Origin of the sequence: Nostoc sp. FACHB-892 (genome assembly GCF_014698795.1) — a bacterium.
Classification (GTDB): domain Bacteria; phylum Cyanobacteriota; class Cyanobacteriia; order Cyanobacteriales; family Nostocaceae; genus Nostoc.
On record NZ_JACJTR010000030.1, the window covers coordinates 1 to 57,671 of the forward strand.

At 41.1% G+C, this 57,671-nt stretch carries 46 protein-coding genes and 3 pseudogenes (1 of these 49 running past the window's edge); 32 read left to right on the plus strand and 17 right to left on the minus strand.

Annotation, left to right across the window (positions count from 1 at the left end; translation table 11 throughout):
* Positions 1-169 precede the first annotated feature (169 nt).
* From H6G96_RS28235 to H6G96_RS28260, 6 genes and pseudogenes are all read right to left on the minus strand, one after another.
* Positions 170-425, minus strand: a pseudogene (locus H6G96_RS28235) (winged helix-turn-helix domain-containing protein); the annotation flags it as partial.
* 21 nt (positions 426-446) lie between these two features.
* A pseudogene (locus H6G96_RS28240) lies at positions 447-626 on the minus strand (transposase); the annotation flags it as partial.
* Positions 625-1,407: pseudogene (locus H6G96_RS28245) on the minus strand (Uma2 family endonuclease). The pseudogenes H6G96_RS28245 and H6G96_RS28240, both read right to left, overlap by 2 nt.
* An 85-nt stretch (positions 1,408-1,492) precedes the next feature.
* Positions 1,493-1,693 carry a hypothetical protein gene (locus H6G96_RS28250; RefSeq protein WP_242063423.1) on the minus strand — a complete coding sequence of 67 codons (201 nt, stop codon included), beginning with the start codon at positions 1,691-1,693 and terminating at the stop codon, positions 1,493-1,495.
* Between the two features lie 51 nt (positions 1,694-1,744).
* Complete coding sequence (locus H6G96_RS28255; RefSeq protein WP_190915754.1) at positions 1,745-6,919, minus strand: hypothetical protein; 5,175 nt, start codon at positions 6,917-6,919, stop codon at positions 1,745-1,747.
* A complete protein-coding gene (locus H6G96_RS28260; RefSeq protein ID WP_190915755.1) occupies positions 6,889-8,226 on the minus strand; it encodes a P-loop NTPase fold protein in 1,338 nt (445 codons plus the stop codon). The genes H6G96_RS28255 and H6G96_RS28260 overlap by 31 nt, the downstream gene beginning before the upstream one ends.
* Positions 8,227-8,543: 317 nt before the next feature.
* Between H6G96_RS28260 and H6G96_RS28265 the strand changes: the two genes are divergently transcribed.
* The 3 genes from H6G96_RS28265 to H6G96_RS28270 all read left to right on the plus strand — a co-directional run bounded on the left by H6G96_RS28265 (position 8,544) and on the right by H6G96_RS28270 (position 9,441).
* Entirely contained in the window at positions 8,544-8,735 is a 192-nt protein-coding gene (locus tag H6G96_RS28265; protein WP_190915756.1) for a hypothetical protein, read from the plus strand.
* A 411-nt stretch (positions 8,736-9,146) separates the two neighbouring features.
* Positions 9,147-9,272, plus strand: a complete 126-nt coding sequence (locus tag H6G96_RS42485; protein ID WP_277932954.1) for a hypothetical protein — start codon at positions 9,147-9,149, stop codon at positions 9,270-9,272.
* Positions 9,238-9,441: a hypothetical protein gene (locus H6G96_RS28270; RefSeq protein WP_190915757.1), complete on the plus strand. Its 204-nt coding sequence runs from the start codon at positions 9,238-9,240 to the stop codon at positions 9,439-9,441. The genes H6G96_RS42485 and H6G96_RS28270 overlap by 35 nt, the downstream gene beginning before the upstream one ends.
* Before the next feature lie 59 nt (positions 9,442-9,500).
* On the opposite strand, the gene H6G96_RS28275 is transcribed toward H6G96_RS28270, so the two are convergent.
* On the minus strand, positions 9,501-10,121 hold the full coding sequence (locus tag H6G96_RS28275) for a DUF4126 domain-containing protein (RefSeq protein ID WP_190915758.1): 621 nt from the start codon (positions 10,119-10,121) through the stop codon (positions 9,501-9,503).
* A 478-nt stretch (positions 10,122-10,599) separates the two neighbouring features.
* Here H6G96_RS28275 and metH point away from each other — a divergent pair, with 478 nt between their 5' ends.
* From metH to ftsY, 17 genes are all read left to right on the plus strand, one after another.
* Entirely contained in the window at positions 10,600-14,130 is a 3,531-nt protein-coding gene (gene metH, locus H6G96_RS28280; RefSeq protein ID WP_190915759.1) for a methionine synthase, read from the plus strand.
* Positions 14,131-14,396: 266 nt separating this feature from the next.
* The gene (locus tag H6G96_RS28285; RefSeq protein WP_190915760.1) at positions 14,397-15,749 is read left to right on the plus strand and encodes a glycosyltransferase; all 1,353 of its coding nucleotides are present in this window, start codon (positions 14,397-14,399) and stop codon (positions 15,747-15,749) included.
* Between the two features lie 105 nt (positions 15,750-15,854).
* Entirely contained in the window at positions 15,855-16,685 is an 831-nt protein-coding gene (locus H6G96_RS28290) for a PIG-L family deacetylase (protein WP_190915761.1), read from the plus strand.
* Positions 16,686-17,263: 578 nt separating this feature from the next.
* Positions 17,264-21,805, plus strand: coding sequence for a hormogonium polysaccharide biosynthesis protein HpsA (gene hpsA, locus H6G96_RS28295; RefSeq protein WP_190915762.1), 4,542 nt, complete (start codon positions 17,264-17,266; stop codon positions 21,803-21,805).
* 24 nt (positions 21,806-21,829) lie between these two features.
* On the plus strand, positions 21,830-22,534 hold the full coding sequence (gene hpsB / locus H6G96_RS28300) for a hormogonium polysaccharide secretion pseudopilin HpsB (RefSeq protein ID WP_190915763.1): 705 nt from the start codon (positions 21,830-21,832) through the stop codon (positions 22,532-22,534).
* 158 nt (positions 22,535-22,692) lie between these two features.
* The gene (hpsC, locus tag H6G96_RS28305; protein WP_190915764.1) at positions 22,693-23,682 is read left to right on the plus strand and encodes a hormogonium polysaccharide secretion pseudopilin HpsC; all 990 of its coding nucleotides are present in this window, start codon (positions 22,693-22,695) and stop codon (positions 23,680-23,682) included.
* A 38-nt stretch (positions 23,683-23,720) separates the two neighbouring features.
* Positions 23,721-24,413, plus strand: coding sequence for a prepilin-type N-terminal cleavage/methylation domain-containing protein (locus H6G96_RS28310; RefSeq protein WP_190915765.1), 693 nt, complete (start codon positions 23,721-23,723; stop codon positions 24,411-24,413).
* A gap of 192 nt (positions 24,414-24,605) precedes the next feature.
* Positions 24,606-25,565, plus strand: coding sequence for a hormogonium polysaccharide biosynthesis glycosyltransferase HpsE (gene hpsE, locus H6G96_RS28315; protein WP_190915766.1), 960 nt, complete (start codon positions 24,606-24,608; stop codon positions 25,563-25,565).
* Between the two features lie 21 nt (positions 25,566-25,586).
* A complete protein-coding gene (gene hpsE / locus H6G96_RS28320) occupies positions 25,587-26,579 on the plus strand; it encodes a hormogonium polysaccharide biosynthesis glycosyltransferase HpsE (protein ID WP_190915767.1) in 993 nt (330 codons plus the stop codon).
* Positions 26,580-26,581: 2 nt separating this feature from the next.
* Positions 26,582-27,565 (plus strand): glycosyltransferase, encoded by a 984-nt coding sequence (locus H6G96_RS28325; RefSeq protein ID WP_190915768.1) that lies wholly within the window; start codon positions 26,582-26,584, stop codon positions 27,563-27,565.
* 28 nt (positions 27,566-27,593) lie between these two features.
* Positions 27,594-28,154 (plus strand): type II secretion system protein, encoded by a 561-nt coding sequence (locus H6G96_RS28330; protein WP_190915769.1) that lies wholly within the window; start codon positions 27,594-27,596, stop codon positions 28,152-28,154.
* A gap of 32 nt (positions 28,155-28,186) precedes the next feature.
* A complete protein-coding gene (locus H6G96_RS28335; RefSeq protein ID WP_190915771.1) occupies positions 28,187-28,834 on the plus strand; it encodes a TIGR04282 family arsenosugar biosynthesis glycosyltransferase in 648 nt (215 codons plus the stop codon).
* Between the two features lie 367 nt (positions 28,835-29,201).
* A complete protein-coding gene (locus H6G96_RS28340) occupies positions 29,202-30,044 on the plus strand; it encodes an HpsJ family protein (protein ID WP_190915773.1) in 843 nt (280 codons plus the stop codon).
* Positions 30,045-30,134: 90 nt separating this feature from the next.
* Complete coding sequence (locus H6G96_RS28345; protein WP_190915775.1) at positions 30,135-31,043, plus strand: glycosyltransferase family 2 protein; 909 nt, start codon at positions 30,135-30,137, stop codon at positions 31,041-31,043.
* A gap of 527 nt (positions 31,044-31,570) precedes the next feature.
* A complete protein-coding gene (locus H6G96_RS28350; protein WP_190915877.1) occupies positions 31,571-32,335 on the plus strand; it encodes a DUF502 domain-containing protein in 765 nt (254 codons plus the stop codon).
* Positions 32,336-32,457: 122 nt separating this feature from the next.
* Positions 32,458-33,099 (plus strand): transcription antitermination factor NusB, encoded by a 642-nt coding sequence (nusB, locus tag H6G96_RS28355; RefSeq protein ID WP_190727859.1) that lies wholly within the window; start codon positions 32,458-32,460, stop codon positions 33,097-33,099.
* A gap of 210 nt (positions 33,100-33,309) precedes the next feature.
* Positions 33,310-34,962 (plus strand): signal recognition particle-docking protein FtsY, encoded by a 1,653-nt coding sequence (gene ftsY / locus H6G96_RS28360; RefSeq protein WP_190915777.1) that lies wholly within the window; start codon positions 33,310-33,312, stop codon positions 34,960-34,962.
* 299 nt (positions 34,963-35,261) lie between these two features.
* On the opposite strand, the gene H6G96_RS28365 is transcribed toward ftsY, so the two are convergent.
* Positions 35,262-35,438 carry a hypothetical protein gene (locus H6G96_RS28365; protein WP_190915779.1) on the minus strand — a complete coding sequence of 59 codons (177 nt, stop codon included), beginning with the start codon at positions 35,436-35,438 and terminating at the stop codon, positions 35,262-35,264.
* A 1,020-nt stretch (positions 35,439-36,458) separates the two neighbouring features.
* Between H6G96_RS28365 and H6G96_RS28370 the strand changes: the two genes are divergently transcribed.
* Complete coding sequence (locus H6G96_RS28370) at positions 36,459-37,847, plus strand: SpoIIE family protein phosphatase (RefSeq protein ID WP_190915780.1); 1,389 nt, start codon at positions 36,459-36,461, stop codon at positions 37,845-37,847.
* Between the two features lie 548 nt (positions 37,848-38,395).
* Here H6G96_RS28370 and H6G96_RS28375 read toward each other — a convergent pair.
* A complete protein-coding gene (locus H6G96_RS28375; protein WP_190915782.1) occupies positions 38,396-39,679 on the minus strand; it encodes an ankyrin repeat domain-containing protein in 1,284 nt (427 codons plus the stop codon).
* A 295-nt stretch (positions 39,680-39,974) separates the two neighbouring features.
* On the opposite strand from H6G96_RS28375, the gene H6G96_RS28380 reads away from it, so the two are divergent.
* Positions 39,975-40,445, plus strand: a complete 471-nt coding sequence (locus H6G96_RS28380) for a DUF4079 domain-containing protein (RefSeq protein ID WP_190915785.1) — start codon at positions 39,975-39,977, stop codon at positions 40,443-40,445.
* Positions 40,446-40,509: 64 nt separating this feature from the next.
* Here the strand turns inward: H6G96_RS28380 and H6G96_RS28385 are convergent, their stop codons facing one another.
* Positions 40,510-41,184 (minus strand): DUF1997 domain-containing protein, encoded by a 675-nt coding sequence (locus tag H6G96_RS28385; RefSeq protein ID WP_190915787.1) that lies wholly within the window; start codon positions 41,182-41,184, stop codon positions 40,510-40,512.
* Positions 41,185-41,362: 178 nt separating this feature from the next.
* On the opposite strand from H6G96_RS28385, the gene H6G96_RS28390 reads away from it, so the two are divergent.
* Positions 41,363-42,022, plus strand: a complete 660-nt coding sequence (locus tag H6G96_RS28390) for an NAD(P)H-binding protein (protein WP_190915789.1) — start codon at positions 41,363-41,365, stop codon at positions 42,020-42,022.
* Between the two features lie 239 nt (positions 42,023-42,261).
* Positions 42,262-42,921 carry a glycoside hydrolase family protein gene (locus tag H6G96_RS28395; RefSeq protein WP_347242286.1) on the plus strand — a complete coding sequence of 220 codons (660 nt, stop codon included), beginning with the start codon at positions 42,262-42,264 and terminating at the stop codon, positions 42,919-42,921.
* A gap of 7 nt (positions 42,922-42,928) precedes the next feature.
* On the opposite strand, the gene menH is transcribed toward H6G96_RS28395, so the two are convergent.
* The 6 genes from menH to metG form a co-directional block, all read right to left on the minus strand.
* Complete coding sequence (gene menH, locus H6G96_RS28400) at positions 42,929-43,750, minus strand: 2-succinyl-6-hydroxy-2,4-cyclohexadiene-1-carboxylate synthase (RefSeq protein ID WP_190915791.1); 822 nt, start codon at positions 43,748-43,750, stop codon at positions 42,929-42,931.
* 97 nt (positions 43,751-43,847) lie between these two features.
* Positions 43,848-45,068: a type II CAAX endopeptidase family protein gene (locus tag H6G96_RS28405; protein ID WP_190915793.1), complete on the minus strand. Its 1,221-nt coding sequence runs from the start codon at positions 45,066-45,068 to the stop codon at positions 43,848-43,850.
* Between the two features lie 222 nt (positions 45,069-45,290).
* Entirely contained in the window at positions 45,291-45,692 is a 402-nt protein-coding gene (locus H6G96_RS28410; RefSeq protein WP_190915802.1) for a metal-sensing transcriptional repressor, read from the minus strand.
* 174 nt (positions 45,693-45,866) lie between these two features.
* The gene (gene lptC, locus H6G96_RS28415; RefSeq protein ID WP_190915804.1) at positions 45,867-47,075 is read right to left on the minus strand and encodes an LPS export ABC transporter periplasmic protein LptC; all 1,209 of its coding nucleotides are present in this window, start codon (positions 47,073-47,075) and stop codon (positions 45,867-45,869) included.
* Complete coding sequence (locus tag H6G96_RS28420) at positions 47,075-47,704, minus strand: NYN domain-containing protein (RefSeq protein ID WP_041565095.1); 630 nt, start codon at positions 47,702-47,704, stop codon at positions 47,075-47,077. The genes lptC and H6G96_RS28420 overlap by 1 nt, the downstream gene beginning before the upstream one ends.
* A gap of 168 nt (positions 47,705-47,872) precedes the next feature.
* Positions 47,873-49,477 (minus strand): methionine--tRNA ligase, encoded by a 1,605-nt coding sequence (metG, locus tag H6G96_RS28425; protein ID WP_190915806.1) that lies wholly within the window; start codon positions 49,475-49,477, stop codon positions 47,873-47,875.
* A 370-nt stretch (positions 49,478-49,847) separates the two neighbouring features.
* On the opposite strand from metG, the gene H6G96_RS28430 reads away from it, so the two are divergent.
* The 5 genes from H6G96_RS28430 to H6G96_RS28450 all read left to right on the plus strand — a co-directional run bounded on the left by H6G96_RS28430 (position 49,848) and on the right by H6G96_RS28450 (position 53,530).
* Entirely contained in the window at positions 49,848-50,573 is a 726-nt protein-coding gene (locus H6G96_RS28430) for a 1-acyl-sn-glycerol-3-phosphate acyltransferase (protein ID WP_190915809.1), read from the plus strand.
* A 210-nt stretch (positions 50,574-50,783) separates the two neighbouring features.
* Entirely contained in the window at positions 50,784-51,611 is an 828-nt protein-coding gene (locus H6G96_RS28435) for an alpha/beta hydrolase (RefSeq protein ID WP_190915811.1), read from the plus strand.
* 50 nt (positions 51,612-51,661) lie between these two features.
* Entirely contained in the window at positions 51,662-51,853 is a 192-nt protein-coding gene (locus H6G96_RS28440; protein ID WP_190915813.1) for a hypothetical protein, read from the plus strand.
* Positions 51,854-51,895: 42 nt separating this feature from the next.
* A complete protein-coding gene (locus H6G96_RS28445) occupies positions 51,896-52,270 on the plus strand; it encodes a type II toxin-antitoxin system PemK/MazF family toxin (RefSeq protein WP_190915816.1) in 375 nt (124 codons plus the stop codon).
* Between the two features lie 93 nt (positions 52,271-52,363).
* On the plus strand, positions 52,364-53,530 hold the full coding sequence (locus H6G96_RS28450; RefSeq protein WP_190915818.1) for an EcsC family protein: 1,167 nt from the start codon (positions 52,364-52,366) through the stop codon (positions 53,528-53,530).
* A gap of 197 nt (positions 53,531-53,727) precedes the next feature.
* On the opposite strand, the gene H6G96_RS28455 is transcribed toward H6G96_RS28450, so the two are convergent.
* The gene (locus H6G96_RS28455; protein ID WP_190915820.1) at positions 53,728-54,210 is read right to left on the minus strand and encodes a cupin domain-containing protein; all 483 of its coding nucleotides are present in this window, start codon (positions 54,208-54,210) and stop codon (positions 53,728-53,730) included.
* A 282-nt stretch (positions 54,211-54,492) separates the two neighbouring features.
* Here H6G96_RS28455 and H6G96_RS28460 point away from each other — a divergent pair, with 282 nt between their 5' ends.
* From H6G96_RS28460 to H6G96_RS28470, 3 genes are all read left to right on the plus strand, one after another.
* Positions 54,493-55,980, plus strand: coding sequence for a leucyl aminopeptidase (locus H6G96_RS28460; protein WP_190915822.1), 1,488 nt, complete (start codon positions 54,493-54,495; stop codon positions 55,978-55,980).
* A gap of 268 nt (positions 55,981-56,248) precedes the next feature.
* Entirely contained in the window at positions 56,249-57,271 is a 1,023-nt protein-coding gene (gene plsX / locus H6G96_RS28465) for a phosphate acyltransferase PlsX (protein WP_190727878.1), read from the plus strand.
* 159 nt (positions 57,272-57,430) lie between these two features.
* Positions 57,431-57,671, plus strand: partial view of a beta-ketoacyl-ACP synthase 3 gene (locus H6G96_RS28470; RefSeq protein WP_190915824.1) — the 5' end (the start) only. The gene runs 752 nt beyond the window's last position; only the first 241 of its 993 coding nucleotides appear in the window; it begins with the start codon at positions 57,431-57,433; the stop codon falls past the right edge of the window.

Consider the following 57,671-nt stretch of genomic DNA (forward strand, 5'->3'; position numbering starts at 1 on the left):
GGTTTGCAATAATGCCTCTACTTGTTTTTCTGGAGATTGCTTTTGCGCCATGTGATATATTCTACGGCGCTATGTGCATCTATCTACTTTTTATTTTTTGCACTACCCCGATTTATTGAGCGGATACCCAATTCTTGCGTCGAATCACACGTAGACTAAAACCACTCTCGTCCCAAAACCACACCTGCAAACGCTCCGGCTGCTCTCGTGCTATTGATAAATAAAAAGCCAAGCTTTTCTTTAAACTTGGCTCTTTCTTGGGGATTTTGTTTATTTTCTAAATCATATTTAGCCCAAATATAACTATACTTTTTTCGTTTTAATATCCTCCTCACTTGAGAGCTACTTAAATCAATCCCTGTTTGCTCTGTTAAATATGTTGCTAATCTCTCGGCTGTCCATCTTCCAAATTCATAGCCTAAATCTGGTTGAATAGTATTTGTATCATTAACAATGACTTTGCGATTTTTAGCTAATCCTCCTAAATACTTGAGTTGACGATTTTCTAAATTTAATAAGAAAGATGTGTTGTTGCCATATCCAGCATCAACAATTACTATTCCTGGTTGATAACCACGGCTTAATGTCAGGTCTATTAATCTAATTGCTAATTCTGGCTTTTTCTCAATCGGGGTTTATTCCAAGTTGTCTCAAGCGTTCTGCTAAACGCTGGGCTTTTTGCTGTTCTTGTTCTAATTGGGATGTTAATAACTGGGATTTTTCTTGCTCTTGTTCTAATTGAGGTGCTAATAACTACGATTTTTCCTCACCAGTTAGTAATAAATTTCCTTGTGTATCCCACCAACGCAACCAAGGCGCTGTAGTATTTCCATACTGTCCTTCCCAAATACCCAATTCGACACCCATCAAAGAAATCTCATAGTGTCCACGTTCGTTAGCTGTGAGTTGCTGATACCTACCATTAACTAAGTGATAAACCTCAACTGTGGCTTTGCTAAATTCGTAAATGCCATAAAAAGGTACGCGGATTGCTTGCTCGTATACCCAAAATTTACCAGTCATTGGAGTATTATCTCTTTCTTCTGAACCATTGCCAGAAGCGAATTACAGTACAATTAGGGGAGCAACATATTCTTGCCACAACACATACGAATGTCGAAACTGACCATTTAACATAGGTGCAACATTCGGGACGTAAAACCAATCGGGTGCTTCAGCACCGCGTTCAGGTGGTTCGGTTAAACGCCAGTAAATGCCACAATCTTGACCAATACAATACTGATTATCTGGGTGAATTTGTTGTAATATACCTTGAACTGAGTCAGTTAGAAGTATGCTTTGCGGGTGTTCTTGAAAATTTTTCACAAAGTTTCCATCTGACTCTGGTAACTCAGTATGGTCGGGAAGATGAGTAATGCCTAGTTCGGACAGTTTGGCAATAGTCATTGAACTTTGGCGCGAGTGAATCGGCATATTTATCTTAGCACCAGTCCGACCAAATGCCTGGCGGTGGGTAGTTTAGCGATGCTAATCAGCGACTCATAGCAAAAATCTGTTCAGCCGTTAAGGGAATGTTCGGAAACAATCTAGAATCAATTCGACCCTGCCCTCGAAACACCTTTGCGGGTAAATACTCTGCACCTTCAAGTTGGTAGATTGTAATGGTTGGCTGCTTGGGAGAGCCAATGAACCGAATGCCACCAGAAGCAGCATAGTCTACTTCAACTGACAACTTATGCCCATCAAGACCAACTTGCTATCAATCCCATTACGCTATTATCTATTATCTACTAGAACACAAGGCGCGATCGCCTCTGGCGTTGGCGAAGCTAGACGCTCGCGGACTCGCTAACGCTGTGCTATCGCCCTTCATGACCTTCTGATTAGTCTGCAAATAATCATGTAGCAAATTGCAACCCCGTGCCAGTAATTTTTCCAGTTCGATATCTGCCAAATTCTGGAAAATTACTGTGCCATTACCACTACCCGCAGCCAGAGTCTTGCCGTCATTACTGAAACTGACGCTGGTTAACTCTTGCTTATCACCTTTCAAAGCAATCAGTAACGTTCCTTCTCGGTTCCAAATTCTCACTTTGTCATCACTGCTAGCTGCCAAAGTTTTACCATCAGGGCTAAAACTTACACTGATGAAACTATCACCATCACCTGTAAGATTATTTAGCAAATGGCCGTCCCGGTTCCAAATCTTTATCGTGCTATCAATACTAGCTGAAGCGATCGCCTGACCATCAGGTGACCAAGCAACCCCATTTACTCGGCGGCTATGACCATTTAAGCTGTATAGTAATTTACCCTCTATCCAGATTTTCACAGTTTTGTCATCACTGGCTGAGGCTAGCAACTTACCATCTGGGCTAAAACTTACCCAATTCACTGCATCTTCATGCCCTTGCAAGGTGTTGAGCAGTTTACCGTCTCGGCTCCAAAGCTTTACTGTTTTATCTTTACTAGCCGAAGCAATTACTTGACTATTAGGCGACCAGGCTACACTCAGGACGGTACTAGTATGGCCTTGTAAGGTATTGATTAGTTTACCGTCACCACTCCAAAGCTTCACCGTTTTATCTTTACTAGCCGAGGCAATTACTTGACCATCTGGACTGAAACTAACGCCCCAAACTTGACCTTCATGCCCCGTGAATGTACGCAGTAATTTACCGTCTCGACTGAAAAGTTTTACAGTTTTGTCTCGATTTGCTGCTGCCAAGGTGCGATCATCTGGGCTAAAACTGATGCTAGTTACCCAGTCATTGTTATCGGCTTTGGGCTTTCGCAGTAACACACCGTCCAAATGCCAAAGTTTAATAGTTTTATCCCGACTTGCAGAAGCCAGGGTGCGATCGTCTGGGCTGAAACTAACGCTATTAACCCAATTATTATGTCCCTTGAGGGTTCCGAGCAACACACCTTCAAAACTCCAAAGTTTGATTGTCTCGTCGGTACTTGCGGAAGCGATCATGTTACCATCACGGCTAAAGCTGACGCTGGTAACTCCAGCACTATGCCCCGATAAAGTTCGCAGTGGTTTACCCTCCAGATTCCACAGTTTGATTGTCTGGTCTAAACTAGCTGAAGCAATAGTTTTAGCATTGGGCGACCAAGCGACACTTAAGACTGCATCATCATGACCCTGCAAGGTTTTAAGCAGTTGGCCATCTCGATTCCACAATTTCACCGTTTTGTCAGCACTCCCGGAAGCAATGGTCTGTCCATCGGTTGACCAAGTGACACTTAAGACTGCACCATCATGTAAGAGCAAGGTTTTGAGCAGCTTACCATCACGATTCCACAGTTTTACTGTTTTGTCTGTACTCGCCGAGGCAATAATCTGACCATCTGGGCTGAAACTGACACTATTCACTACACCCTGATGCCCTAATAGAGTAGCAAGCAGTTGACCTTCTCGGCTCCAAAGTTTCACCGTTTTATCTTGACTGGCGGAAGCAATGATTTGACTATCTGGGCTGAAACTGACGTTATTAACTACATCTTCATGCCCAGATAATGTGTTGACTAAGCTACCATCAAGATGCCAGAGTTTGATTGTAGTATCAGCACTGGCTGAGGCAATTAAAGAGCCATCGAGGCTAAATGTAACACTATTTACCCCAGATATATGCCCGTCCAAGCGGTTATATTCTCTTAACCCTGAAACTGCTTGATATAGTGCCGTCTGTACTTGCTCTCTGGTATTGGAATCTACCCAAACTGTTTGTTGTAATTTTCTCCCTGCTTTTAAACCTTCTTTTAAAGCATCAATACCTTTTTGCGATGCAAATAAGGCTTCACTAGATGCGCTGAGGGTTTTAATTTCACTATCTACTGCTGTCACGATGGAAACACTTAATCCCAATATGGCTAGAACACAAGCAGTCAGGGCAATTTTTAAGGAACGATTTAATTGAGCTTCACTAAGCCTTTGTTTCTTTTGACTTTCTGCAAGTTTAGCTGTTAATTCTTTTTCTTTGAGTTCAACTCGTAATTGCTCAATTTCTAACTGACTCAATTCTTCACGTTTGTGTAACTCTCGCAATTCTGTTAATAAATCCAAACCCTGTTGGGGATGAGGATCTACCAATTGCGATCGCTGCTCATTTTGGCTAAGTTCACTCTTAAGCCGTTCAATCTCAGCTTGACTCTGTTCTACTTTGTAGCGTAGTTCGTTAAGTTGTACCTGTAAGCTCGATTCTTGTTGTTGCAGGTAGCGAATCAAGTCTACTAAATAATCGTGAATCAGTTGATAGCGTTCTGGTACATCAGGAAATAGTACTACTAAACCGGAGCTAACTAAAATCTCTAATACTAACTCTAATTTACTAGCATCTTCTAACTCTGCTAGCTGCACCGCTAACTCAGCACGAGTTTTAAAAGGTCGGTTGTTACTTTCATCTGTTAATAAGTATAAGACGAGTAACGCGGCTCGTTCATTTTCTGGGCCGCAGTCTTTAATCAGTTCCTTAAGATATCGCTCGATAAGTTTGTTGGGTCTATATGGCTGATATTCTACTAGTGTAGTAATTCGCTCATCTTGAATTTGCGCTCCCACAACTTGCAATTCAATGGGACGGACTTCTCCAAATGCTGTTGATAAATCTTCGATTAAGGCATCAATTAAAGCAGGCTCTAAATTAAACTGCGATCGCTCTGTCAATTTTTGGATAATTGCTTTGGCATATTCTGGTGAAAAGTTATTTAACTGGTAGCGAATATGCTTGTCGAGAATATTATTATTAATCGCTTCTAATGCTGAAATATGTTTAAAATCTAATAATCGGTGTAAATAATCTTCTCGCAAAGTAAAGATAACTTTGACAAAGGGGATATTCAGGCAGTCGCTAATAAATTTATCAAATTCTTGCTTTTGATTGCGATCGCTATAACCAAAGAAAAATTCTTCAAATTGATCAAAAATTAAAACTGTGATCAGATGGTTATCAGCATTTTCTTTTAGTTGCTGTAAAATTCTGAGGATGGTAATAGGTGTGACAGAGTAAAGTACAGCTTCCGATTCAATGGTTGCTTCTGCCATGATGTCAGCATATATGGCAAGGGATGCGTCACTAGACATCGCCTCATCTAAAGATTTCCCTAATTCCCGCGCCCAATCGGTGTAAACTTGCAGCACCACAGGTATAGCTATTTGATCACCAATGGCTCGGTTTTGCAGTGCTGGAACTAAACCCGCAGTTACAATAGAACTCTTACCTACCCCTGATTGACCGTGAATCACCGTCAATTTTTGATCAGCGCGGCTAATTCTGCCAATTAAGTTATTAATATCACGCTCTCGACCGGAAGCCGCAATTTCTAAAGCAACGCTGCTACTTCCAGAAGATGACATCAATGCTGGGTTTGTTACCTGTCTTTGCGGTTGCAAACGCCCTGCACCGATAAAAGCTCGAAAACCATACTGCTGCTCAACAGAACGGCGTTTTTGTCGAATGTAATAGGCTTCTAAATAACGCCCTTCTTCAAAATAGAGCGATCGCAGTGTCCGCAATAAGCGAATATAACGATGGGCATCGTATTGATGGGCACTGCTTTCTAAGGCTGCTGGTAGTTCTTTTGTCGCTTTGTCTAAATATTCACGAGCTACTTCTAACTCACCTAAATTTCGCTGTGCTTTCGCTAAAACTAAATAGTAAATTTGCCCTAACAGTAATGGAAATAAACAGTTATAAGGGTTATTGTGCTTTTGCGCCTCACCTAGTTTCAGCAGTGACACGTGTGCTAATATACTCGCCTGTACCCACCGCGACTGCTGCACAGCTACTTGCGCCAGAAAACCGTAGTCACAAGCTAATTGGATTTGACTACCATAAGTTTGATGTAACTCCAAAGACTTTTGAGCAACAGTTTGCAACTCTTCCCACTCTTGGAGATATTGCAAAACCTCTGCAAGTTGACCAATAAATCCAGCAACTACATCTGAACGCCCAGCCACCTGCAAGATATTCAAGCATTGCTGAAAATAAGATTTAGCTGTGTACCAATGGCGACGGTTTTCTGTTTGATTTTGCTCTGCCAAACGGCAATAACACAGCCCAATATAAAATAGCAAAACTCCTTCTCGCAAAAGTAGCAAAGATGGGGGAGATGGAGGAGATGGCGAAGAAAATACTTCCTGATCTCTCCCTGCTCCCCCATTCCCTCTTTCTTCTAACTTTTGCCAAACTTGTAAACTTTGCTGAAAATGGTTTAAAGCTGTATTGATGCGATCGCTAATATAATTATCTAGTCCAAAAACAAATTCTAAACTAGCGTGTAGTTCTGGCTCTAAGGTAATACCACGATTGTGCAACTCTCTAATCGCAAAGTGGAGTTCATAGCTATGTTCCCAGACTTGCTCCACAGTGAAATAATGCTTTGCGATTTGAGGAGCTTGATGTTGTACAGCATCGGTTGGTAACACCGTAGCAAATAGAGAGTCAGTTTCCTGTTGCAAAAATTGCAACAATGATTCAGTTGTCATCTCAAACCGAATCGGTGTCGCCGCCCAACTTGCAAAATCTGGTGCTAAACGCACAACCTTTTGCAACACTTCCTCATTCACCCACACAATCATCGGAAATGGGTGACGTTTGCGAAATTCATCACGAATATGATTGATAGACCTAAGTAGATCATCAAGTCCATCTACTGACTCTAAACCCAAAATCATCAACGCTGATGGCGGATTATCTTCAGTTAGCAGTTGTAAATGAATACTTGTGTAAAGGCTTCTAGCATTATGCGACAGAACTACCTTTTCAATTCGGTGTACTCCTGAAGAGATTTCTTCGAGTCGTTGCAGCATTCGCTCTTGCAAAACTCGATAATTGCAGCACACCAAAACCAGGGAGAATTGACCGCTAGAGAGGGCAATTGCTCTCCCCAAACTCCGCAAAGCACGCTCGTTAGCTGCTCTTATATCTGCTTGTGGATGTCCTTCAACCATGATTTGAATTTTTCTGTCTCTGCTAAAACTGGGTTGACGGCAAACCAGGCTCCCTGATGATCGCGGTATTCAAATATAAATAAACTTCGCAATAGAGTGTGGTATTGGATATCACCTCTAACTCTTTGCTGTTGCACCACCTGAAAGATTAGTTCCCACTCATGAGGGTCGATAGCGTTAGCTCGGTAATCGCGCTGTCTTTGAATCACCAATTCGACACACTCCCGCTCAAAGGGTGGATCTTGTTCTCGCAGACAGTCAAATAGTAAACCTAGCAAGTCGCGTACATGACCACCACTAATCAGGCACAATCGATCTAAGGTTTCTTGACTATCAAATACTTCTGTAATTAAGCCTAACCGATCGCTAGGCAGAATGTCAGGAAAAGCTCTAGCTAGCACCATTTGCTGCATCATTGCTAGCCCTTGGGCGAAAATCTCCCCAGAGCGCAGACGTACAGGTATCATCGGTAACATTTTTGGTGCAACTCCTCCCCCCAACCGATGCTGAAGTTCGGCGCTATCGTTGGAGAAAGTCAGAGCTAGGGGAATAGTGTAGACTACATGACAATTCAGTTTGCGTAACTGTTCACCACGCTGAATAAATAAGTATTCTGGCAGCGATCGCCCCGATGGTAAAGGTCGAATTGCCACTCTATCCAAGTTATCAACAATAACTACCAGTCCTTTTTTACCCCTGGCTTTCAGTTCTTTGTTGGCGCGTTCTAGCAATTCTTGATTAATTGACTGTAAAATATTTGCTGTTCGCGGTTCTAGATAATCTCTTAACCGCCGCCGCAACTGGGGACTTTCTTTAGTTTTAGCTGTAATTTTGGCAATCCCCACAGACAACTCTGCTTCTATCCCAAGATCAATTGGCGTTTGCAGAAAATCCACAAGTTCACCAAATAACTTGGTAAAGTAAGTAGGTTTGAGCCTAATTTTCATTGCTTCTAGGCTTTCACTCACCTGGCCTGCGATCGCTAACAAAATATCAGTCACATCCACATCTGCCATTTCTAAGACATGGGTAGACTCAAAGTAAACTACATGAAATTGCTGTACTTCCAACTCAGCTTTGAGCCGCAACAACTCCGTTGATTTTCCACAGCCGAGATGTCCTGTAAATAGCTGACAAGTTGGTACATCCGGCGATATTCGAGCGATCGTGCGCTGCAAAGCCTCAATGATTTTACCACCCCGCACCGCAGCAAAATCAATATAGTACCTGCGATCGCTGGGATTTCCTATGATTAGAGGTCTGCTCGGATTGCAAGCCTGATAAAATCTTTCTAAATCTAGGAGCATAACTAATCGAGTTCACTCAGGAATAGGGATAACAAAATATATTGGCTAAATATTGGTTTTAAGGAATTTATCCCTTAATTTAATTACATTTCACCTAAACTACTAACTAAACTAGCAGCATTTCGGATAATTGTTCATGTATAGGTTAGATGTAGCACATTGCAATGCTGATATTTAATTTTAAGTAGGCAGAAATACTACTATAAGTACAATTAGAAAAAATATTCACTATTTAATAAGCTACTCTTATGAATATTAAAAATATCCAATACAAAAAAAGGTACTGTTGAGTACAATTTTGTAGTGAACTTGAATATATGGCGGTTCTCAAGAAACTTCCAAATAAAAAAATACTCAACGACTTCTTGTGGGGTGGACATCTCGCCATTGATGTTAAGTTAAGAAATAAAAGGATTGATCTGGGTAGAGGCAATATCTGTAAGTCGGCTTTGATATTCCAATTAGTTGGGTGCGATCGCTTTGAATGGTCAAATTATTTGAGTGCTTAGGCGTAGCCCGTCGTAGACATCACAACCCTTAAAATAACATTCACTCATCCGCGAGTATCAAAGACTCATCCGCGAGTATAAAAGGCTCATTCACGCGTATCAAAGACTCGTCCGCGAGTATCAAAGACTCGTCCGCGAGTATCAAAGACTCGTCCGCGAGTATCAAAGACTCATTCACGAGTATCAAAGACTCATTCACGAGTATCAAAGGCTCGTTCACGAGTATAAAAGACTCGTCCACGAGTATAAAAGACTCGTTCACGAGTATAAAAGACTCGTCCACGAGTATCAAAGACTCGTTCACGAGTATAAAAGACTGTTTACGAGTATAAAAGACTGTTTACGAGTATTAAAGGTGCGTTATGCTTTCGGGCTAACACACCCTAAGATTACAATCGCTTTATAATTGCGATGTCTACGACGGTTTACGCCTACGCGTCACCAACCCTACAGGCGATCGCTTTATGGCATACATTGAATATAGTTAGCAGTCGGCAATTCCATGAATATTCGTCAAGAACTTCTAAGTCTGATTGAACAACTAAATGATGAGCAGTTATCAGCATTGCTTGAATTAGCTCTTTCTTTCAAGAATGGCGAAAAATCTGTTAATCCTGCTGTTGAATCTCAGGCTTATCAGGATTGGGTAAGTTCTGAGAATGATATTTACGACGAAGTATTTGCTGATGAACTTACAGCGCGGTGATGTTGTGTTGTGTCGAGTCCCCATGCCTTCAACCGGATTGGCAACAAATCCATAACTACTTACCCCAATTCTCTTGATGGAGAGACGGTTTCGGGAGTTTGAGAAGATGGTTTACTCAAGAAGAAATTCCAAATTCTTTGAATAGCTATTATTAGAAAACCAATCACAATCACTCCTGCTACCACTGGTAAAGCTAGCGCCAGCACAGACAGTCCGATTGCAATGAGCAACTCAATAGTTGACACAACTGGATTGGTTAATCCACCTGAAACGCCAGTAGAACTTATCCGCAATATATTCGTTAATCCCTGAGTTAATCCTGCGGTTCCACCACCGGCAACTAAAGCTAACGTCCATTGCACCAGTGGATTCATCTCTGGAGCAACAGATGCTGTTACGATTGTCCCGGCGATAAATGCCGCAGGAGTGGCTACAATATCCAGCAGATGATCCAACCAAGGAATGTAATAACCGATAATTTCTAGCGAACAAGCGATTGCAAAGACAATGACAGCTTGAGGTGTTTCCACCCAATCAAAGTCAGTCGGTAAATCTAAATGTCCAAAAACTGAAGCCACACTCAACGCTAGCAGTGGTACAAATACTCTGAAGCCAGCCGCCGCGCTCAAACTAATCCCTAGTAATAATTCAATAAATGTATTTAGATTAAACAAAGACATAGTAGGACTCAAGTAATACTCCTGGTGTTTTTCCCATCTTTGAGCTGAACGGGGTGACAACTCTAAGTTGTGATCCTAAGATAAGAAACTTGGCGAAAATATTTCATCTTACTATGTGTAGAATCAACGCCGTGTGCAACTTTACTCTCAGACCTAACCCCCAACCCCTTCCCTACTAGCGTTGGGGAGCAGGAATCAAAGCCTCTCTGCGTTTCGGGGAGAGGAATGGAAGTGGGGTTATTAGTATACTTTGCGACTTTTCAAACAACCTCTCAAGTTGGCCAGTTTCAGGTAGCACGCTGAAATATTGATTCTGTCGTCGCTAACCTTGAGAAATCAGGTCAAAATGAGCCAATGGTGAGTTTCAGTAAAACAGACTTTATTAAAAGGATGCCAAAAATATCATAATTTTGGAAAATAATAAAGTAAGTCGAGTATCAGAAGACTCACTTGATATCCTCATTTCTTCTAGGAAAAAATGACTCATCCTTTCCTTGAACGCCTGCGTAGTCCAGATAGACCAGTCCTCGTCTTCGACGGAGCGATGGGAACAAATTTACAAACCCAAAACCTTACTGCTGAAGACTTCGGTGGCCCACAGTATGAAGGTTGTAACGAATACTTAGTCCACACGAAACCTGAAGCTGTGGCTAAAGTTCACCGCGACTTTCTCGCTGCTGGTGCAGATGTCATTGAAACGGATACCTTTGGCAGTACCTCCCTTGTATTGGCAGAATATGACTTGGCAGACCAAGCCTACTACCTCAGCAAGACAGCCGCAGAATTAGCCAAGGGTGTCGCGGCGGAATTTTCCACGCCAGAAAAACCCCGGTTTGTGGCAGGTTCCATCGGCCCTACAACGAAACTCCCAACTTTGGGACATATTGACTTTGACACTATGAAAGCTACTTTTGCTGAACAAGCAGAGGCGCTGTGGGATGGTGGTGTTGATTTATTTCTGGTGGAAACTTGCCAGGATGTGCTGCAAATTAAGGCGGCGTTGAATGCCATTGAAGAAGTGTTTGCCAAAAAAGGCGATCGCCGACCGTTGATGGTGTCTGTGACAATGGAAAGCATGGGCACAATGTTGGTTGGTTCAGAAATCAGTGCTGTGCTGACAATTTTGGAACCTTATCCAATTGACATTCTCGGTCTAAATTGCGCCACTGGCCCAGACTTGATGAAGCCACATATCAAGTATCTGGCAGAACATTCACCTTTCATCGTTTCCTGTATTCCTAACGCGGGTTTACCTGAGAACGTCGGCGGTCAAGCACACTACCGCCTGACACCGTTGGAATTACGGATGTCGCTGATGCATTTTGTTGAAGATTTGGGTGTCCAAGTGATTGGGGGTTGCTGTGGGACGCGTCCAGAACACATTCAACAATTGGCAGAAGTAGCTAAAGGATTAAAACCAAAAGTTAGGCATCCAAGTTTAGAACCAGCAGCAGCATCAATTTACACCACTCAACCTTACGATCAAGATAATTCCTTCTTGATAGTTGGTGAACGTCTCAACGCCAGTGGTTCCAAGAAGTGCCGTGATTTGCTAAATGCCGAAGATTGGGATGGACTCGTTTCAATGGCGAGGGCGCAAGTAAAAGAAGGCGCACATATTCTCGATGTCAACGTCGATTATGTGGGACGCGACGGCGTGCGGGATATGCACGAACTAGTTTCGCGCATTGTTAATAATGTGACATTGCCCTTAATGCTTGATTCCACCGAATGGGAAAAGATGGAGGCGGGTTTAAAAGTTGCCGGTGGTAAATGTTTGCTGAACTCCACCAACTACGAAGATGGGGAACCGCGCTTTTTGAAGGTGCTGGATTTAGCGAAAAAATACGGTGCTGGTGTAGTCATTGGTACTATCGACGAAGATGGAATGGCACGAACGGCAGACAAAAAGTTTGCGATCGCCCAACGCGCATACCGTCAAGCTGTAGAATATGGCATACCACCCACAGAAATATTCTTTGATACCCTAGCGTTACCCATTTCCACTGGGATTGAAGAAGACCGAGAAAACGGTAAAGCTACAATTGAATCCATCCGGCGGATTCGTCAAGAATTACCTGGATGTCATGTGATTTTGGGTGTTTCCAATATTTCCTTTGGTTTAAATCCAGCCTCGCGGATGGTGCTGAACTCAGTATTTTTGCACGAAGCGACAACGGCGGGAATGGATGCAGCCATTGTCAGCGCTAACAAAATTTTACCGCTATCGAAGATTGACGAACGGCATCAAGAAATTTGTCGGCAGTTGATTTATGATGAGCGGAAGTTTGAGGGTGATGTTTGCGTTTACGATCCCTTGGGAGAGCTTACCACAGTGTTTGCCGGAGTAACAACTAAGCGCGATCGCTCCTTAGATGAAAGTCTCCCCATCCCAGAACGTCTTAAACGCCATATCATCGACGGCGAACGCATTGGCTTAGAAGAACATCTGAAAAAAGCCTTAGAAGAACATCCCCCCTTGGAAATTATCAACACCTTCCTGCTAGATGGCATGAAAGTTGTCGGGGAATTATTCGGTTCTGGACAAATGCAGTTACCCTTCGTTTTGCAATCAGCAGAAACCATGAAGGCGGCGGTAGCATTTTTAGAACCATTCATGGAAAAATCAGAATCAGGCAACAATGCCAAGGGAACCTTTATCATTGCCACAGTTAAAGGTGATGTCCACGACATTGGTAAAAACTTGGTGGATATTATCTTATCCAACAACGGCTATAAGGTGATTAACCTGGGAATTAAGCAGCCAGTGGAAAATATCATCAACGCTTACGAACAGCACAAAGCTGATTGTATTGCCATGAGTGGATTGCTGGTGAAATCCACCGCCTTCATGAAAGAGAACTTGGAGGTATTCAACGAGAAAGGAATTAGTGTCCCCGTAATTTTAGGCGGTGCGGCGCTGACTCCCAAGTTTGTCTATGAAGATTGCCAAAATACCTATAAAGGTAAAGTTGTTTATGGCAAAGATGCCTTTTCTGACTTGCACTTCATGGATAAATTAATGCCAGCAAAGGCTACTGGTAACTGGGAAGATTTGCAAGGATTTTTGAATGAAGTCGAAACTGCTGAAGTTTCGATGAATGGCCACAAAGAACCAAAAGTTACAACTACTGAAGAAACAACATCTGCTGAACCAAAAGAATTAGATACGAGACGTTCTGATGCTGTGGCTATAGATATTGAACGTCCCACGCCGCCTTTTTGGGGAACGAAGTTATTGCAGCCTAGTGATATTCCCATTGAGGAAATATTCTGGCACTTGGATTTACAAGCTTTAGTTGCTGGACAATGGCAATTCCGCAAGCCAAAGGAACAATCTAAGGAAGAATATCAGGCTTTCTTGGCTGAGAAAGTGTACCCAATTTTAGAAACTTGGAAGCAACGGATTCTTGAAGAAAATCTGTTGCATCCCCAGGTGATTTATGGGTATTTCCCTTGTCAAGCTGAGGGTAATTCTCTACATATATATAATCCAGAAAGCCAATCACAGCAGGTTGCAACTTTCGAGTTTCCTAGACAAAAGTCTTTAAGGCGGCTGTGCATAGCAGATTTCTTTGCACCGAAGGAATCAGGAATTATTGATGTCTTTCCAATGCAGGCGGTGACTGTAGGAGAGATTGCGACAGAGTTTGCTCAAAAGCTGTTTGCTGATAATCAATACACCGATTACCTGTATTTCCACGGCATGACAGTGCAGGTGGCGGAGGCTGTGGCTGAGTGGACACATGCCAGAATTCGCCGAGAGTTAGGTTTTACTGCTGAAGAACCCGACAATATTCGGGATATATTAGCACAACGCTATCGTGGTTCACGGTATAGCTTTGGGTATCCCGCTTGTCCAAATATCCAAGACCAATACAAGCAACTGGAGTTATTGCAGACTGACAGGATTAACTTGTATATGGATGAAAGTGAACAACTTTATCCAGAACAATCTACCACTGCAATTATTGCTTACCACCCACTAGCAAAATACTTTAGTGCTTAATCTATATCTCCTCTCCTTAATAAAGAGAGCTGTTAATACTTAATCCATATCCCCTCTCCTTAATAAGGAGAGGGGTGCCCGAAGGGCGGGGTGAGGTTACTACTTCTACTGGACTGGCACTCTAGCTGTGCCCCACTAAGAAGCGACTGTATTTAACCCGATTGAGAACCTCTACGGTTTTTACTGAAACACAGCTATTATTTGGTAATTCATAATACAGCGAGTAAAATAGCGAGAGCAGATTTACTGTCCTCAAGGCTCCTATTATGAAAGTGGTTCAAGCTCTTGCTCGTTACTTCCCAGATAAATGTGGTGGTATTCAAGTAAACCTCACCGAGTTACTGCCAGAATTGCGATCGCATGATATTGACATCCAGATAGCAGCAGCTAGTAACGGTTCCCAAAAAGAAGAAACTTATAAATATAATGACGTAGAAGTTTATCGATATCCTGTATTTCCTGCGCCCAAAACAGAGCCAAATCATGGACAATTTTCGCATGGGAAATTTGAGTATTTCGCTAATTGGTTAACTAACCAAAAAGCAGACATATATCATCAGCACCATTGGGAAGTATATTGTGGGTTGCCTCATTTGCGATTAGCTAAAGAATTAGGCATGGCAACAGTGTTGACAGTACACTATGCTGTACCAGTTTGCCAGCGAATTACTTTGATGTTCAATGGACAGAAAGTTTGTGATGGCAAAATTGATGTGGTGCGGTGTTCCCAGTGTGCTGATACTTTGAGCAAAAAGCTACCTGCTGCAATGGTCAATAGGTTGAGCCATTTGCCCTTGGATCTCCTTAGCTGTCTACCAATGCCTGTGAGTGCATATCTTCCAGCCTCAGTAGACGATGGCAATCTAGGAAGATTTGTACGCCCTTTTGTTGTGCCTAGTTATGTTGCTGCACGCAAAAAAAGTTTGCTAAAAATGGCAAAATATGCTGATCGCATTGTGACAGTGTGTGATTGGCTTTATAAAGCTCTACTCATCAACGGCATACCTGAAGAAAAACTCATTCTCTCTCGACATGGAATTTCTTATACTGCACAAGAAAAATTACCACAAAAGAAACAGCAATCAGACCCTTTAAAAGTAGTTTTTTTAGGACGTTGGGATATATATAAAGGTATCGAAATTTTAGTACAGGCAGTTAAAGATTTACCGCCTCTTGTAAAGATTGAGTTGACCATTTATGGAATAACGCAGGATGAGCGATATCGCCAAAAAATCTTTAATTTGATAGCAAATGATCCTCGAATTCGTGTAAATAAACAACTACCAAGAGAAGAACTCTCTCAAACTCTAGCTAGCTATGATTTACTGGCTGTACCTTCCCAATGCCTGGAAACTGGGCCTTTGGTTGTATTAGAAGCCCACTCCCTATCTGTACCTGTTATCGGCTCTAACTTAGGGGGTATTGCTGAACTTGTTAGACATGGCATTGATGGTTGGTTAGTGACTGCTAACGATACTAAAGCTTGGACTCAAGCTCTTGAGAGATTAGCAACTGATACTAATTTACTGTGGAAATTGCGCCAAGGTATTAAACCTGTTCGCACAGTAAATATGCAGGCAGCAGATTTAGCAACCATATATAAAAACCTACAACGGTAGTTTCTCTTTCTGGGTAGATAAATCCGAATAAAATACAACTCACGAGTCAATATTGTAGAGATGAATGAAACCGATTTTCAGAGATGCAATAAAGGAATGAAGAGAATGCTGAACGTTAAACATTTCCTTCATCGAGTACAAAACAAGATTTGGCGACTATACAATCATAAATTGCCAGAAATTCTCAGTCTGTTGCAGTTTCTTTGGCTATTGCATATTGGTAGTAAGCCAATGAAAGTTAATCAGAAATCTGCAATGATAATTGCACCACACCAGGATGATGAAGTTTTGGGGTGTGGTGGTTTGATTAGACTCAAGCGAGAACAGAATGTGCCAGTCCAGATTGTTTTTGTCACAGATGGAGCAGCAAGTCATGGCAAACATCCCAAATTTCAATCTGGTGAAATAGTTCCAATTCGTAAGCAGGAAGCGCTTTGTGCTTTAAGCATCTTAGGTGTAGACAAGAGCCAAATTTACTTTCTCAACAAACCAGATAGTCAGCTTCAATATCTAGATGCAAGCAAGCGCCAACAAACAATTGAACAACTTGCCGGGCTTCTGAAATCCTTCCAGCCTGGGGAGATTTATGTGACTCACCGCCAAGACCGGATTAAAGACCATGAAGTAACTTATGAATTACTGCTAGCGGCAATTCAACACTCTGAAATTGAGGTTGACATTTTCCAGTACCCTATTTGGATTCTCTGGAAATCTTTACTCTTCCGTGACCTGAAACTAGATGAATTAGCATCTGCTCACCGTATATCTATTCATTCTGTTCAAAGCAAGAAGATAGAGGCACTTGAAGCCTACCGCTCTCAGTGCCTACCTATTGATGCTGAAACTTCTGCTGTATTAAAGCCTGGTTTCCTACGGCGATTTTTCGTACCGTATGAAATTTTTTTCAAGCCGACTTCTTTGTCGTCAAATCAATAATCTAATAGATGGTCTGTGCGAACGACAGTGTAATTCAGCTATTGACTATTAAACCTAATTACTGTGATGCCTCCTCACTACAGGAAGGTTTTAAATTTTTTCATATTATTTTGCCCCTAACTGATATTTTTACTTTAACAAGTGGGTACTATAACTTTAGTATGCTGATAACATCTTCATAAAGCTACCTTTGAATGAAATAGATTTCTATAAAGTTGATTTTAAATTATACTTTTTTTCTATCAAAGTAAGCTTAATTAGCCTGTGGAAATACAGGTTCTGTTTCTGTGACATCAGTATTCCATAGAAGGATAAATTTTATTTCATAAGCAGGCATAAATTAAATAATTCCGATAAGTTCAGTATTTTTCGGTATTAACCACAAAATGAACCCATGATATAAATTGAATAAATCGTATTTGTTAATTTGCTACTGCATTTTTAACAATATTTAAGCAAGGTTAGGTTTCACATCAATAAAAAGTCTCACTTTTAGTTAAAACTTACATAGTAGGCTGAATTAGCTATAAAATCAACATTTTCAAATCTGTAAACAAACACTTGGCAGGGGAGCTTCTATGTCTGTAAGACGCAAGTTATTCAAGGCAGTAATATTTCATTTAAAAAAACTTAGCAGCCAGCTTTTATCTAAAATAAAAAAGCAAATTATTTGGCTATTAAGAACTATTTTTACCACTAATAGAAGACGTGGTACGGCAAATGCTGGGTTTGTTTTGCCAACGGTAGCGATGGTATCTTTAGTTGTTGTACTATTAACAACTGCAATTTTATTTCGCTCTTTTGAACGCTCCAAAAATGCTAGTAATGTTCGAGTAAATGAAGCTGCACTCAATGCTGCAACCCCAGCAATTGACCGCGCTAGAGCTAAATTAAATAAGCTATTCCAAGATGGAAGACTACCGCGAGCTACGCCAACAGATGATGCGTTGTATTCTACTTTTAGCAATAATATAAATGAATATACATTTGGCGATGAAACTCAATTGAAACTGGCTCTAAGTCGAACCGAAACAGATGATACAAAATTTCTAAAAACGGCATGGCAATACCCTGTTGATACTGACAACAACGGCAAATTTGATAGCTACACCCTTTATGGGATTTACTTCAAAAATCCTCCTATAGCAAGTGGTGCATATACCCGTGCTAGAAATTCCTTAGAGGCAAGAACTCCACCAATGACTGCTGCTGGTGTTAATGGAGATTGCGGAGATACTTTAGGCACAAGCGCCACCTTGGTAGGTAGCACTGGCTGGTTTAATATTGGCAATAAGTTAAAAAAAGCATTTTTTGTTTATACTGCCAATGTTCCTATTACTACTGACCCTACAGATATTACTCATTATGAGAAATACAAAGGTAATAAAGGATTCTCTGCCCTAGAGTATCAACAAGACCGCGTGCAACTTTCGCTGGTTAACAATGCTGTTGTTTATGAAGATGACATAGATCTTAGTCCAGGCCCCATCTTCAGATTGAATGGACGAATTTTTACCAATAGTAACTTCATCACTGGTTCACCAACGAATAATATCAAGCTATATCAAGTTAGCAGTAGAGCATCCTGTTACTACGAAGCTGAAAACGCCAAAATTATTGTTGGTGGAAATTTGGGTGCTGGTGGAGTAACAGATACAGGAGATGCATCCAAAGTCACCAAAGTGGATTTATTTAGAAAAGGAGAAGCTACAGATCCTGTTGAAGTAGATTTTGCAAAATCTACTACTCCAGGGTCAAATGAAGCGAATTTGATAGCTTATAATAGCCTTGCCTACGTGCAGCGTATCAATCGCCTAGTTAGCGCCCAAATAGCTAACATTACGAATCCTGATCCAACAGAAGTTACAAACGGTATTCAGCAAGAAAAGACTAAGCTTGGCTTAACAACTTATACCGCAGCAGAAGAAGCTCGACTCCGCCGACAACATCTAGAGCTTTACTTTAAAAAGCGCACCCGTCGCGTACCTTATAAGGAAGTTCCTTCTGGAAGCAGTGAATTAATTGCATTAGGTATATACGCTACAACTTCTCCGCTGCAAGGTAGCAACGATACGCTTCGTCCAATAGATGCTTGGATTTATCCCACTGATCCTACAGATGGAAAAACTGGTACTAATTACACTAAATTGGCACTAAGCATAAGTAATGGCAAGCTTGTACCTGGCGCAACTGAGCCAACTAAACTACAAAAAACTTATGAAGAGAAAGAGCAATCCTTGGGTGACAGGGTTGTAGTTGGTAACAACTTACCTCAACTGTGGTGGGACAGCAGTAAAAATAATTTTGTTGGTCCAAACCCCCAAGATACCCAAAATATTAGTGGTATTACATGGAATGACGGTGATGGAACTCGCACTCGCCGCTCTCGTGTAGAGATATTAGCTGATTTAGGATCTACCGATAGAGACAAAGACTGGGAACTAGCAGCTGCTAAGGTACCAACCAGCGTACAAGACCCTGTTGGTGGGTTAAGAGTAATAACTGGCGCTGGGATTTATTTACCTAAAGATTACACTACCACAGGTGCTACTGGTGATAGCAATTTTGCCATAGTTGCTGCGAATCCTGATGGATTAAATATCTGGTCTGACATGATGCCAGTGAACCCACCAGCTAGTCCAACACAAATTCAGCCTTATTCGAGCTATGGTTCAAATCCAAATATTACATTTACATCGCCCCAACGTGCTGTTCTTACTCCATACCTGCGGATGCGGGCTACAGCAGTTTATCACTACAAAGCAGATAGTTACAACGCACTAACTCCCACACCAATAGCTTGTGTCAGTAGCTATTACGACCCTACTAACAAAAATACAGCGAGGAACAAAGCTACTCCGATTAATTTAGCTGATGTATCCCCTATTAGCGCTAATGATCGTACAGATTCACGCACATCGGCAGCTAACTCGAATAACGGTATAGTTTATGGACCTCCTAATAAGTCTGTGAGTGATTACCAAAATGTACTAAATTACCAAGCCCAATTAAAGTATGAAAATGGACGTTGGGTAAATGAACCACTCAAAAATGCTTTAGCAAAATTAGCTACGGATCGTACTATTGCCGAGCAATCTGCTATTAATGCAGAAATTTGCGCCCTACAAATTTTAGATGGTACTGTTACTGTTGCCAGTACTCCCCCTGTTCCTCACGGTGCTATTCAGGAAACTGCCTTTTTAGACGCAAGACAGATTAAGGCAATTCACAAAGATAATACAATAACTACAACTTTAGAGACCTTCAGGTTTGACGGTGACGCTAATCCTGGGACAGATTACAATCTGGAAAAAAAATACAGACAACCTTTGGAAATTCGCGCGACTGTATTAAATCTCAACTTGCTTCGCACAACCACGATTGGAGGAACAACTCCAGCCCAAGAATACTTACTGCCAAATAGTGGCATTATCTATGCCACTCGTAATGATGCGTTGCCAGATTTGAGCTCAACAGCGATAGATTCAGAGGCCAAAAAGCTAGAAAGTCCAGTGGATTATAAGCTTGATCCAACTCGCCGTCCCAATGCCATTATGCTTGTCAATGGTGAAGAAATCTGGCGCGAACTTAATTATCGAGATGTAGAGAAAGGGTTAATTTTGGCTACTAATTTGCCTGTGTACGTTAAAGGCGACTTTAATAAACACACTCAAGAAGAGTTCGGTACCCCATCGGATACTACTGGCAAACTGGCAGATAATTGGAGCAATTTTTATACTCGTACCAAAGAACAACGCAATCCAAATTTCGCGTGTCGTCCAAATGACCTAAGGCTACTGAACTGTACGACTGGCGATAAGTGGCGACCTGCATCTGTCTTAGCAGATGCCATTACCCTACTTTCTAATAACTTTAGATTGGGCTTCCGTAATGAGGGAGACTATGACTTGAATAATAACTTGGGGATTGTTAATGCCAGTAACCCACGCCCGTCAGGGTACGAATTTAATGCCTATGCTCCAACAGCGACGGCTTCCTATGACAGCGATGGCAATCCCAAAGATCTTGATCCAAATACAAGTGGATTTCAGGGTAGTTCCTACTTCAATAACTTTGTGACACCACTTGTACGACAGATACCATCTGGGTATTATTTAACCGAAGTTTGCACTGTAGCGCCTTCAGTTACTAATCCAAACCCTTGTAGCAACCCTTTTAACTGGACAATTAAGACAGCTTGTGGGGCTGGAGGTGGAAATAATGTATGGGACGGTAACATTATTGGTAAAAATGGAGACCCCACCAGTAATAGTCGATTAAAAACAGGATACGTCGGCGATACTCCAGACTCATGCCTTAATCCCATATACGGAACGAGAATGGCTTTGCAACGTAACACCACAACTGGTCAATTAATTATTCCTGCTAATGTTTTGGCAGTTGATGCAAGTAATAATGTACAGGCATTTCCCCTAGGATCAAAAACATCGCTAGCAGGAACAAACCTAAAGACTGCAACACCTCAAACACTCATCCCCTGGTTACAGCCATCTATAGTTGGTGGTCAGGAAGTCTTTACACCAGTTTTACAATTAGATACACCCTTTGGCATCTCAGATACAACTAATATTGCACCCGGTAATAACAATAATTGGTTGCCAGTAGCTAGCGAAACTACTTTCAATTTAATTGCAGCGGCCGGAGATACCCCAGCTCGTCCTATCGAAGATAACGGTGGTTTACACAACTTTGTGCGCTTCTTAGAAAACTGGAATCCAGACACAGATCCTATTAAAGCCAGGATTAGCGGTTCTTTCATCCAGGTCAAACGGAGTGCCTATGCCACTGCACCATTTAGCACATCGTTATCAACTCAATCCGATGATTATAGATATAGAATTACAGGCAACGACAATAGAACTCCTTTCTATCTAGCTCCAACTAGGCAGTGGGGTTATGATGTAGCGCTACTATCTCAGTCACCTGACTTATTTGCCCAAAAATTAGTGAGCATTCCAGATGATCTGCCAGATGAGTACTTCCGAGAAGTTGGTCGAGATGATACATGGGTGGCAACTTTGTTATGTGCTAAAAAAACCGATGCTAGCAGTAATTATGCAATTGGTGCAAATCAGCGTCCTGCTAGCTGCCAATCATAAAATTTTAGAAGCTGGTGATAAGAAATGATTAAGCGCAAACAACAGCAAAAAAGCCACCTTTATGATGATTCTGGTTTCACTATTATTGAGTCGTTGGTAGCACTACTCGTAGTTGCTATTTTACTAACAGCGATCGCACCAGTAATAGTCCTGGCAACAGCAACGCGAGTTCAGTCTCGACGGGTGGAACTAGCAACTCAAGCGGCAAAAACATTCATTGATGGCATCAGAACTGGAGCTATTACACCGCCAAGTACAGTCATTACACTTGCTGCTGCTACATTAGCTGCGCCCAGACGCGTTTCAGATGTAGCAGGTACACCACCTGTAACAGGTAGCCCAAGTGACTATTTAATTAATACTACAAATATGCTCGTTCCTACAGATGCAACTACTTTATATTGCTTTAAGAACGGTAGCATTTCTAATCCAGACTGTAGTAGCAATACTGGCAATTCATTTTATATCCAGGCTAGTCGAATTGTTGTTCAAAGTGCTGGGGTGAACGATGGCTATCGTCTGGGAATTAGGGTTTATCGAGCAGATGCTGACTTTCCCTTAATAGCCAGCACTCTTGATACTAAAAACACACAAACACCTTTTACTGGTGGATTAGGTAACCGCAAAGCACCATTAATTGAAATGACAACTGACATTGCCAACAGTACGACTTCATTTCAGGCTTTATGCAGGCGGCTGGGCATTGCGACAAATCAAACTTGCCAATAAAAAACTGGGCAAATTCACATTAGACATCTGGTAAAAAGTACCTAGGCAGAATTCATGAATTCTGCCTACCAAGGATAAGGATTTCGGGCAACGCATAATTTCTGGAGATGTCCATTATGCGATCACTGTGCATCTATTAGCAAAGAGAATACCGGGGTATGATAAGGACACTAAAATTTCTGCTCAGTAACCAGTTGAAGCGCTCCAAAGGCATCCAGCAAGTTGATGGTTTTACGCTAATTGAATTGTTGGTAGCCATGATCCTGGCATTCCTCATCATCACACCGTTACTTGGCTTCATGATCAGTATTCTGAACACAGATCGACAGGAGCAAGCCAAGGCAAATTCTGAGCAAGAAATTCAAGCTGCGCTGGATTATATTGCCCGTGATTTACAGCAGGCAATCTATATTTATGATGCTACTGGAATTGGTTGTCTAACCGGTACTGCTGATACAATTACTTGCCCAAATGCAGGTACAACTGGGAATCAACTACCTAACCCAACTGCAACAGATAGAGTTCCTATTCTTGTCTTTTGGAAACGAGAATTAGTTAGTCAAGCAATTACAGTTGGTACTCAACAAGATGATACTTTTGTTTACTCATTAGTTGCCTACTATTTAACTAAAGACACTAGTACTACTTGGTCTAATGCTGCTCGTATTGCCCGATGGCAAATTAGAGACGGTGTACCAGATTCCAGCAATACACAAACTTGTGGCAAATATCTAATCGGTCATTGTCCTAGTCCAGGTTTTGCTTTATTTAAGCTTGATGGAATAGGCACGATAACACAAAAGATGAATAGTTGGACAAAAGCTACAGCAAGTTACACTGCTGATACCACAGTACTTGTTGACTTTATTGATCAAACCAAAACTGACGACGTACCAGAAACGCCATCGGCTAACTGCTCTCCTACCAGCGTACCAACCTCTTTCAATACTCGTGATACATATAAAATGACTGGTTTTTATGCCTGTGTTGATCGAGTTAACACAACAGCACAAGTGTTTATACGAGGCAACGCACTTGCTCGTATGGAAAACGACTCAAATAGAATAAAATACGCTGATAGCAAAAAAACTTATTTTCCGACTGCAAGCATACGAGTACAGGGACGCGGATACTTATTTACCAAGTAAATGCTGGAATTCAAAGCATTAATCAATGGCAGCTAATTATGGGAAAGTTAAGTTTGAGATTATTGCAACTAATCCACAGGAATGCAAAAAGCAAGCAGCCATGTTTAGTTAATAACCTACACTACGCCTCTGGATACACCCAACAGGATGCTGGTTTTAGCTTGCTAGAATTAATTGTAGTAATGGTGATGATAGGAATTCTATCTGCGATCGCAGCTCCTGGTTGGCTTGCCTTTGTGAATCGACAGCGAGTAAATAAGGCGAATGATGCCGTTTTAGCTGCACTGCAAGAAGCACAGCGCGAAGCTAAAAAGACAAAACTTAGCTACAGTGTCAGCTTTCAGAAAAATAGCACAACTCAAAATGTAGAGGTTGCTATTTATCGTACCGATATTGGGATCAGTAATTGGAAACCTTTAGGGGCAGATGTGGGAGCCGATTCTGATAAATTTCTGCTAGGTGCGAATCTCACTAGCCAAAACACTGCTGGTTCATCTGTATCTTACACTTTAAGTGCATCAACAAAAATTACCTTTGACTATATGGGTATTTTACCCAATGCAAACTTTGGAACAGCTACAGCCCCTTCGACAGAACCACCTGGGTTAAAAATAGTGGTAGCTGTACCAAGCTCTACAAATTCTACATTGGCTAGTAGCGTAAAACGATGCGTGATTGTGAAAACTCTTTTAGGCTCAATGCTCACAGCAAAAGACGATGAATGCAATTAAGTAGCTTAAGTAACAAATTCAATCAAAAAATACGTAATAAGACTGTATATAAAACTGCACGTTAATAGCAAAATTAAAACATCATGTGCAGTTTTAATGTTTGATAAGTTTATTTAAGAGCTACTGATAAATTAGCCATTGGTTCAACATATAAAATAAAAAGACTCTTAATCAAAATGTAACTTTAGTCAAATGAGTGAAAACCTTGACTTTACTGTAGCTATCCCAACTTACAACGGTGAAAGTCGTTTGCCTGAACTACTGGAGCGCCTACAAAACCAACTTTACACCGAAAATTTATCTTGGGAAATTATAGTTGTAGACAATAACAGCACTGATAACACAGCTAAAGTTATTCAAACCTACCAAAAAAATTGGCAGTGTCCTTACCCTTTAAAATATTGCTTTGAAGGGCAACAGGGAGCAGCTTATGCCCGAAAAAAGGCAGTTGCAGAAGCTAAAGGTAAATTCATCGGTTTTCTAGATGATGACAACTACCCAGTATCTAATTGGGTATCCGCAGCTTATACCTTTGGTGAAAAGTATGCCAAAGCAGGAGCTTATGGTAGCCAAATTCACCCTGACTGGGAAGTAGAACCACCAGAAAACTTTCAGCGAATTGCTCCATTCTTGGCAATTACAGAGCGGGGTAATTTGCCATTATTATATGAAGCAGCCAAAAAATTGCTACCACCCTCAGCCGGACTTGTTGTCCGTAGACAAGCTTGGTTAGAAAGCGTACCAGAAAAGTCTATTTTAACTGGTAGAGTTAAAGGCAATATGCTTACCAGTGAAGACTTAGAAATGTTGGCTTACATCCAAAGAGCAGGATGGGAAATTTGGTATAACCCCGAAATGGAAATTTTTCATAAAATACCAAATTCTCGGTTACAAAAAGATTATTTAATTCCGTTTTTCAGAGGCATTGGACTTAGCCGTTATGTAACTAGAATGATTAACATAAAACAGGTATATAGACCATTTGCTCTTTTATCTTATATGGTCAATGACATACGTAAAATAGTTTTACACCTACTCAAATATCGAACTAAGCTAAAAGATGATTTGGTAGCTGCTTGCGAAATGGAACTGTTTTTAAGTAGTTTAATTAGTCCTTTTTATCTTTGGAAAAATGGATACTTTAAAAAATAAATTATCAAAAAGTTAGTTATTATGACCGAATTAGCAGTTGAAAGTTTAGATATTAGCGTAGCCATTCCTGCATATAACGGAGCAACCCGTTTACCAAAACTTTTAGATAAGCTATTGACCCAGACAGGTGTAGAAAAATTTAGCTGGGAAATTATTATTGTAGATAATAATAGTTCTGATAATACATTGGAAATAATTCAGAATTACCAAAAAATATATGATGGAAAGTGTCATTTAAGATATTTTTTAGAAACGGAACAGGGAGCCGCTTTTGCACGGTTGCGGGCAGTACGTGAAGCCAAAGGTGAGCTAATAGCATTTTTAGATGATGATAACTTACCTGCTCCTGATTGGTTAGCCGAAGCATATACATTTGGATTGGAGCATTCTCAAGCAGGTGCTTGGAGTGGACAGATTCATGGTGATTTTGAAGTAAAACCGCCAGAAAAGTTTGAAAGAATTCAAGCTTTTTTAGCTATCAGAGAACATGGGCCGAATCCACATTTATTTGATGCAGAGAATTTAAGACTTCCTCCTGGTGCGGCGCTTGTTGTCAGAAAAAAAGTATGGCGCGAAAATGTACCACAACGACCTACTTTAAGCGGGAAGTTACCTGGTATTTTGGTGCAGGGTGATGACTATGAACCATTACTTTACATACATTATGGAGGTTGGCAAATTTGGTATAACCCTACCATGCACACTTATCATCAAATACCACATTGGCGGCTTGAAAGAGATTACTTACTAACTCTGGCACGGGGCTGTGGTTTGTGTATTTTCCAGTTACGCTTGATAAATACTAAAAATTGGCAAAAACCAATAGTCTTTATAAAAACTATTTTAGGTAATTTACGGCGAGTATTACAGCACCTTATTCAGTATAGAGGGGAATTGAAAAGTAATCTAATCGCACTTTTTGAGATGGAGTTTTATTTGGCTAGTATGATGAGTCCTATTTACTACTTAAAATGTAATTTACGTAGAGTACTAAAAAATAAAATGGCTCTATAAATATGATTACAATTAGCGAAAAGTTACCAAAAATTTCTGTAATTATCCCTGCCTATAATAGTGAAAAGACTATTGCCCACACAATTCAATCTGTTCTAAATCAAACTTTTACTGATCTAGAATTAATTGTAATTAATGATGGTTCACAAGACTCAACATTAGAAATTGTTACACAAATCAAAGACCCACGAATAAAGGTATTTTCCTATTCTAATGCTGGCGGTAACGTCAGCCGTAACCGAGGGCTACAGCGTGCAGTTGGAGAATTTGTTAGTTTCTTAGATGCAGATGATCTTTGGACACCTGATAAACTTCAGTCTCAGTTAAAGGCTTTGCAAGAAAACGTTACTGCAAAAGTTGCTTACAGTTGGACTGATTATATTAATACAAATGGTGAATTTATACTTTCAGGCAAGCGGGTTAATGTAAATGGAAATGTTTATGAAAATTTATTACTAAATAACTTTTTAGAGAATGGTTCCAATCCTTTAATTTGTAGAAAATCTTTAATTACATTAAATGGCTTTGACGAATCTCTTAGTGCGGCTCAGGATTGGGATATGTGGCTGCGATTAGCCTCTAAGTTTGATTTTATATGTGTACCATCTGTACAAATCTTATATCGCATAAGTACTAATTCAGTTTCTTGCAATCTTGCCAGGCAGGAAAAATCTTGCTTGCAAGTGCTTGAAAAAGCTTACAAGGAAAGACCTTCCGCACTAAAGCATAGTTGGAATGTAAGTTTGGCAAATTTGTACAAATACTTGGTCTGCAAAGCTCTACAAAAGCCGTTGAATAGACAAAAAGGTTTAACATCTGCCATATTTTTATGGAAGTATTTCCTTCATGACCCCTCAAGACTTCAGAATATAAATTTCACCTTAAAACTGTTACTTAAAATTGTCATAATCCTTATCCTGCCTACCTTGCTAGACAGTATTACTAACCTAAGAAGGCAAAAAATTGAAACACTGTTCAACGGCTAGGTAGTTGAAAAGCAACCAGAAGACCAAAATGGATACCAGGGTGCATTTACCGTCTCGAATTAATGCAAAAAATCTTTTGAATAAGCACTCTAGTAGTGGTTTTACACTATTAGAAACTTTAGCAGTTATTTCATTAATTGGTATTTTAGCTACACTGGCAATACCCAACTGGCTAGCTTTTGTGCAGACTCGCCGTCTCAACACTGCCCAAAACGAAATTCACCTTGCTATGCAGCAAGCTCGAAGCCAAGCCACTAAAGAAAAGCTGACTTGGCAAGTCAGCATTCGTGAGCAAAACGGCATTGTTCAATGGGCGATTCATGCTGCTACAGTAAACCCATCTGCTGCTAATTGGAACAACCTAGATTCCAGTGTGCGCTTAGATTCTGAGACTACTTTGCAACTGTCAAATGACATACGCAAAGTTCTATTTGACTACAAAGGTAATGCTCAAAATCTAGGACGGATAACGTTATCAAGTAGGTCTGGTGGTAAAGTTAAGCGTTGTGTTATTATTTCAACGATTTTAGGAACAATGCGAACTGCAAAGGAAAATACTACAACCGATGACGGCAAGTATTGCTATTAAGATATTTTTAGTTCACTCAAATAAGGTATTGCGTGCTGAACTTACCAGCAAATCGAAAACAGCACCTGATTATTTTTACTCGCTATCCAGAACCAGGGAAGACTAAAACCCGACTTATTCCTGCTTTGGGAACTGTTGGTGCTGCCAACCTTCAACGGGAAATGACTGAACATACAATATTTCAGGTTCAAGAATTGCAAAAAGTCATTGCCATATCTGTGGAAGTGCGGTTTGCAGGTGGCGATTTGCAACTTATGCAAAACTGGTTAGGGTTGGATTTAGTTTACCAGTTTCAAGGTGAAGGGAATCTAGGCTCGCGGATGGCGCGATCGCTTTTCGATGCCTTTCAATCTGGTGCAGAAAATGTAATTATCATCGGTACAGATTGTCCTGGAGTCAATGCCCAGATTCTAGCTACAGCCTTTGAAAAGTTACACACCTCTGATCTGGTACTTGGCCCTGCGATCGATGGTGGATATTACTTAATTGGTTTGCGCCAACCCATCCCGGAGTTATTCGTTAACATCGAGTGGGGAACTGCTCAAGTATTCCAGAAAACCGTGGATATTGCCCAGAAACTGAATTTATCACATATAAACTTGTTGCCTCTTGCCGATGTTGACCGACCGGAGGATCTGCCGATTTGGGAACAAGCCCTTGCAGGGGAGATAGAAAAATGAGGAGATAAGGAAGATATAGCAATTTTTGTATGGATGCAAAATACGCTACAGGCGCACAGCTAATTGTATGACCCGACAAAAGGCCCGTATTACAACCGACTGAAAACTGCAATAAGGGAGATCGGGTAATTAATCAGTCTTTTTTTACTACCCCGCATTAGCTTCGTATCTTCAAATACCAGGAATTTCCTGAAGACACTCTACATAACAAATGCTACTGTGGCCTAGTTGAAAACCAAGAGGCAGATAGCCTTTAACAGTATTGAATCTGCTTTGTGTTTCTACACAAAAGTTACCATCATGGGCACAATATTCAAGTAGCTTGAAATATGAAAATCACTCGTATTCACCGCCAGTTTGAAAAATTATGGTTAACCGTTTTCCTTCCATGACTACTGCCCTTACACTTAAAGTAGTTGGAATAATCTGCATTTTGTCCTTTTTCGTTGACTTTTTTATTCTATTGTTACCCTTTCAACCAACTGATCGGGTATGGCAAATCAACTTGGCAACAGCGGTAGTTGATCGGGGAATTGTTCCTTTAGTAGGTTTGGGACTTCTATTTGCTGCCTATTGGATTGATAGTACTGATGCAGGAGGTGATCGCCCTCAAGGTATCGATTTAAGATTTCCTGCTGTGATCCTCTCAAGTATTTTAGGGTTGATGTTTTTGCTGATTTTTCCCCTACACCTCAATAACGTCAATCAAGCTAAGACTCAAACACTCAATCGAATCACCCAAGAAGCAGATCAGGCAGAAAATCAACTGAACGCTCGGTTATCACAATTGCAAGCACAATTGAATACTGAGCAAGGAAAAGCTCAACTAGAGCAACTGCGAAACCAAACTAAAGCTCAGTTTAGTGAAATCCTTAAGGATGACCAAAGATATAAGCAAGCACTTGAAAGTCCTCAAATTCCTGCAAATATCAAAGATTTGTTGAGGAAGGCTAAAACAGATCCCCAAGCACTTAACACAGCTATCGAACAACAAACAGATATTAAGACGCTGCAAAGTCAACAACTAAGCCAAGTTCGCCAGCGCAGAGACGAAGCACAGCAACAAGCTAGAGATAATGCTTGGAAGTCTGGACTGCGGATTGGGATTAGCAGTTTGCTGTTGTCTATTGGTTACATTATCATCGGCTGGACAGGCTTAAAAGGCAGGGGTGCTGTACAAGGTGGTAAACCTAGAGCTACTACACGCTAATCCTTTTAGGAGTGGGAAGTAAAGAAGAATAACTTCTAACTTCTAACTCCTAACTCCTAACTTTTAACTTTTAACTATAAAACTTGGGTAATGTTCTCAATTTACATACTGACATATAACGAAGAACTAGATATTGCTGCTTGTATCGAATCGGCGATGCTATCGGATGACATAATTGTTGTGGATTCATGCAGTAGCGATCGCACTGTAGAAATCGCTAGTCGCTATCCCATCCGCGTCGTCCAACACGCTTTTGAAAGCCACGGACGCCAACGCACCTGGATGTTAGAGTCTATCCCTCCAAAGCACGAATGGGTTTATATTCTTGAAGCTGACGAGCGCATGACACCAGAACTATTCGCGGAATGCGAAAAGGTAAGTCAGAATCCAGATTACATCGGTTACTACGTGGCTGAACGTGTCATGTTCATGAATCATTGGATTCGCTACAGCACACAGTATCCCCGTTACCAAATGCGCCTCTTTTGCCACGGTAAAGTCTGGTTTACAGACTACGGTCATACTGAGCGGGAAGTTTGTGAGGGTGCAACTAGCTTTTTAAAAGAAACATACCCACACTACACTTGTAGCAAAGGTTTGAACCGTTGGATTGACAAGCATAACCGTTATTCTACAGATGAAGCTCAAGAAACGCTGTATCAGCTAGAACAAGGAAAAGTTAACTGGCGAGATTTATTCTTTGGCAAATCGGAAGTCGAAAAACGCCGCGCCTTGAAAGATTTGTCTTTGCGTTTACCCGCCAGACCATTGCTACGGTTTATATATATGTATTTTATCTTAGGCGGGTGTTTAGATGGACGCGCCGGACTTGCTTGGTGTACATTGCAGGCATTCTACGAATACCTGATTTTGCTCAAAGTCTGGGAAATGAAGTATCTACCAAAACCTAATTTAGACACAACGGCAATTCTGGCACAAGAGAGTACACAACAGGTGCAGTGTGCTGATTCTGAAACAACACAGGCTGATGTGGCGTGAAAGAGATTGGAGATTAGAAGGAATCCCAGTAAAATCAACAAGCAGCGATTGGAGGGTACGCGATCGCAAAATCAGAATTCAGAAGTAGGGACGCACAGTTAGCTACGCGTCCCTATCGCGTTTTCCACGTTAAACACCATAATAAATTAATATTTTTAACAGAGCATTTCATAAAAGCCGCACCTGCTCAAATGTCAGTGACTGACCAAATAAAATAATTCTTCTCTTTATCGGCTCTGACTTTTACAATCACGAGCAGCTTTTGATTGAGCGCGGTAGATTAGTAATACCCAAGAGACTTGCAACAATGATTTACAAGTCTTACAAAGAAAAGTAACATCCTTTGAGAATAACCAGTCGGCATTGGATTGGTTAATGTCTATGTGTATGCTTGTAGGAAAATAGCTGATTTCCAGCAACAAGTACGTGTTTTTGCGGCGGCAGCCAAGCTGCTAGCGTTTTGGACAGTTACTTGCGGTAGAAACTGCCTAAAGTTAAAGTCTTCGGAATTTGACGAATCTGCTGGTATGAATACCAATAACAAAAGTTCCTCTAGCTTAAAACAGGAGAATCGGGGCTTGGTAATCGATCGCCTAAAACAGGACTTAAAAAACGACCTGATCGCTGGTTTGTTGGTAGTAATTCCCCTTGCAACCACTATTTGGCTAACGATTACCATTGCTACTTGGGTAATCAACTTCCTCACCCAAATCCCCAAACAACTAAATCCCTTTGATGGGTTAAATCCATTCTTGGTAAATCTACTGAATCTATTGGTAGGTTTAGCTGTACCACTACTAAGCATCTTATTGATGGGCTTGATGGCTCGGAATATTGCTGGTAGGTGGTTGTTAGATTTTGGTGAGCGATTTTTACAGGCAATTCCTTTAGCAGGACAGGTATACAAAACGCTAAAACAGCTTTTAGAAACAATATTAAAAGATTCTAATGGCAAGTTTCGTCGGGTAATTTTGGTAGAGTATCCCCGTCGAGGCATTTGGGCGATCGCTTTTGTCACTGGTGTAATCAGCAGTGATATCCAAGCCCAAATGTCTCGCCCCGTGCTAAGTGTTTTTATACCCACCACCCCGAATCCGACTACTGGATGGTACGCAGTCGTTCCTGAAGACGAGGTGGTAAACCTCTCCATATCAATTGAAGACGCTTTTAAAATAGTTGTATCAGGTGGGATTGTCGCCCCCAATACGCCCTTACTTTTCCCCAAAGAGTCCACACTAGAAATAAAACACGACGAAATCAAGCAGCAGGTTATTCCCGTTGAAGAAACTTAAAATCAATCTGGCAAAGTCACAAGCAAATGCGTAATGTTGTTGTTTGACTGTGCCAAAATTGATAGAATTATAAGTTTGTCCTGCCTAGTTAATCAGTTCTTGCACAATCACCCCTCAGTTTTATGCAACCTCGTAAACCCCAGCAAATTGCTCGTGAATTGGCGCTTTTAAGCCTTAGCCAATTGCCAGTAAACCCCAAAAAATTAGATAAATTGGAAGATGATCAACTAGTATCTAAGTTGGTGCTAGGAGCAGTACGCACTCTGACTTCAGAAGTGCAAGATACCCTCGATAATGCCGCAGGTGAACTGCAACGCAGTAATGACCGCCTTTTAAGTAGCCAAACTCGAGCCTCTGACCTCAATTCTGCTCGAACAATGCTCCAAGAAGCGATCGCCTGTACCCAGACAGCAATCAATCAGTTGGGTACAGCAATGGATTTCCCAGTATTGATTCAGCTAGCGAATCAGGATAAGGGAGTTCGTAATTACGCTAAAGAGCTTGTGATTACCGTCAACGAAAATCGACACATCATAGATGAACTCATTTCTACTGCCTTAGTAGATTGGCAAGTAACTCGCCTCGCCCAAATTGACCGCGATATCCTGCAAATCGCTGTGGCAGAAATGAAGTTTTTGGGAGTTCCAGACAGCATTGCCATCAACGAAGCCGTAGAGTTAGCCAAGCGCTACAGTGGAGACGATGGTCACCGATTTATTAACGGTGTTTTGCGCCGAGTTATTGAGCAGAAAAAAACAGCATAATTCTTACTATTGCCGTGGAGAAAAGTCTGTAGCCGCTTCTGCGGCTTCCTCCGAGCGAACGTTCAAAGCGAAGCTCCTGTTATAGCGATTCTTTTCAAAGTAGCGTTGAAAGGTGAGGATAACCGGGAAGTTTTCACCACAAGAAAAAGTGCAAACTTAAATTAAACTCATAACTTATAACTTATAATTCATAGAACTAATACTGCTGCAATGGTTTTTAATTGGTTCCGTCGTAAATATAACGATTCCTCTGAGACTCCCTCTGATAAAAAACAGGAAGAAACTCCTCCTGCACAAGAACCCCAACCAGAGCCAGCCGAAACGTCAACACCAACTGCTGAAACTGCACCAGACTTGTTAGCGTTTGCTAAAGCTGCCTACAAAAATATTCAGCAAAAACAACAAGTCGAGGTAGTAGAAACTCCGCCTGATTCAGCCGATAACTCAGCAGAACCTGAAACCGTAGAAACGGCAATTACGGAAATCACTGAACCAGAAACAACTGAGGAACCTGTTAGTACAACCCCAGAAACAGCACCTCCAGAAGTTATTCAAGCTGCTACTGAGGAAGAAAGCACAGAAGATTCCTTAGTAGCAGCAATTGCTGAAGTTCCAGATGTTGAAAGCCCAGAAATAACGACAAGTGAAACTGAACCAACATCTATTGAAACACTAGTTACGCTAGAGGCAACACAGCCAACAGCACCAGCCACCTCATCCTTCTTACAACGAGCAGCAGCAGAACGCCAAGCCAAGCTGGAACAACTAATAGCCACCGCGATTGAAGTCCCAGAACCGGAGGTAGTACAGCCGGTAGCTGCAACCTTGGAGACAGGAGAGGAAATTCCCGGACTGGTATTTGATGATGGATTTGTCTGGTCAGCGAAAGTTTTAGCAGCTCAAGGTAGAAGTCCAGAAGACGTTTCTATTGAAGAAATTACCTGGCTGAAAAAGCTCCGGCAAGGGTTAGACAAAACTCGGCGGAGTATTCTCAACCAACTGAAGGCGATCGTTGGTCAAGGGCCGCTTAACCAAGCTGCTGTCACGGAAATAGAGGCATTGCTCCTGCAAGCTGATGTGGGTGTAGAGGCGACGGACTTTATTATTAATGCCCTACAGACAAAACTTCGAGAAGAAGTTACTGCACCTGAAGAAGCGATCGCTTATCTGAAAAAAATCCTCCGGGATATGCTAGATGCACCAAGCATTGCATCCCAAAAAACTAGCTTTACCCCAGAAAAAGAAATCCTGAATATTTGGTTAATCACTGGGGTGAATGGTGCCGGTAAAACCACTACCATCGGCAAAATTGCCCACTTGGGACAAAAATCTGGTTATAAATGCTTGATTGGCGCAGCAGACACCTTCCGCGCCGCCGCCGTCGAACAGGTGAAAGTTTGGGGTAGTAGAAGTGGTGTAGAAGTAATTGCCAATCCGGGAAAGAATACAGATCCGGCAGCAGTTGTATTTGATGCGATCGCAGCCGCTCAAGCGCGGCAAACAGAATTACTTCTAGTAGATACAGCTGGGCGACTGCAAAACAAGAAAAATTTAATGGACGAACTCGGAAAAATCCGGCGAATTATCGACAAAAAAGCCCCAAATGCGAAAGTAGAATCTCTTTTAGTTCTAGATGCCACTTTAGGTCAAAATGGACTGCGGCAAGCCGAAGTTTTCTCCCAAGCTGCCCAACTAAGTGGCGTTGTCTTAACCAAGCTAGATGGCACTGCCAAAGGCGGTGTTGCCCTTGCCGTTGTGCAACAGTTAGGTTTACCCATTCGCTTTATTGGTGCTGGCGAAGGAATTGAAGATTTGCGTCCCTTTTCTAGCTATGAGTTTGTCGAAGCTCTATTAAGCGGCTAATTGGGAGTTAAATGTTTTTTCTTGACAAATAATAAATTTAGGGATAATTGATCTGGTATTATCACTTGAACTAATTAAAAAGAAAAGACTAGAAACAGATCAAGTTCTATAAATCATGAGTTTGTCAGCATAAATGGGTAACTTTTGTTAAAATCTCAAACTAATGCCCTTTTTTCACGCTCTGAATGGGCATTTAGTTGCAACACGCAAAACTCCGGAAGCTTCCATTTTGTAGCAATTTAAAGGGCAAGCAAGACGCTCACCCCCACAAATACAACTATTGGAGGATGGACAGCAGTCTAACGGTGAGCAATGCGTAGGGGAGCCAGCGCGGATGAATCCAGCACTGTGGAAGGTTTTGCCTCCACAGGTTGGTTGTGTTGACTATAGCGACTTGTAGTCCTCGCTTTGCGAACAGCAAGCGCAGGGGCAACTACAGGAGAAGGAACTGCGTTCGGGAGTTGGGAGAGCTGCACACTGCACGTAATTTACTTAAAAGTAGGAGTACGAGCTTCATCTGTTTGCCCAGCGCCGACATTAAGAAAAGGACGGCTTTCGACATCATCACTTCAGAAAATCGTCCACTGTGGACTTAAAAAGTGAATTGGTGTAAGTAAGCTGATTCAACACTCTCAGGTGTATTTTCAGTTCCTATTTGCAAAAGTATCTACAAATATTTTCTGTAGTCAATCTAAAGGTTTTAACTCTGATGGTTAAACTAAAACCCTCTTTCTCGCTTTTAACTTAAACTTCTTGGAGGATATTTTTTTAGATTTAGTGTCATCTCTTCTATTCATATCTTACACTTACCAAATGACTCCTCCTAAAATCCAATACAGATTAATGGTTTGAGTCTGTTACTGCTAACTTAAAAGATTGGGTTATCTCACTTGTATTCCGTTTTAATGGGTTGAATTGCATATTCGGCAACTCAAAACGAGAAATTCAAAATTAAAAGCTCAATCTTGGCGATTATCCCGGCAATTATGGTATACAAATTAAGTATTTGAATGCTTATTTACATATTCTCAGGTATGGAAATTCACTTTAAGTCTGTTTTTACGAGACTCAAGCTCGATTTGAGTGGTTATAGAGGTTTTCACTCAAAAAACTTTCAGTCTTCTAGTTGCCTCTGCCCAAACGGCTACTCTGAAAGCGTGATGAATTATTCTTTTAATAAAGTATTTTTATGACTATAGAGATATGCTTTGAGAATTAAGTTATGAAAAAATGAAAATCTTTCTTAACTATCACCGAAATTAGTAATTAACTAGTAATTTTTACGGGTTGGCTCTTGACTAAAAATACATGGTTTGAAATTAGTAAATATTCCATCAAAAATACAATAAGCCAATAAAATACTGATAAAAGTTGCCTGTTACGTCTTTATACTCTTGCTAAAGTGACAAGTCTTGTCTAAATATGGTTTAGCAATGCCAAAACCAAAAGATTTATAAGTAATCTAAAATCTGCCAATATAAAGTGCAATAATACCTGTGCCTGTGTCTCAACTGCCCTCTCAACCCACTGACAACAATAGTAGTGCCGCGACAGATGTCACACCAGTCGTAGCACTTAAAGAACTCGTGGCAAGGTTGCACCGGGAACAAAACAAAATTCAAGATTTGCTAAGTTCTTTAGGATTTGCCCTGAGAAGTTTCAATAATTTGAATCAGTTTTTGGAGCTGATCCCTCTAATGGCAACAAGAGTGACAGATGCAGACGGTAGCGCCCTGTTTCTCTACAAAAATGGTCAAGTCAGGTTAGAGCAGTTACATTGGCAAGATAGTGGCCAGCGCAAGAATATCCGCAAAGCGCTAGAAATAGCTAGCAGTCAAATCCCAGTTGTATCCAATACTGCCCCTCTAGCCAATACCACCGGGATTTTGGATGACCAGATGCATCGCTATCTGGGGACAGATGTACAAATCTTTGGTACAGCGATTCTGGTAAAGCATACAGAACGGGGATGGCTCTATGTCTTAAGCCGTGATCCAGAATATAGTTGGACAGAAACCAGGCAAAAGTTAGTTAGGTTAGTAGCAGACCAAACAGCCGTAGCGATCGAAAACGATGAACTAGCTGTAGAACTAAGAAAAAAAGAACGCCTAGACCAAGAACTAGAAATTGGTGCAGAAATTCAACGGCGACTTCTGCCACGTCAATGTCCCACAATCCCTGGTGTAGTTTTAGCGGCACGCTGTAAACCTGCCAATCGCGTCGGCGGAGACTACTACGACTTTATTGCTACCAATCATAATAAGATTCAATCCAAGGCCAAAGACGGTACAGAAACCGGTCGCTGGGGTTTGGTTATTGGAGATGTCATGGGCAAGGGTGTCCCCGCAGGACTGATTATGACGATGATGCGGGGAATGCTACGCGGTGAAGTGCTACATGGTAATTCCCCAGCCGGAATTCTGCAAAACTTAAATAGAGTTATGTATGCGGATTTGGAAAATTCTCACCGTTTTATAACGCTATTTTACTCAGAATATAATCCCCACAACCGAATTTTGTCTTATAGCAATGCGGCACACAATCCTCCCTTGTGGTGGCACGCAGCTACGAAAACTGTCAGCCGTTTAGATACTCTAGGAATGTTAATCGGTTTGGATGCTAACAGCCAATACGAAGATGCCCAGGCACAGTTAGAACCTGGGGATACAATTATTTATTATACAGATGGCTTGACCGATGCCGCCGCCGCTAGTGGCGATCGCTTCGATGAAGATAATTTTGTCACTGGCTTCAATACGGCTTGCAAGTACTGCAATGGGCCACAAGAGATTGTAGATTATCTATTTGACCAAGTTGAGCAATTCATCGGTGCTGATAAGCAAAACACTGATGATATGACGCTAGTTGTTCTACAAATTTTATAGTTATTAGCCATTTTTGCTTGGTCAAGTCATGATTAAACCGATGGTGACTGAGAATTCACCATACTAAATTTAATTTTTTCTTTATTTTTTCTTTGACTTGCCGTAGCGATCGCCCAAATGGTCGCACATCAACCTTTTTTGAGATTCGTTTATATTCAGCCTTTAGGAGGATACATAAAAAATGATCCTTACAATACTTTTCTCTTAAAGTAAAAACTATATATTTTGCACATCTAGCACAGTAGGAAACGCCGAGGGAGAGACTAGGTAAAAGGTACAAGGTAAAAAGTAAAAGGTAAATTTACTTCTTCATTTTTGCTTTCTTTCTATCCTTGTGGCGCAAGCATTTCGCCTGCTCTCCCTTAGCGTTTTAATTTTTCTTTTCTCCGCCGTAGTAAGTTCACAACAGCTACGACGGAGTTTTGCTTTCTTTATCTCTTACGCCTAGACTTGGCTTTTTAGATCTCCTTGGTATTTAAGTAAATAACCTTCATTTAATGATTTGTCAAGATATTTCTGAAAATATTTTAGTTAAAGAATTCAAATAACTATTCTTGCGCCCCAGCTTTTTGTAGACTCCGCACCACATTCTTATAACCATTGAATTCTGCAATCATCAAAGCAGTATAACCACCCCGGTTTTTCAAATTCATATCTGCCCCAGCTTGTAATAATACCTGTACAATTTCGCTGTAACCTGCTGAGGCAGCCCACATTAATGCTGTTGCCCTTGCTGAGTCTTGAAAATTCACATCTGCCCCCTTTGCCAGCAGCAAATGTATTATCTCTGTGTGCTTGCGTTCGGTTGCCTTGCTCAAAGCAGTTTTGCCATCATCGCCCGGAGTGTTGGCATCAGCACCATAGTCTAGCAGCACTTTCACTGTTTGGGTGTGCCCCTGTGATGCAGCCAGCGTCAAAGGTACTTCGCCAAGGTTTTTCTCAGTAATATCTGCCCCAGAACGCAGCAGTGCCTCAACGATATGGCTGTGCCCCTGCAATGCTGCTACAAGCAGTGGCGTATCACCCAGGTGGTTCCTAATTTGGACATTTGCACCCTTATTAAGTAACACTTGCACGACATCAATGTAGCCTTCTACAACGGCAAGGTGTAGGGCAGTTTCACCATCTTGGTCTTGGAGATTAATTTCAGCACCTCGATCTAGTAAAGCTGCTGCGATCGCACTATGTCCAGTAGCAGCTGCTGCCGATAGGGCAGTTCCACCATCAGCGTTTTTCACATTCACATCAGCCCCTGCTGCTAGCAGTGCTTCTACAACCTCCAAATGTCCCAAATCTGCCGCTAATGTTAAGAGTGTCTCACCCTCCTGATCTCGAATATCGACATCGACGCCAGTTTGGAGAATTGCTTGTAAAACTTCTATTTTTCCGTGCTTAACGGCAAGTTTCAACGCAGTATCATCATCTTGGTCTGCGATATTCACCTTTGCACCAGCAGCCAATAAGGCTCGCACTATATCGACATGGCCTTTGAGTACAGCTGCCATTAAAGCTGTGCTGCCATCTTCATTAGTGGCATTTACATCAGCACCTTTAGATAGTAAAAGCTGTACAATGTCAAGCTGTTTGGCACTAGCCGCCAACATTAAAGCCGTCAAACCATAGAGTTTTCTGGGCAAGTTGATATTTGCCCCAGCATCTAATAGCGATCGCACAATTTCGGTGTAGCCTAAATTGGCAGCAAACATTAATGCTGTCGTGCCTTGGCGATCACACGCGTCCACACTCGCACCAGCAGCTAGTAGGGCACACAGATGCTTGATATCCCCGTTTTTAGCCGCTTTTAGCAGCAAAGTATCATTGTTTTCAGTCATGGATGAGATCCCCCACAGGGGTTTTGTTCGTCTACCCTCAAAATTTAGTCTGAGATTGTTTATCCACTTTGGCAAGAGGGTTATACAATTCAAAATTCAAAATTTTAATTTAAAATTTAATAAATTCAGTCTTGGCAACCATTCTGGCTATTGACTTGATGCAAATTAAACTGAGGGAGGCTTCACTCTTCTGTTTTCTCGTCTTTCTCAGCCTCTTTTAGCTTGTGCAACTTTAAGCACAGGAAATAGAGTTATGCTAATTTTTATGAAGATTTAATGATTGGGCGAGAACACTATGAGTCTGGAACTTTCTGCATCGGTGAAATATTGGCTGAACTTCTTTCATCCGGTGCTCATGTGGGCGCTATTAGTACTCTCAATTTATGCTGCTTACTTGGGGCTGCAACTACAGCGTACCAGAAATGCTCAGGGGGAAGAAAAGAAAGAACTGGTTAAAGGTAGATATAACGTTAGACACTACCAAATTGGATCTATACTCCTAGCTTTGATGGTGGTAGGTGCGATCGGAGGAATGGGTGTCACTTACATCAATAATGGCAAGTTATTTGTCGGGCCTCACCTGCTAGCAGGACTAGGCATGACGGGTCTGATTGCATTTTCTGCTGCTTTGTCGCCTTATATGCAAAAAGGGGCAAATTGGGCGCGTGCAACTCACATTTTGCTAAATTTCACGCTTTTGGGACTTTTTGCTTGGCAGGCTGTTACTGGCGTGCAAATTGTCCAAAGAATTCTCACTAAAGCTTAGTCATTTGTCATTTGTCATTTGTCATTTGTCATTAATTTTTGACAAATGACAAAGAACTGTTGGCTCACCGTTTTTGCTTAGAATTAGCAGGAAATGGTATTTCCAAAGATTTATGAAAATCTTCTTGAACTTTGCGAGTTAAGCGGCGGGAGACTTGACGGACAATTTGGTTAAGTAAGCGATCGCCTGTAGATTGAATTATAGATTTGGGTAATCGCTGAATAAACTTAGGAAAGTGCAAATCAACTATTAAATCCAATTCCCATTCAACTCTTGTAACCTCACCAATGCTAGTAGAAGTATTGTTTTCTATTAACTGTAGAGATGCCCGATAGTCTACGTCATAACCAGGCGGTTGGTAATCAGGAATAGGGATTGTACGGATGCGGTAAATACCCTCATCCGGGGGCAACAATTCCAAACCAATTTTTGGTTCTACATCATAACCAAAAGCACCAAAACGACCAATTACTAAAGCGTAGCCATTTTCCCCAAGTAATTGCACCTTCATGGGTTCAGCGCAACGGGAAAACCATGAGGCGTGATTATTAAGATACTCAGCAACCTTCTCTGCTGGGGCAGGCATTTCCATAAAATCTTGATAACGACCATAAAATTTTGTGACCGTCGCTACATTTGCTTCTATTAATGTGTCCTCGGCTGCTTCTTGGCTGGAGGCTACAGGTAAAACTGCTTCTGTTATTTCCCAGGATTTATATTCGCTTTGTCTTGAAAGCATAAATGCATTAATGTATACTTTGGCGTTCGTCTATATCAATAATTCCCCACGTGCCTGGGTGATTTCGCACTCATATCTCATTTTTACCGAAACCTCATTAATCTGCCATCAGCTCCATAGAATTACTAAAATAAAGAACTGAACAAGCACACAATAGTTTCCCAGGATAGCATTTCTCATGAAAGCATTTGTAGCAGGGGCAACGGGTGAAACAGGTCGCCGGATTGTGCAAGAGTTGATAGCGCGGAATATTCCCGTCAGAGCCTTGGTGAGGGATATAGAAAAAGCTAGGGGTATTCTATCTCCTGAAGCCGAATTAGTAGTAGGTGACGTGTTACAACCACAAAGTTTAAATGCTGCGTTGGGAGATAGCACAGTTTTGTTGGTTGCCACTGGTGCAAAACCTAGCTTTGACCCCACTGGCCCCTATAAAGTAGATTTTGAAGGGACTAAGAATCTAGTAGAAGCTGCTAGGGCAAAGGGAATTGAGCATTTTGTCTTAGTTTCTTCTTTGTGTACTTCGCAGTTATTCCATCCACTGAACTTGTTTTGGCTGATTTTAGTGTGGAAAAAACAAGCTGAAGAGTATATCCAGAAAAGTGGTCTTACCTATACGATTGTGCGACCTGGTGGGTTGAAAAATGAAGATAATACCGACGCGATCGTGATGCAGAGTGCTGATACACTGTTTGACGGTAGCATCCCCAGGCAAAAAGTCGCCCAAGTTGCTGTTGAGGCGCTGTTTGAAGGAGATGCACGCAATAAAATTGTCGAAATTGTTGCCAAACCTGAAGCTACTTCCAAAACTTTTGGTGAGTTATTTGCTAACGTCGCGTAATCAACCAGTGGGGAGTTAGGGTTAAAACTCTTTTGCTTGGATACAACACGGGCTTTGGGCACAGCAATGCTGTGCCCCTACGAACAGGCGGTCTGTATTAGAGTGAACTTTGCCAGAATGAGTTCGTCGATGATTTTTGTGAGCAAAAAGAGCGAATTTGAAGGAGTCGGACTCTGAAAGGCTTTAAATTCAAAGGTGTTGAAAAACTTATTGGGCCAATAGCCGCGCTTCTTGGCTTTGTGTATTTGTTTCAATGGTATATTGGAGACTTGCGATCGCCTTCTGATCCCATCTTTGCAGTTAAACAGCCGCCTTTGGTAATGAAAAAGGGCGACCCCTATATCCGCGCTTTAATGCGAACCATCTCGGCGAGTGAAGCCAGTGGTAATCGTCCCTATTCGCTGTTATATGGTGGACAGCAAGTCAACGACCTTAGTCGGCATCCTGAGATATGCGTCACAATTGTTACAGGGCCAAATACAGGTAATTGTTCTACGGCTGCTGGCAGATATCAAATTATCAATATTACTTGGTATCGTTTAGCCCCCCTTTATCACCCAAATCCAATGCAAATGATGTTTTGGACTGCTTATAGTTTTGAAGCAGAATATCAAGATGTAGTTGTTTACCGTTGGCTAAATGATTCTAAAGTTTGGGGAACAGATATTTCTCAACTGTTGCGTCAGGGAAAGTTAAATGATGTTTTGCGGCGACTCTCTCCCACCTGGACAAGTCTAGGATATGGTATAGAAACTAATTCTGTTAGTAGCTCTTTACCTAAGATTTATCAGAAAATGTTGCAAGAGGAATTAACCGCAGTTAAGCAACTAAAAACCCCAAATTCGACACCATCCCCAACTCCTTCTAGCAATGCAGTAAAGAAGTTGCCAAAGCAGTGAAGCTATCCTAATTTTTAACTTGCTGCATAGAAAAATTTTTAATATTTTCCACAAATGCCAAGGTATTTTCAAAGTGGATATTATGTCCAGCATTATTAATTATTTTTAGTTGAGCAAATTTACAGATTTGAGCCATTTCTGTATTAATAGATATAAATTTTTCATCATATTCACCGACTAGTAAGAGCACAGGGATTTTATTTTCTTGTAGCTTTTTCCACAAAGAAGGTTGGCATCCAGTTCCCATGAAGCGTAATGATTTATCTAATTCTTGTGGATTATTTTGCAACCGACTTTCTATCATGCGATCGTATTCTGGATGATTTTTTATAGAGCCAAAAATCGACTGATTGTACCAATTTGAAAGAAAAGCAGCAAAATCAGTTTGAATAATACTTCTGCTTAATTTTTTAGCTATTTGAGCATCACGTCTAACTCGTTCTAATCGTTCTGCTTCTGTTGCTAAACCTGGGGAAGCTGATTCTAATACAACTTTAATAAAACGTTCTGGAAAATGTAGAGTTAGATATAAAGCCAATCTTCCGCCCATTGAATAACCAATTAAGTAGCATTTATCTATTTTTAATTCATCTAATAAATTGATGATGGCTTGAGCAGTGGGTTGTATTGTATAGTATTCATCACTTCCTAAAACTTGGGTTTTGCCATGCCCGGGTAAATCAAGGGTGAAATAAGAAAAGTCTTCAGTTAGTATTTTTATAGCTTCATCGAATTCATTAATGTTTCCCATGAAGCCATGTAATAAAAGAATTAGAGGTTTGTTTATATTAATATTTAAATAATAGTTAAATTTATATTTTAAAGTCATTTTTAAAAGAGATATTTAAAGTCTCAGTTGATATTATTTTTCATTACTAGTAGAGCAAAGCAGAATGTTCTCAGATATTGAGAAGACAAAAGGAGAGTTAATTAGTTTCAGAGATTTTAGCAACGTTGGCATAATAAGGAATAATGGCATTATTTTTAGGAAAACTTTTATAAATAAAATAGATAATAAAAGGAATAGATATAGCTATCAGAAAAACTCGTTGACTTAATAAGGGTTGTATTGAAGCTTGATAATCTTGTATCGAGACAAATACACTTCTTTTGCTTTCTGATGTGCTGAAATAGTATATGATATTTAAGATTGCAACAGTAGTATTATAGAAAAAGTGAAATAGTATTGATGTTATTAAAGATCGGGTTTTAAAATATAAAATTGATAAGATAATACTTGTGAGAAACAAAGGGATAATATCAAATCGAAAATGAATAATTGCAAATAGTAAAGATGAAGTTAAGATTCCTGCTTTTACTCCCCATTTTATTGCCCATTTTTGCAAAATTATTCCTCGAAAAATGAATTCTTCTATTAGAGGAGCTAAGATCATAACTGAAAAGCTCCAGAGGATCATTTCGGAAATATTAGTAAAGGATTTTTCATTAATATAACTTTCTACATATTTTGGTAAAATGAATGATAAATTGTATAATACCAGGGTATTAAAGCCACGTTTAAACGCATATGCTACAGCAAAAATAGCTACAATTAATTTTAAATTAACATGATTTTCATGCCCAATAATTTTATGAAAATCTAACCCTAACTTTTGAGACTTTTTTAATAAAATAAATCCCCATAATACGTAACAAATTATAATTAACAGGCTAAGGATCGTTGGATTTTTGCTCACCTCAGAAAAATTCAAATTATTTAATAGACAAAATATTGCCAATATCAACCCAAACATAACTGGCAAGGCAATTATCCAATATAAAAATAACTCTGGAATATTAATTTTATCAAAGGGTTCATTTACCGAGCTTTCATCCTGTAAAGAAACTGCATTTCTCTTAGAGGGAATAAGTAATAAAACTGCCAATCCAAGCAAACTTAATAACCCTACCCATCCCAAATTAGACGAATACCCTTTACTTTCAATATATAAACGACATCCTTTAATAAAAAATCCATACCCTACTAAGACAAACCCTAAAGTTAAAAAAGATATTAATACACCATAAATAGAAAATAAAGTATTTAAATATTCCTTTGATAATCCCAAGGTAATCAATGGAACAAATTTTAAAGCTAGCCCCAGCAAAATTTGATTGATAGCTTTTTCTTTCTTCTTAATTTCCATACATTATGCTCAAACAATAACTACGCGATGCTTGCCGCCGTAAGAATCGCCTTTTCGATCCTTGGCAAGATAGGTAATGCCAAAACGTCCCCTTTCTAATATACGTAAGAGACTTGTGTTCATTGTGGCACAAATAACCCTTTGCAAGAGGTCTAATACACCAAATCTCGCATCTCTACAAAATGTCTTGTGGTGTTAGTTAATTTTTTATTTTTCTAATTCTTAAGGTAAAAATCGATCTAAAGCAGCTTTTAACTGTTTAATTTCAACGTCAATATTACCCTCTTGTGCAGCTCTAGCAATACAGTCAGTTAAATGTTCATCCAAAACAATCCGCGCTACCTTGTCTAATGCGCCTCGCACTGCTGCAATTTGCAGTAAAACATCGGGACAAGGGCTATTTTGCTGCACCATTGTTTTAATACCACGAACATGACCTTCTATCCGCGATAGTCGATTGGCAATTCGCCGTAATGACTCTTCGCTATGGACGTGAGGATGAGCCTGTTCTCCAGTTTCATGAGTATTATCTCTATAGTGGTGGTCTGTATCGTGATGGTGGGAATGCTCTGCTTGCTGAGATGTTGGCAAGGATTCCTTAGCTAATTGGTTTGATCCGTTCATGGGTTATCAAAAGACTTGTAGTACTAAAATCCTAGCCTAGTGCGTTGCAGGGAGTGGGGAATGGGTAGAGGACTTGAGGACAAGGTGAAAGACTTGTCCCTAATTCTCACTCAAGTCACTTTGTCCCCCCTATTCCCTACTCCCTACTCCCTACTCCCTACTCCCCTAATTCTACTACTGACGATTGGCTCTTTCTTGAGGAATAATTTCTGTTACTACCCTACCGCTAGAACTGCCGCCTTTGACAACAATATTTTCTGTTTGTAGATTACCAACGGCTGTTTCACCTGTAAAATTTAACCGTGGGTCAACTTGTTGATAAACTACATTTCCTTGAGCTTCAACTAACTTGTTGTCTAAATACCAAGTTAATGTATTAGATTTCAAAGACTGACGACGCTGACCAATGGCGTTGACGTTACCTGTTAAATAAACCGTTTTTTGCGGTATTTTCATTTCACCTTGATTGGCGGTCACGGTAAGATTCTCGGCACGTTGGAACATCCGCACGGGGGAATTTGTAGTAACAGTTTCTGCCTTCATGTTCCAGGTCATCGAGTTACTAATTATTTGCACTGGCGGGTCTAGTAATTCTAATTGAGCATTCTGTTTAATAGTGGCAATTTTCGTTTTTAAGTTGACTTCGGCAGAATTTCCTTTGCCGCGATCGCTAATTTTATTATCTTTGTAACGGTCAATTTCTAAAGGGCGATTGCCAATCAGTTTTTCTTCTTTAATATTCCAAATCAAATGCTCGGTTCTTACTTGTAATTGGGGATCAGAGGAATTGGCTACTACCCCTCCAGAAAATTCTATACGCTGTTCGCGGGTTTTAACTCGCGCTTCTTGCGCTACAGCTTGTAGTTGTTTATGATTACCGTTAATTTGGTTGCGGACAATCAACAAATCATCTTGGGGTCGCCATTCTAATTCATTACCTTGCAATATAATTCCATTACTGGGATCTGTAGCAAATATCCTACCTTTCAGAAACAACTGCTTCCCATCTTGTTCAATATCTGCGACATCTGCCTTGATTTGGTAAACTACTTTGCCATCTTGGTATAGTTCACCATAAGGACTTTCAGCCTGACCAATTTGTTTTTCTTTGGTGTATTTTGCCTTTTTAGCTTGGACTTTCCAAATTGGTCGTCCCACTTCATCTGCTTGTTCTAATGTGACATCAAAGAAAGTTAAATTGCTATCTTCGTTAGATGAAGCCGTAGAATTTTCTTGAGAAGCTAGGGGAGATTTATCGCTGCAAGCAACTAAATTAAATATCAATAAAAAAATCAAAGGTAAAAAAAGGAAGGGAGGAGTGGGGGAGTAATTTTTAATTTTTCTTTCCCCCTGTCTCCCCCTTTTATGAAATTGATAAGCCATTATTCTTGGATTTCTAGGTGTCCATCACTAGTTCTTGGATCTTCCAAAAAACCGATCCCAGATAATGGTCGGTATGGATAGCTTTGGCGAGGGGTTTTTTGAATATCTTCTTTGATGGCTTCTAAATCAATGTAGCGATCGCTTACATTAATTAAGCTATCGCTAGTCATCGAACGCAAGCTCACTACTTCTACCCGCACGCCGCGATAGCTGACTGAATTTACCGCATATGCCAAATCCCCATCACCGCTGACTAAAACTGCGGTATCATAAGAATCTACTAGCGCCATCATGTCTACTGCTATTTCTACATCCAGGTTAGCTTTTTTAGAGCCATCTGGTAGCTGGACTAAATCTTTAGCAATGACTCGATAGCCATTGCGACGCATCCACAGCAAAAACCCTTGTTGTTTCTCGTTTGTCCGGTCTACACCAGTATAGAAAAAAGACCGCAGTAGTCTAGAACCACCAGTTAATCTACATAACAACTTCGTGTAATCGATTTCAATCCCTAGTTGCAACGCAGCGTAAAATAGATTTGAGCCATCAATAAATATAGCCACCCGACCCCGATTCTCCAAAACTTGTTCTGGCGTAAATATTGAATCGGTTTCAAAATTATTCAACATCATTGTGATACCTCAATTTTTATCCCTGTTATTTTTGATACAAATTACCAACTTTTAGATGCTAGTCACAGCGGCTTATGATAATGTTCCGGGACTAAATTAAGTTCAGCCCCGATAAATTTTTACTAGAGAAATAAGAAATTGAACAAAATCAGATTTTGATAAGGACTACTCGTTTTTTGGGGGTTCTATTCGCTTAAAAATCGGTTGGGGTGTACCCAACTGTTGTTTACTAGATAGTATCCCCCATGTTGCATGGGTGGTAAAAGGAGCGCTAACTGAAATTTGTATTTGATCGTTAAAGTTTATCCCAAAGCCCAGCTGCTGATAAATATCGCTACTGATGTTAGGAATAATTGGGGATAGCAGATAAGCTGCTAGTCTAACCGATTCTAGAACTGCGTAGAGAACTTTTTCCACCGACTCCTGCTGTCCCTGTTTATATAATGACCAAGGAGCTTGTTCATCAATAAACTTATTACTGGCTTGCACCAGTGAAAGGATCGCCTCACAGGCTTGACTGAAAGCTAACTCTTCATAGGCTTGTTTTACCTGTTCTCCTAGACGTAAACCATTTGTTTTCAAAGGATTTTCATCAGGAATTGCTTCATTGCCCATTGAAGGTACACTATTGTCAACGCAGTATTTCTTCACCATGTTCAAGGTGCGATTGAGCAAATTACCTAAATCATTTGCTAAATCTGCATTCAGAACGTTAATGAACCTAACTTCATTAAAATCTCCATCCTTGCCAAATTCGATTTCCTTAAGGAAGTAATAACGAACGGCATCACTACCATAGCGCTGAACTAACGCCACAGGATCAAGGGTGTTACCCAGACTTTTGCCCATCTTTTGACCATCTTTGGTCAAAAAGCCATGCCCAAATACTCGTTCTGGCAAGGGTAAGCCAGCCGACAATAGCATTGCTGGCCAGTAAACTGCATGGAAGCGTAGAATATCCTTACCAATTAGGTGCAGGTTGATTGGCCACCATGTTTCTAAGGCATTTGCTAAAGTCGGTTCTGCATCTGGTTCTAGTAATGCCGTTACATAAGCTAACAGCGCGTCAAACCAGACATAAAGGGTGTGCTTGGGATCAACTGGTACAGGAAAGCCCCAATCTAAATTTACCCGCGAAATTGAAAAGTCTTGCAGCCCTTGATTTACAAAACTGAGGACTTCGTTGCGCCGACTTTCTGGTTGAATAAAATCCGGTCTAAATTGATAAAATTCTGTCAGCTTAGTTTGATATTTGGATAAGCGGAAAAAATAGTTTTGCTCGTCTCGCCATTCGACTTCTTTGTTAGTATGAATTGGGCAACGGTGTCCTTCTAGTAGGTCACGTTCTTCTTTAAATTCTTCGCAGGATACGCAATACCAGCCTTTTTGTTGTCCCTGGTAGATATCACCAGATTTCCATACTCGCTCAAAGAATTCTTTAACGATCGCTTCATGACGAGCAGCAGTAGTCCGGCTAAAGCGATCATATTGAATGTCGAGTAACTGCCACAAATTAATGAAGCTAGGCACAATTTCATCACAAAATTCTTGTGGCGCTTTGCCTAAACTTTCTGCCGATCGCTGAATTTTTTGCCCGTGTTCATCTGTACCTGTAATCAGTAATACCCGATGCCCTAGGAGTCTTTGAAATCGAGCTACTACATCTGCTGCGATCGTCGTATAAGCACTGCCTATATGAGGGACATCATTTACATAATACAGTGGTGTTGTTAGTGCAAATGTCAATTCTTTTTTTTTCACTGGATTCATGCAAAATAAAAATTAGCTTATAAAATCTTTTACTTCTATTGGAAAAACCACGCAATTATACAATAATATTTTTATTTTTTCCAATGATACCTTAATATTAGCAAATTTTTCCGGTCAAAAATTGTTTTGTAATATGCATCAATTCAACTCATTTTTACCTACAATAAAGAAATTAACTAATGATAATTTTTTTGAATACTTTCTATTAGAAAATATTGTGATCAAAAATACATAATCTAGGATGGTGAAAATTTAGCTGTTTTTGTAGATTAGACATTTCTATCTTAAGACGGTCATGGCAGTCGTAAAGAAATGTAAAAATTAAATTAAGATAAACTGCCACCTTTAACGGAAGATATATTGATTAGGTATGAGTCGAAATAGCCCCCTGGAGATTTCTCGCGCTTTGGTGGCGGCACTCTCAACGCAAATGTTTCGTTATTACGAGGATCGCATTCCCCAAGATGCCAGCGTCTTGGTAGTTAGTAATCACCGCAGCTTTATGGATGCGCTGATTTTAATGGCGGCGTTATCAAGTCCGATTCGCTTTGCTTGTCATCACTACATGGGACAAGTGCCAGTAATGCGGGAAATTGTCACCGGACAATTGGGGTGTTTTCCTTTAGAGAAAACTCAAAACCGCCAGCAAAGCTTTTTTTCGCAGTCGCAGGTGCTATTGCAGTCTCGGCAGATGGTGGGAGTATTTCCAGAAGGGACTCAACCAATGGTGAAATTTACTCAGCCAAACCATGTGGGTGACTTTCAGAGGGGTTTTGCCCATTTAGCATTGCGGGCTGATGTGCAGGATTTAGCTATTTTACCGATCGCGATCGCCTCCTTAGAAGAAGTAAACACTTCTGGTTTCCCCTTAAGGCTTTTGAGTCTATTTGACCCTTCAGAACCTTTATTTAACCAAAGTGGTTGGCATCCTCTGGTAATTTATCGTCGGGTTGCAGTGTTAATCGGTCGCCCTTATTGGATTACGCCCCAACATCAAAAACAATATCATGGCAAACAAGCCAGAACTGTTGTGGCTGAACTGACAGAACACTGTCATGGTGAAATTAGCAACTTACTGCGTCAAGGTTGCTATTAGAGCCATTCGATTTTGGGAATGCTACGCGTAGCTTGCTTCCACTAAGTGGTACGGCTTTGCTCAGTCGAACAATTTTGGATTTTCCCCATAAGTTTCAGTAGCTTGTAAGACTTTTTTTGTTTTTGCTCAAAAGTACCGAAGCTCCTAAAAGCAACAATCAGTAATCCAAAAGTTTTATACCATTGACTAATGACTAATGACTAATGACCAATGACTATCTCAGAAGTTGAGCTAAAGCCTTGTTTCCTAACTCCTAAACGAGTAAAGCCAGAGTATCCACTGTTGGTATATTTGCCAGGAATGGATGGAACAGGTCAACTATTGCGATCGCAAACCGTAGGATTAGAAACTGGCTTTGATGTCCGTTGTTTGGCGATCCCACGCAAAGACCTTAACACTTGGGATGTACTAGCTAAGAGTGTAGTGGACTTGATCCACGCCGAGTTAGAAAAAAGCTCTCAGAGGTCAGTTTACCTGTGTGGCGAGTCGTTTGGTGGTTGTTTGGCAATGAAAGTGGCGATCCAAACGCCGCATTTATTCAAGCGAATTATCTTAATTAACCCAGCATCCGCCTTTCGTCTTCGCCCTTGGTTGAATTGGGCATCCCAACTTACTTACTTGGTGCCATCAGAGTTGTATGATGTTGGCGCACTGGGATTATTGCCGTTTTTAGCATCTTTGCAACGCATTTCTCGGAGCGATCGCCATGAACTGCTAAAAACTATGCGTTCTGTCCCTTCAGAAACCGTTCTTTGGCGGTTGTCTTTACTGCGAGAGTTTGAAGTTGATCAAGAACAGTTAAGTCGCTTGACTCAACCAGTTTTATTGATTGCCGGTGGTAGCGATCACCTTTTGCCTTCTGTAACTGAAGTGAAGCGGATAGGTAATATCTTACCAAATGCCAAAATTTTGGTGCTGCCCGATTGCGGACACGCTTGCTTGCTAGAGGAAGATATTAATCTCTATGAAATTCTTAAGGTTAACGACTTCTTAGAAAGTAATGCTGATATAGGTAGGGGGCTAGAAGTGAGAGGGTAGGGTGAGGCGCAATCGCATCAGAAATTAATTAAACAAACTCAAAACCTACTATGACCAAAACAACTGTCAAACTGCAAATTCCTTTTGAATCACTTCTAGATGCCATTGCCAACCTTCCTTTAGAAGGAAAACATCAACTGTGGCAATTATTAAATGACGAAATTAATCAAAGCGAAGGAAATTTCCTTCCAGAAGACTCTTATGATTGGGGTCCCAAGGACAGCCAAAAGGCAAGCCACTAGAATATATCCCTGGAGTTGGGCTAAAAGTTGTTGGTGGCAAGAATGCTCCAACCTGATTTGCTTGAATGTGGCGACGTAATTATAGTAAGTTTGCCTACTAGTACTCCTAGAGGACGTGAACAGCAAGGAAGACCTGCTGTAGTGGTCGGTATACCTTGGGGAGAAGTCCGCTATCCAATGCTAATGATTGCACCTTTAACTACCCAGAGTGGTTCTTGGGCGTTCAATAATCCCAGCTTATATCCGCGTTTGTTAGCTGGTGCTGGTGGTTTGCCTCTGTCTTCCATTGTCTTACTAGATCAAATGCGGGGATTAGATATAAATCGAGTTTTGGCGTATTTGGGAACACTCACCCCTGAGCAATATGTTCCTATTGTTGATGGATTAAGACAGTTATTCAAAGAAGAAAATAGTTAATCTGAAACTGATATTTACGTTTATAGAGGGATGTAGAGCCGCTCATAATTTCGCTACAACCAAAAGAGAGGCTTTACAAGATGGTGTCAAGTAATGGCAGACAAACCCCAAAAAATCGAGGTGAATAAACCAGTTAATTCACCGAGAGAAACTTCAAAAAGAAAAATTCAGGCTCAATCATCAGCAGAAAATGAACCGTCTGCATTAGAGTCTTTTTTTACAAGTGTTGCTCAGACTGGCAAAGCAGTTTTAGACACAGCAGTAGGAGTGGGAGAAGCGACAGCGAAAGAAACACACAAGTTAATTGAGCAAACAACTCAAACCAGTGGTCAGGTTGTGAATCGCCTCAGCGAAAATTGGCTGATTAGAAGACTATCTGGAGTATTAAATTTAAATTGGCTAATTGGTAGTACTGACGCCGTTGATTTAGAAAAAGCAGAAGTTGCGGTAAAAAAGCTTAAGCAACAGTATGCAAATGAATCACCTAGCCAGATTGCTCACCGAATCATGGTGGAAAAAGCGACTCAAGCAGGGACAGTTGGACTAGCAACAAGTGTTTTGCCAGGAATAGCAGTTGCATTGTTGGCAATTGATTTAACAGCCACAACCAAATTGCAGTCAGAAATGCTTTATCAGATTGCATCTGTCTACGGTCTAGATTTAAAAGATCCTGCGCGTAAAGGTGAAGTTTTAGCAATTTTTGGTCTAGCCTTGGGTGGAGGCCGTCTTTTGAAAGCTGGGGGATTAGGCTTGCTGCGAAATATACCTTTGGCGGGTGCAGCGATCGCAGCTAGTTCAAATGCAACGATGATCTATTCATTGGGGTATGCTGCTTGTCGATTTTACGAAGCCAAGCTAGATGAATCAACTTCACTCACATCCTCAGAGACACTGGCAACATTAAAAGCAGAGAGTGAAAAGTATTTAGAAACTGCGATCGCTCAAGAAGCCGTTATGGATCAAATTTTAGTTCATATGATACTGGCTAGCCATCCAGAGAAGACTTGGGATGAAATTCTGCCAGAATTAAAAACTCTAAACCTTAATCCTAACTCGTTAGATGCCATTGCCCAAAATATCAAATCACCTAAGTCTTTGGATATACTGCTAAATCAGCTAAATCGTGATTTTGCCATACCCTTGCTAGCTCAGTGTTACAAAATTGCCCAGCTTGACAATAAAATTACACCAGTTGAGCAAGAAATAGTAGAGGCGATCGCCAGCAAATTTGATATTGATACAAATAGAATTGGGGCATAGAGCATAGAGCAGAAGAGGTAAAGAAGTGGAGTTCTGAGGTGGATTAATGAGTATCAAAGACTCGTTAATGAGTGCTATTTACACTAATTAGCTAAATATCTGCTTAATTCAGCAGAACAATTTTTACATTACTCAAGTGCGTGAGATAGTGAGGTACGGGTAGTCGAAGTTTCGATTGAGGAAATGCATTCTACCTGTTATGCCTTCTTACCTGCTACTGGTTCAGCTATATTTTCCATATCAACCAGATTCCACTTTAAGCCTTTGCTCCTATATATACGCTTTTGCAAATTTGGATAGTCACCGATATCATAGTCTAGCCTTTGACCAACTACTATACATTTGAATATAGAACTACCCGTGTTTTTCAGCTTGTGCGGCTTACCACCAGCGCGATATCCAATAAAATCTCCTGCTTTAACTGGATAAACGCTTTCTCCAATTGTTGCCTCAGCTTCTCCCTCAAGAACGTATACGCACTCTTCTTCGTGATAGTGCATATGAAGCTCCGTTGATTCACGTCCAGGCTCTACTTCAATAATGTGAAAACCGATATTTTTTAAACCTGTCAAATCTCCTAAAGACTTATTCAGTCTGCAAGCATTGGAGTTGAGAAAATGTGTTTTTTCTAGTCCTTCATAAGACTGAATCTCTTCTTTGGTGACTAAATACTTTTCCATTTCTTGATACCAAAGTGCTAAGAAAATTTGATGGTGAACAAGCGAGGGTCCTAAAGATGAATTAAAACGGAAGTTAAAACAGGTTCAAAGGTTTCATCTCAGCAGAAGTGATTGCTTCTATTTGTGGATGGCATTATATCATCACCTCGTTATTAAGCACAACTTCATAGAGAATTGGTATAACCCCTGCTCCCCCATTCCCCATTCCCCGTTGCCCTCAGCCTGAAACAAGAAATTTGAGCAATACTGGTACAAGAAGGAATATTTACACAAAATCCCAACATGACGATTCAACTTAGTGATAAGCCTTTGCTAGAGTGGGCAGGCGATAGTTTGGCAATTGGATTATTTGAAGATGCAGTAGAGTTAACTGGAGAATTGGCAACTTTAGATCAAAAGTTTTCCGGGGTATTAAAAGAACTAATTGCTGAAGAAGAATTTAAAGGTAAAGCCAACACGACCATCTTTACTCGTGTGAATCCTGGTAGCGCAGTGCGTAAATTGATTTTGGTAGGCTTAGGCAAACCAGATGCACTAAAACTCGACACTTTGCGCCGCGCTGCTGCTGCTGTAGCCAGAGTAGCAAAAAAGCAAAAAAGCAAAATTTTGGGATTTAATTTCCCATTGTGGAATAACGATCCAGCCGCAAGTGCCCAAGCGATCGCAGAAGGTATAGAATTAGCGCTTTACCAAGATATTCGCTTTAAATCAGAACCAGAAGATAAAGGTTCACAAATAGAAACCGTAGATTTATTAGGATTCAGTGGACAAGAAGCAGCCATCACCCGTGCTAACCAAATTGTGTCAGGCGTAAACTTGGCACGAGAGTTAGTAGCAGCACCAGCTAATGCAGTAACACCAATTACTTTGGCAGAAACTGCTCAAGCGATCGCAAAAGATCACGGTTTACAAGTAGAAATTCTAGAAAAAGAAGACTGTGAAAAGTTGGGTATGGGTGCATTTTTAGGAGTAGCGCAAGCTTCCGAGTTGCCACCTAAATTCATTCACCTGACTTATAAGCCAGAAGGTACACCCAAAAAGAAATTAGCAATTATTGGCAAAGGTGTAACTTTCGATTCCGGTGGACTAAACATTAAAGGTGCTGGTAGCGGCATCGAAACCATGAAAATGGATATGGGTGGTGCAGCTGCTACCTTGGGCGCAGCAAAAGCAATTGCTCAAATTAAGCCAGATGTTGAGGTTCACTTTATATCGGCGGTGGCTGAAAACATGATTAGCGGTCGCGCCATGCACCCTGGAGACATTCTCACAGCATCAAACGGCAAAACAATCGAAGTGAACAACACCGACGCTGAAGGGCGTTTAACCTTAGCAGATGCCTTGGTGTTTGCCGACAAATTGGGATTAGATGCGATCGTGGATTTAGCTACCCTAACCGGCGCTAACGTTATTGCCTTGGGTGAAGATATTGCTGGTTTGTACACTCCCGATGATGCTGTAGCTTCCCAGCTAGAGAAAGCTGCCCAAACTTCAGGGGAAAAGATTTGGCGGATGCCAATGGAAGAAAAATATTTTGAAGGGCTAAAGTCTGGCATTGCGGACATGAAAAATACCGGCCCGCGTCCAGGTGGTTCTATTACCGCCGCCCTTTTCCTGAAGCAATTCGTCAAAGAGACACCTTGGGCGCACTTAGATATTGCTGGCCCAGTGTGGACAGATAAAGAAAATGGCTACAACGGCGCTGGGGCAACCGGCTACGGCGTTCGGACGCTAGTTAACTGGGTAGAAGGAGAAGGCAGTGGGGAGTAGGGAGTAGGGAGTAGGGGGAGAAGGGGAGGCAGGGGGAGCAGGGGGAGCAGAGGAAGGAGGCGGGCTATTGCCTAATCCCCCATGCCCCATGCCCAATGCCCAATACCCCACTCCCCACTCCCTACTCCCGATTCCCAATTCGTGCTATCTTGAGCTTGCCAGCAAAAATTGTTGCAATAGTAACAGAAATAACTTGGCAGTCAGAAAGTTAAGCTTTTTCGGCAAAGCCATCTGGTAAAATTTGTAAGGTTTCTAAAAGCTCTGAGCAATGGGATCGACTCGCGTACGGATCGCAATTGACGCAATGGGAGGGGATCACGCACCCGGTGAAATCGTTGCTGGCGCACTGCGAGCAAAGGAAGAATTGGGTGTAGATGTATTACTTGTTGGTGATCCCCAACAAATAGAAGCTGCCTTGCCGCCAAAAACGAATTTAGGGCAGGTGGAGATCGTTCCTGCTGAGGAAGCGATCGCTATGGATGAGGAGCCTTTAAATGCAGTTAGACGCAAACGCAAGGCTTCTATCAATGTGGCGATGGATTTAGTCAAGCAGCAAAAAGCAGATGCCGTATTTTCTGCGGGCCACTCTGGGGCAGCGATGGCATCAGCTTTGCTCCGCTTAGGACGATTGCCGGGAATTGACCGCCCAGCCATAGGGACTGTTTTTCCAACAATTATTGCTGGTAAGCCAGTGTTAGTACTTGATGTCGGCGCGAATGTAGATTGCCGTCCTAAATTTCTAGAGCAGTTTGCCGTCATGGGATCGGCTTACAGTCAATATGTTTTGGGTACAACCGAACCTAAAGTGGGTTTGTTGAATATCGGTGAAGAAGACTCTAAGGGTAATGATGCAGTCGTCCGCGCCCACCAACTACTCCGCGAAAATTCCCAAATTAATTTTATTGGCAATGCCGAAGGGCGTGATGTGCTTTCCGGTCGCTTTGATGTGATTGTCTGTGATGGCTTTGTGGGCAATGTATTATTAAAATTTGCCGAAGCAGTGGGAGAAGTGATTCTGCAAATTCTGCGGGAAGAATTACCCCAAGGATTGCACGGTCAAATCGGTTCAGCGCTCTTAAAACCAAACCTGAAGCGGATTAAGCAGCGAATGGATCACGCAGAACACGGCGGCGCTTTGCTGTTAGGGGTGGCGGGAGTCTGTTTTATCGGTCACGGTAGCTCACAAGCTCCTTCAATTTTTAATGCAATTCGCATGGCCAAAGAAGCCGTTGACAACCAGGTGCTACAACGAATTCAGTCCCAATATATCCTAGAGCGCGAGAGCGGTTAGTCATTAGTCATTGGTCATTAGTCATTGGTCATTAGTCATTGGTCATTAGTCATTAGTTACGAGCAACAAAAGACAATTGACAATTGACAATTGACAAGGGACACAAAAGACAAGAACAAGGGACAAAAGACAAAAAGCTGATAGCTCAGGAGATTAGGAGTGCAAAACTTAGGCGTAGCAATTACCGGAAGTGGCTCGGCAGTACCAGCAACTTCCCTACACAACCAGATATTGAGTGAAGTAGTTGAAACATCAGATGAGTGGATCGCCACAAGAACGGGAATTCGTCAACGACGGTTAGCCGTGCCATCTGAGTCCTTGAGTGACCTCGCTACTGCCGCCAGCAGTCAGGCGATCGCAGCTTCGGGAATTAAACCAGAAGACTTAGACTTGATTCTGC

Coding starts and splice junctions, on each gene's coding strand:
- hpsE (WP_190915767.1), top strand. CDS start 25,587: ATGACCGAATTAGCAGTTGAAAGTTTAGATATTAGCGTAGCCATTCCT.
- lptC (WP_190915804.1), bottom strand. CDS start 47,075: ATGGCTTATCAATTTCATAAAAGGGGGAGACAGGGGGAAAGAAAAATT.
- menH (WP_190915791.1), bottom strand. CDS start 43,750: ATGACTTTAAAATATAAATTTAACTATTATTTAAATATTAATATAAAC.
- H6G96_RS28330 (WP_190915769.1), top strand. CDS start 27,594: ATGGATACCAGGGTGCATTTACCGTCTCGAATTAATGCAAAAAATCTT.
- nusB (WP_190727859.1), top strand. CDS start 32,458: ATGCAACCTCGTAAACCCCAGCAAATTGCTCGTGAATTGGCGCTTTTA.
- H6G96_RS28270 (WP_190915757.1), top strand. CDS start 9,238: ATGAATATTCGTCAAGAACTTCTAAGTCTGATTGAACAACTAAATGAT.
- H6G96_RS28290 (WP_190915761.1), top strand. CDS start 15,855: ATGCTGAACGTTAAACATTTCCTTCATCGAGTACAAAACAAGATTTGG.
- H6G96_RS28450 (WP_190915818.1), top strand. CDS start 52,364: ATGGCAGACAAACCCCAAAAAATCGAGGTGAATAAACCAGTTAATTCA.
- H6G96_RS28390 (WP_190915789.1), top strand. CDS start 41,363: ATGAAAGCATTTGTAGCAGGGGCAACGGGTGAAACAGGTCGCCGGATT.
- H6G96_RS28255 (WP_190915754.1), bottom strand. CDS start 6,919: ATGGTTGAAGGACATCCACAAGCAGATATAAGAGCAGCTAACGAGCGT.
- H6G96_RS28380 (WP_190915785.1), top strand. CDS start 39,975: ATGAGTCTGGAACTTTCTGCATCGGTGAAATATTGGCTGAACTTCTTT.
- H6G96_RS28310 (WP_190915765.1), top strand. CDS start 23,721: ATGGGAAAGTTAAGTTTGAGATTATTGCAACTAATCCACAGGAATGCA.
- metH (WP_190915759.1), top strand. CDS start 10,600: ATGACTCATCCTTTCCTTGAACGCCTGCGTAGTCCAGATAGACCAGTC.
- H6G96_RS28440 (WP_190915813.1), top strand. CDS start 51,662: ATGACCAAAACAACTGTCAAACTGCAAATTCCTTTTGAATCACTTCTA.
- H6G96_RS28345 (WP_190915775.1), top strand. CDS start 30,135: ATGTTCTCAATTTACATACTGACATATAACGAAGAACTAGATATTGCT.
- ftsY (WP_190915777.1), top strand. CDS start 33,310: ATGGTTTTTAATTGGTTCCGTCGTAAATATAACGATTCCTCTGAGACT.
- H6G96_RS28325 (WP_190915768.1), top strand. CDS start 26,582: ATGATTACAATTAGCGAAAAGTTACCAAAAATTTCTGTAATTATCCCT.
- H6G96_RS28375 (WP_190915782.1), bottom strand. CDS start 39,679: ATGACTGAAAACAATGATACTTTGCTGCTAAAAGCGGCTAAAAACGGG.
- H6G96_RS28455 (WP_190915820.1), bottom strand. CDS start 54,210: ATGGAAAAGTATTTAGTCACCAAAGAAGAGATTCAGTCTTATGAAGGA.
- H6G96_RS28460 (WP_190915822.1), top strand. CDS start 54,493: ATGACGATTCAACTTAGTGATAAGCCTTTGCTAGAGTGGGCAGGCGAT.
- metG (WP_190915806.1), bottom strand. CDS start 49,477: ATGAATCCAGTGAAAAAAAAAGAATTGACATTTGCACTAACAACACCA.
- H6G96_RS28385 (WP_190915787.1), bottom strand. CDS start 41,184: ATGCTTTCAAGACAAAGCGAATATAAATCCTGGGAAATAACAGAAGCA.
- hpsE (WP_190915766.1), top strand. CDS start 24,606: ATGAGTGAAAACCTTGACTTTACTGTAGCTATCCCAACTTACAACGGT.
- hpsA (WP_190915762.1), top strand. CDS start 17,264: ATGTCTGTAAGACGCAAGTTATTCAAGGCAGTAATATTTCATTTAAAA.
- H6G96_RS28445 (WP_190915816.1), top strand. CDS start 51,896: ATGCTCCAACCTGATTTGCTTGAATGTGGCGACGTAATTATAGTAAGT.
- H6G96_RS28435 (WP_190915811.1), top strand. CDS start 50,784: ATGACTATCTCAGAAGTTGAGCTAAAGCCTTGTTTCCTAACTCCTAAA.
- H6G96_RS42485 (WP_277932954.1), top strand. CDS start 9,147: ATGTCTACGACGGTTTACGCCTACGCGTCACCAACCCTACAGGCGATC.
- hpsC (WP_190915764.1), top strand. CDS start 22,693: ATGATAAGGACACTAAAATTTCTGCTCAGTAACCAGTTGAAGCGCTCC.
- H6G96_RS28405 (WP_190915793.1), bottom strand. CDS start 45,068: ATGGAAATTAAGAAGAAAGAAAAAGCTATCAATCAAATTTTGCTGGGG.
- H6G96_RS28410 (WP_190915802.1), bottom strand. CDS start 45,692: ATGAACGGATCAAACCAATTAGCTAAGGAATCCTTGCCAACATCTCAG.
- H6G96_RS28275 (WP_190915758.1), bottom strand. CDS start 10,121: ATGTCTTTGTTTAATCTAAATACATTTATTGAATTATTACTAGGGATT.
- hpsB (WP_190915763.1), top strand. CDS start 21,830: ATGATTAAGCGCAAACAACAGCAAAAAAGCCACCTTTATGATGATTCT.
- H6G96_RS28430 (WP_190915809.1), top strand. CDS start 49,848: ATGAGTCGAAATAGCCCCCTGGAGATTTCTCGCGCTTTGGTGGCGGCA.
- H6G96_RS28260 (WP_190915755.1), bottom strand. CDS start 8,226: ATGCTCCTAGATTTAGAAAGATTTTATCAGGCTTGCAATCCGAGCAGA.
- plsX (WP_190727878.1), top strand. CDS start 56,249: ATGGGATCGACTCGCGTACGGATCGCAATTGACGCAATGGGAGGGGAT.
- H6G96_RS28285 (WP_190915760.1), top strand. CDS start 14,397: ATGAAAGTGGTTCAAGCTCTTGCTCGTTACTTCCCAGATAAATGTGGT.
- H6G96_RS28350 (WP_190915877.1), top strand. CDS start 31,571: ATGAATACCAATAACAAAAGTTCCTCTAGCTTAAAACAGGAGAATCGG.
- H6G96_RS28265 (WP_190915756.1), top strand. CDS start 8,544: ATGGCGGTTCTCAAGAAACTTCCAAATAAAAAAATACTCAACGACTTC.
- H6G96_RS28420 (WP_041565095.1), bottom strand. CDS start 47,704: ATGTTGAATAATTTTGAAACCGATTCAATATTTACGCCAGAACAAGTT.
- H6G96_RS28340 (WP_190915773.1), top strand. CDS start 29,202: ATGGTTAACCGTTTTCCTTCCATGACTACTGCCCTTACACTTAAAGTA.